Annotated in this window: 51 protein-coding genes (1 of these 51 running past the window's edge); 23 read left to right on the top strand and 28 right to left on the bottom strand. The window is 64.8% G+C overall.

All coding sequences use genetic code 11. From position 1 onward, the window contains the following. Positions 1-126 carry the end of a porin gene (locus ACPUER_RS04555; RefSeq protein WP_425130461.1) on the top strand. Its footprint begins 963 nt before the window's first position, so the window shows 126 of its 1,089 coding nt (coding positions 964-1,089); its start codon lies off the left edge, out of view; its stop codon occupies positions 124-126. Positions 127-404: 278 nt separating this feature from the next. After that, positions 405-1,217 (top strand): hypothetical protein, encoded by an 813-nt coding sequence (locus ACPUER_RS04550; protein WP_425130538.1) that lies wholly within the window; start codon positions 405-407, stop codon positions 1,215-1,217. A gap of 336 nt (positions 1,218-1,553) precedes the next feature. Here the strand turns inward: ACPUER_RS04550 and glmS are convergent, their stop codons facing one another. Beyond that, positions 1,554-3,383: a glutamine--fructose-6-phosphate transaminase (isomerizing) gene (gene glmS, locus ACPUER_RS04545; protein ID WP_425130460.1), complete on the bottom strand. Its 1,830-nt coding sequence runs from the start codon at positions 3,381-3,383 to the stop codon at positions 1,554-1,556. A gap of 156 nt (positions 3,384-3,539) precedes the next feature. Here glmS and ACPUER_RS04540 point away from each other — a divergent pair, with 156 nt between their 5' ends. Continuing rightward, the gene (locus ACPUER_RS04540; RefSeq protein WP_021160045.1) at positions 3,540-4,031 is read left to right on the top strand and encodes an Lrp/AsnC family transcriptional regulator; all 492 of its coding nucleotides are present in this window, start codon (positions 3,540-3,542) and stop codon (positions 4,029-4,031) included. Between the two features lie 19 nt (positions 4,032-4,050). Here ACPUER_RS04540 and panB read toward each other — a convergent pair whose 3' ends face one another. Continuing rightward, positions 4,051-4,902 (bottom strand): 3-methyl-2-oxobutanoate hydroxymethyltransferase, encoded by an 852-nt coding sequence (gene panB, locus ACPUER_RS04535; protein WP_425130459.1) that lies wholly within the window; start codon positions 4,900-4,902, stop codon positions 4,051-4,053. 77 nt (positions 4,903-4,979) lie between these two features. On the opposite strand from panB, the gene ACPUER_RS04530 reads away from it, so the two are divergent. Continuing rightward, complete coding sequence (locus tag ACPUER_RS04530; RefSeq protein ID WP_425130458.1) at positions 4,980-5,798, top strand: AraC family transcriptional regulator; 819 nt, start codon at positions 4,980-4,982, stop codon at positions 5,796-5,798. A 31-nt stretch (positions 5,799-5,829) separates the two neighbouring features. Here ACPUER_RS04530 and ACPUER_RS04525 read toward each other — a convergent pair whose 3' ends face one another. Both ACPUER_RS04525 and ACPUER_RS04520 read right to left on the bottom strand, forming a co-directional pair. Further along, on the bottom strand, positions 5,830-6,363 hold the full coding sequence (locus ACPUER_RS04525; RefSeq protein ID WP_175964261.1) for a methylated-DNA--[protein]-cysteine S-methyltransferase: 534 nt from the start codon (positions 6,361-6,363) through the stop codon (positions 5,830-5,832). Then, complete coding sequence (locus ACPUER_RS04520) at positions 6,360-7,835, bottom strand: AlkA N-terminal domain-containing protein (RefSeq protein WP_425130457.1); 1,476 nt, start codon at positions 7,833-7,835, stop codon at positions 6,360-6,362. The genes ACPUER_RS04525 and ACPUER_RS04520 overlap by 4 nt, the downstream gene beginning before the upstream one ends. A gap of 320 nt (positions 7,836-8,155) precedes the next feature. Between ACPUER_RS04520 and ACPUER_RS04515 the strand changes: the two genes are divergently transcribed. Next, positions 8,156-9,448 (top strand): MFS transporter, encoded by a 1,293-nt coding sequence (locus ACPUER_RS04515; protein WP_204422331.1) that lies wholly within the window; start codon positions 8,156-8,158, stop codon positions 9,446-9,448. A gap of 69 nt (positions 9,449-9,517) precedes the next feature. On the opposite strand, the gene ACPUER_RS04510 is transcribed toward ACPUER_RS04515, so the two are convergent. Next, entirely contained in the window at positions 9,518-10,621 is a 1,104-nt protein-coding gene (locus ACPUER_RS04510; RefSeq protein WP_072438426.1) for a LacI family DNA-binding transcriptional regulator, read from the bottom strand. 101 nt (positions 10,622-10,722) lie between these two features. On the opposite strand from ACPUER_RS04510, the gene ACPUER_RS04505 reads away from it, so the two are divergent. Further along, positions 10,723-11,556 (top strand): NAD-dependent epimerase/dehydratase family protein, encoded by an 834-nt coding sequence (locus ACPUER_RS04505; RefSeq protein WP_425130456.1) that lies wholly within the window; start codon positions 10,723-10,725, stop codon positions 11,554-11,556. A gap of 202 nt (positions 11,557-11,758) precedes the next feature. Then, positions 11,759-12,481 (top strand): tetratricopeptide repeat protein, encoded by a 723-nt coding sequence (locus ACPUER_RS04500; RefSeq protein ID WP_425130455.1) that lies wholly within the window; start codon positions 11,759-11,761, stop codon positions 12,479-12,481. Between the two features lie 84 nt (positions 12,482-12,565). Here ACPUER_RS04500 and ACPUER_RS04495 read toward each other — a convergent pair whose 3' ends face one another. The 4 genes from ACPUER_RS04495 to ACPUER_RS04480 all read right to left on the bottom strand — a co-directional run bounded on the left by ACPUER_RS04495 (position 12,566) and on the right by ACPUER_RS04480 (position 16,355). After that, on the bottom strand, positions 12,566-12,886 hold the full coding sequence (locus ACPUER_RS04495) for a DUF1330 domain-containing protein (RefSeq protein ID WP_175964257.1): 321 nt from the start codon (positions 12,884-12,886) through the stop codon (positions 12,566-12,568). 195 nt (positions 12,887-13,081) lie between these two features. Next, on the bottom strand, positions 13,082-13,693 hold the full coding sequence (locus ACPUER_RS04490; RefSeq protein ID WP_425130454.1) for a LysE family translocator: 612 nt from the start codon (positions 13,691-13,693) through the stop codon (positions 13,082-13,084). Continuing rightward, positions 13,693-15,348: a B12-binding domain-containing radical SAM protein gene (locus ACPUER_RS04485; protein WP_425130453.1), complete on the bottom strand. Its 1,656-nt coding sequence runs from the start codon at positions 15,346-15,348 to the stop codon at positions 13,693-13,695. The genes ACPUER_RS04490 and ACPUER_RS04485 overlap by 1 nt, the downstream gene beginning before the upstream one ends. A gap of 548 nt (positions 15,349-15,896) precedes the next feature. After that, the gene (locus ACPUER_RS04480; RefSeq protein ID WP_175964255.1) at positions 15,897-16,355 is read right to left on the bottom strand and encodes a MerR family transcriptional regulator; all 459 of its coding nucleotides are present in this window, start codon (positions 16,353-16,355) and stop codon (positions 15,897-15,899) included. A 77-nt stretch (positions 16,356-16,432) separates the two neighbouring features. Here ACPUER_RS04480 and ACPUER_RS04475 point away from each other — a divergent pair, with 77 nt between their 5' ends. Further along, positions 16,433-17,677 (top strand): NADH:flavin oxidoreductase/NADH oxidase family protein, encoded by a 1,245-nt coding sequence (locus tag ACPUER_RS04475; protein WP_425130452.1) that lies wholly within the window; start codon positions 16,433-16,435, stop codon positions 17,675-17,677. A 114-nt stretch (positions 17,678-17,791) separates the two neighbouring features. Here ACPUER_RS04475 and ACPUER_RS04470 read toward each other — a convergent pair whose 3' ends face one another. The 3 genes from ACPUER_RS04470 to ACPUER_RS04460 form a co-directional block, all read right to left on the bottom strand. Continuing rightward, a complete protein-coding gene (locus ACPUER_RS04470) occupies positions 17,792-19,255 on the bottom strand; it encodes a PepSY-associated TM helix domain-containing protein (RefSeq protein WP_425130451.1) in 1,464 nt (487 codons plus the stop codon). A gap of 242 nt (positions 19,256-19,497) precedes the next feature. Further along, positions 19,498-19,983, bottom strand: a complete 486-nt coding sequence (locus ACPUER_RS04465) for a hypothetical protein (RefSeq protein WP_105389780.1) — start codon at positions 19,981-19,983, stop codon at positions 19,498-19,500. A 198-nt stretch (positions 19,984-20,181) separates the two neighbouring features. Beyond that, a complete protein-coding gene (locus ACPUER_RS04460; RefSeq protein WP_310130842.1) occupies positions 20,182-20,505 on the bottom strand; it encodes a DNA-binding protein in 324 nt (107 codons plus the stop codon). A 592-nt stretch (positions 20,506-21,097) separates the two neighbouring features. Here ACPUER_RS04460 and ACPUER_RS04455 point away from each other — a divergent pair. After that, positions 21,098-21,730, top strand: coding sequence for a LysE family translocator (locus ACPUER_RS04455; RefSeq protein WP_072438441.1), 633 nt, complete (start codon positions 21,098-21,100; stop codon positions 21,728-21,730). Positions 21,731-21,803: 73 nt separating this feature from the next. Here the strand turns inward: ACPUER_RS04455 and ACPUER_RS04450 are convergent, their stop codons facing one another. After that, complete coding sequence (locus ACPUER_RS04450; protein ID WP_175964251.1) at positions 21,804-23,432, bottom strand: NADP-dependent glyceraldehyde-3-phosphate dehydrogenase; 1,629 nt, start codon at positions 23,430-23,432, stop codon at positions 21,804-21,806. Between the two features lie 909 nt (positions 23,433-24,341). Here ACPUER_RS04450 and ACPUER_RS04445 point away from each other — a divergent pair. Beyond that, a complete protein-coding gene (locus tag ACPUER_RS04445) occupies positions 24,342-26,471 on the top strand; it encodes a TonB-dependent receptor (RefSeq protein WP_425130450.1) in 2,130 nt (709 codons plus the stop codon). Between the two features lie 128 nt (positions 26,472-26,599). On the opposite strand, the gene ACPUER_RS04440 is transcribed toward ACPUER_RS04445, so the two are convergent. Further along, positions 26,600-27,547, bottom strand: coding sequence for a LysR family transcriptional regulator (locus ACPUER_RS04440; RefSeq protein ID WP_425130449.1), 948 nt, complete (start codon positions 27,545-27,547; stop codon positions 26,600-26,602). A gap of 223 nt (positions 27,548-27,770) precedes the next feature. Between ACPUER_RS04440 and ACPUER_RS04435 the strand changes: the two genes are divergently transcribed. Next, positions 27,771-28,799 carry a DUF1338 domain-containing protein gene (locus ACPUER_RS04435; protein WP_065502925.1) on the top strand — a complete coding sequence of 343 codons (1,029 nt, stop codon included), beginning with the start codon at positions 27,771-27,773 and terminating at the stop codon, positions 28,797-28,799. Between the two features lie 376 nt (positions 28,800-29,175). On the opposite strand, the gene ACPUER_RS04430 is transcribed toward ACPUER_RS04435, so the two are convergent. Genes ACPUER_RS04430 through ACPUER_RS04420 form a run of 3 tightly spaced genes read right to left on the bottom strand, consistent with a single transcriptional unit; the run spans position 29,176 to position 30,002 of the window. Beyond that, positions 29,176-29,373, bottom strand: coding sequence for a CsbD family protein (locus ACPUER_RS04430; protein WP_175964248.1), 198 nt, complete (start codon positions 29,371-29,373; stop codon positions 29,176-29,178). A gap of 52 nt (positions 29,374-29,425) precedes the next feature. Further along, complete coding sequence (locus ACPUER_RS04425) at positions 29,426-29,782, bottom strand: BON domain-containing protein (RefSeq protein ID WP_425130448.1); 357 nt, start codon at positions 29,780-29,782, stop codon at positions 29,426-29,428. Between the two features lie 55 nt (positions 29,783-29,837). After that, positions 29,838-30,002, bottom strand: a complete 165-nt coding sequence (locus tag ACPUER_RS04420; RefSeq protein WP_175964246.1) for a hypothetical protein — start codon at positions 30,000-30,002, stop codon at positions 29,838-29,840. Positions 30,003-30,379: 377 nt separating this feature from the next. Between ACPUER_RS04420 and ACPUER_RS04415 the strand changes: the two genes are divergently transcribed. The 6 genes from ACPUER_RS04415 (at position 30,380) to ACPUER_RS04390 (ending at position 36,815) form a co-directional block, all read left to right on the top strand. Beyond that, positions 30,380-31,909, top strand: a complete 1,530-nt coding sequence (locus ACPUER_RS04415; RefSeq protein ID WP_175964245.1) for a helix-turn-helix transcriptional regulator — start codon at positions 30,380-30,382, stop codon at positions 31,907-31,909. 140 nt (positions 31,910-32,049) lie between these two features. Next, positions 32,050-32,241, top strand: a complete 192-nt coding sequence (locus ACPUER_RS04410; protein WP_425130447.1) for a CsbD family protein — start codon at positions 32,050-32,052, stop codon at positions 32,239-32,241. A 409-nt stretch (positions 32,242-32,650) separates the two neighbouring features. Then, entirely contained in the window at positions 32,651-33,802 is a 1,152-nt protein-coding gene (locus ACPUER_RS04405; RefSeq protein WP_347067557.1) for a branched-chain amino acid ABC transporter substrate-binding protein, read from the top strand. A 192-nt stretch (positions 33,803-33,994) separates the two neighbouring features. Next, complete coding sequence (locus tag ACPUER_RS04400) at positions 33,995-35,167, top strand: NAD(P)/FAD-dependent oxidoreductase (RefSeq protein ID WP_072438461.1); 1,173 nt, start codon at positions 33,995-33,997, stop codon at positions 35,165-35,167. Positions 35,168-35,485: 318 nt separating this feature from the next. Continuing rightward, on the top strand, positions 35,486-36,331 hold the full coding sequence (locus ACPUER_RS04395) for a GNAT family N-acetyltransferase (RefSeq protein ID WP_425130446.1): 846 nt from the start codon (positions 35,486-35,488) through the stop codon (positions 36,329-36,331). A 103-nt stretch (positions 36,332-36,434) separates the two neighbouring features. Beyond that, positions 36,435-36,815, top strand: a complete 381-nt coding sequence (locus ACPUER_RS04390) for a VOC family protein (protein ID WP_072438466.1) — start codon at positions 36,435-36,437, stop codon at positions 36,813-36,815. A gap of 211 nt (positions 36,816-37,026) precedes the next feature. On the opposite strand, the gene ACPUER_RS04385 is transcribed toward ACPUER_RS04390, so the two are convergent. Next, a complete protein-coding gene (locus ACPUER_RS04385) occupies positions 37,027-37,998 on the bottom strand; it encodes a LysR substrate-binding domain-containing protein (RefSeq protein WP_072438468.1) in 972 nt (323 codons plus the stop codon). Positions 37,999-38,134: 136 nt separating this feature from the next. Between ACPUER_RS04385 and ACPUER_RS04380 the strand changes: the two genes are divergently transcribed. Next, the gene (locus ACPUER_RS04380; protein WP_072438470.1) at positions 38,135-40,435 is read left to right on the top strand and encodes an NADP-dependent malic enzyme; all 2,301 of its coding nucleotides are present in this window, start codon (positions 38,135-38,137) and stop codon (positions 40,433-40,435) included. Positions 40,436-40,615: 180 nt separating this feature from the next. Here the strand turns inward: ACPUER_RS04380 and ACPUER_RS04375 are convergent, their stop codons facing one another. The 8 genes from ACPUER_RS04375 to ACPUER_RS04340 all read right to left on the bottom strand — a co-directional run bounded on the left by ACPUER_RS04375 (position 40,616) and on the right by ACPUER_RS04340 (position 47,432). Continuing rightward, complete coding sequence (locus tag ACPUER_RS04375) at positions 40,616-40,930, bottom strand: high-potential iron-sulfur protein (RefSeq protein WP_310130883.1); 315 nt, start codon at positions 40,928-40,930, stop codon at positions 40,616-40,618. A 56-nt stretch (positions 40,931-40,986) separates the two neighbouring features. Continuing rightward, entirely contained in the window at positions 40,987-41,328 is a 342-nt protein-coding gene (locus ACPUER_RS04370) for a cytochrome C oxidase subunit IV family protein (protein WP_034181991.1), read from the bottom strand. Positions 41,329-41,336: 8 nt separating this feature from the next. Beyond that, positions 41,337-42,044, bottom strand: a complete 708-nt coding sequence (locus ACPUER_RS04365) for a heme-copper oxidase subunit III family protein (RefSeq protein ID WP_072438472.1) — start codon at positions 42,042-42,044, stop codon at positions 41,337-41,339. After that, the gene (locus ACPUER_RS04360; protein ID WP_425130445.1) at positions 42,041-42,652 is read right to left on the bottom strand and encodes a cytochrome c oxidase subunit 3; all 612 of its coding nucleotides are present in this window, start codon (positions 42,650-42,652) and stop codon (positions 42,041-42,043) included. Before ACPUER_RS04360 ends, ACPUER_RS04365 begins: the two co-directional genes overlap by 4 nt. Then, on the bottom strand, positions 42,649-44,406 hold the full coding sequence (gene ctaD / locus ACPUER_RS04355) for a cytochrome c oxidase subunit I (protein ID WP_175960816.1): 1,758 nt from the start codon (positions 44,404-44,406) through the stop codon (positions 42,649-42,651). Before ctaD ends, ACPUER_RS04360 begins: the two co-directional genes overlap by 4 nt. A 24-nt stretch (positions 44,407-44,430) precedes the next feature. After that, positions 44,431-45,579, bottom strand: coding sequence for a c-type cytochrome (locus ACPUER_RS04350; RefSeq protein ID WP_425130444.1), 1,149 nt, complete (start codon positions 45,577-45,579; stop codon positions 44,431-44,433). A gap of 331 nt (positions 45,580-45,910) precedes the next feature. After that, positions 45,911-46,423 carry a hypothetical protein gene (locus ACPUER_RS04345; RefSeq protein ID WP_175960812.1) on the bottom strand — a complete coding sequence of 171 codons (513 nt, stop codon included), beginning with the start codon at positions 46,421-46,423 and terminating at the stop codon, positions 45,911-45,913. A gap of 499 nt (positions 46,424-46,922) precedes the next feature. After that, positions 46,923-47,432: a DUF1269 domain-containing protein gene (locus ACPUER_RS04340; protein WP_175960810.1), complete on the bottom strand. Its 510-nt coding sequence runs from the start codon at positions 47,430-47,432 to the stop codon at positions 46,923-46,925. A gap of 717 nt (positions 47,433-48,149) precedes the next feature. Between ACPUER_RS04340 and ACPUER_RS04335 the strand changes: the two genes are divergently transcribed. Beyond that, positions 48,150-49,118, top strand: a complete 969-nt coding sequence (locus ACPUER_RS04335) for a hypothetical protein (protein ID WP_425130537.1) — start codon at positions 48,150-48,152, stop codon at positions 49,116-49,118. Between the two features lie 35 nt (positions 49,119-49,153). Here ACPUER_RS04335 and ACPUER_RS04330 read toward each other — a convergent pair whose 3' ends face one another. Both ACPUER_RS04330 and ACPUER_RS04325 read right to left on the bottom strand, forming a co-directional pair. After that, on the bottom strand, positions 49,154-50,848 hold the full coding sequence (locus ACPUER_RS04330) for an NfrA family protein (protein WP_425130443.1): 1,695 nt from the start codon (positions 50,846-50,848) through the stop codon (positions 49,154-49,156). After that, entirely contained in the window at positions 50,845-52,803 is a 1,959-nt protein-coding gene (locus ACPUER_RS04325; protein WP_425130536.1) for a glycosyl transferase family protein, read from the bottom strand. The genes ACPUER_RS04330 and ACPUER_RS04325 overlap by 4 nt, the downstream gene beginning before the upstream one ends. A gap of 952 nt (positions 52,804-53,755) precedes the next feature. Here ACPUER_RS04325 and ACPUER_RS04320 point away from each other — a divergent pair. The 4 genes from ACPUER_RS04320 to ACPUER_RS04305 form a co-directional block, all read left to right on the top strand. Continuing rightward, a complete protein-coding gene (locus ACPUER_RS04320) occupies positions 53,756-54,061 on the top strand; it encodes a hypothetical protein (protein WP_425130442.1) in 306 nt (101 codons plus the stop codon). Positions 54,062-54,073: 12 nt separating this feature from the next. After that, a complete protein-coding gene (locus ACPUER_RS04315; RefSeq protein ID WP_425130441.1) occupies positions 54,074-55,717 on the top strand; it encodes a DUF2334 domain-containing protein in 1,644 nt (547 codons plus the stop codon). 293 nt (positions 55,718-56,010) lie between these two features. Continuing rightward, positions 56,011-56,703, top strand: coding sequence for a translesion DNA synthesis-associated protein ImuA (gene imuA, locus ACPUER_RS04310; protein ID WP_425130440.1), 693 nt, complete (start codon positions 56,011-56,013; stop codon positions 56,701-56,703). Further along, the coding region (locus ACPUER_RS04305) for a Y-family DNA polymerase (RefSeq protein WP_425130439.1) at positions 56,636-57,098 on the top strand (463 nt) is incomplete at its 3' end. The genes imuA and ACPUER_RS04305, both read left to right, overlap by 68 nt.

Genomic DNA, 57,098 nt, shown 5'->3' with positions numbered 1-57,098 from the left:
TCGGCCGACTACCAGCGCGCGAACAGCGGCGCGAATGCGCAGGTCAATGGCGTGCTGGATCCGAATGCGGCTTCAAGTTCGGCGAGCCAGACGGTGGCGCGGGTGGGGTTGCATACGGTGTTTTGATTGGGGGTGGGGCGGCGGGCGGAACTTGCGTCAAGGTCCGCCCGGCACCGGACTGGTCGCGCGGCGACATGCCGACATGTGCGCCGCCGCTCGCTTCCGGTCGGTTGTTGTTGCCCGGGCAACACGGCAGTGTGCCCGTTGACCTGCTGCCGGGCCGACAATGAGCCTACGATGAGACGCGCCGACCATCGGTGAATTCAAGCAGTGGATGCGTTGCCGATCATTCCACTCTATAGTGCTCGTCGTTGACCGATCTGCGAGAAAATCAGGAGTTCGCCGTGTTTCACCGGAAATCCAAGTTGGGTCGTTCGAACTTCGTGTGCGTTGTCGCCTTGACGATGATGCTGGCGCCAATCGCGGCGCATGCAGAGGCGGAGGCTGTCGACGGCACGACGCGCATCGCGTCCGCTGTCAATCACGACACGTCACCCGCACGACCGATTGTCGGCGACGACCCGGTTGCAATTCGGGATGCGCTGAAGAAGCAGCACATCAGCACCATCCCACCTTCGTTGAGCAACCGGGTTCGCGGCCTGGTCTCCGGCGCTGCCGGCCGGCATGGCCCGAATCCCGACCTGGCGGCCGTCGATCTGGATCGTGACGTGACGTTCGTGGTGCCGGTGCGGTACGGGCTGAGGTACCAGTCACAGCGGCGCCTATTGACGCTGGACGTCGACCTGTTCGACGTAGAGCGCGACGACCGGACGGGCATCCTGCTCAGAAAGGTCACGACGGGGCCACGAGGGCGAGGGCTCGTGATTGCACCCGAAGCGAAGGCAAAAGGGTACATCCAGCAGGTCGACATCATCGAACTCGAGTCCGGGAAAGGCAAAATGACCACGGTTCGTAGCCGCATGCGGCTTTCGCCCGCCGTGTACGCCCAAACGCATGGCGACTTCGCACTCGTTTTTTCCGGGCGCCTGGTTCGGCCTTACCTGACCGAACAAATCGAGCATGTCGATCCGAGCATTGACGAGCCGACGGACATTACGACCAGGATTTCCAGATTGCACATGGATATCCATGCCATCTGGCTGGTCAGCCCGTCGAGCGGTGTCGTGCTGTCGAAGAAGCTGCGTCTGTCGAAGTAGCGTTTTCCTGTATGAGGCGCTGATCTTGATCGGCTTCCGGAGTGCACGCATGTCCCGTGCTTCGACGCCGATCCTCTGCACGAGTGCGTGCGACCGCGGTGTAGTCGGCGTCCGGTCGAAACAATACAGCCGTGCGCGAAATGCACCAATGTTCCGGTATGTCGCTGTCGACGGGGCGTTGCGTGGCTCCGGGTTCGCGACGCGAAGAACCGCGGCTGGGTCGCCATTGCAAAGTAAGGAAAGGTTTGATCGGCCGGGCAAGTGGGGGGGGCGAGCCCCCTTCTCCCAGTTGTGGTCCGCCAGGGCATACTCATGCTCTCCATAGAACAGGCGCCCTCACTCCACCGTCACCGACTTCGCCAGATTCCTAGGCTTATCAATATCCGTCCCCCTTGCCAACGCAGCGTGATACGCCAGCAACTGCATCGGCACCGTATGCAGAATCGGCGAAAGCGGCCCGTAGTACTCGTTGAGCCGAATCACCTCGATCCCGTCACCCGGCACCAACCCACAGTCCACATCCGCAAAGACAAAAAGCCGCCCGTTTCGCGCACTGACCTCATGCATGTTCGACCTGAGCTTCTCAAGCAGCATGTCATTCGGCGCCACAGCAATCACCGGCATCTCGTTACTGACCAACGCAAGCGGCCCATGCTTTAACTCACCCGCCGGATAAGCCTCCGCGTGGATATAAGAAATCTCCTTCATCTTCAACGCACCCTCGAGCGCGATCGGGTAATGCATCCCGCGCCCGAGAAACAGCATGTTGTCGCGTCGCGCGAGCAATTCCGACCACGCCATGATCTGCGGCTCCAGCGCGAGCACCTTCGACATCGCGTCGGGCAGATGCCGCAGCGCACGCAGATGTTCCTTCTCTTCTTCATCACTCAACCGCCCGCGCACCTGAGCAAGCGACAACGTCAGCAAGAACAACGCAACGAGCTGCGTTGTAAAAGCCTTCGTCGAAGCCACCCCGATCTCGATCCCCGCACGCGTCACGAACTGCAGCGCACATTCGCGCATCAACGCACTCGTCGCGACGTTGCAGATCGCGAGCGTATGCATCATCCCGCGCTGCTTCGCGACATGCACCGCGCCGAGCACGTCAGCCGTCTCGCCGCTCTGCGACACCGCGACAACCAGCGTGCGCGGATTCGGCACGCTGTCGCGATAGCGAAACTCGCTGGCAATTTCAACGCTCGCCGGCAGCTTCGCGATACTCTCGATCCAGTACTTCGCGGTCAGCGCCGCGTGATAGCTGCCGCCGCACGCAAGCAGCAGCACCGAGTCGACTTCATTGAACACGCGCCACGCACCGTCGCCGAACAGCTCGGGCATGATCGACGCGACGTCGAGCAGCGTATCGGCCACCGCCTGCGGCTGCTCGAAGATCTCCTTCTGCATGTAGTAGCGGTACGACCCGAGATCGGCCGCACCGCTATGCGCGGCGACCCGCTGCACCGTGCGCTCGACGCGCTGGCCGGCCGCATCGACGATCCAGTAGCGATGCAGCTGGATATCGGCGACGTCGCCGTTCTCCAGATACGCGATGCGATCGGTGATCCCCGACAGCGCAATCGCGTCGGACGCCAGGAAATTCTCGCCTTCGCCGACGCCGACCACGAGCGGCATCCCGTCGCGCGCGCCGACGATGCGGTGCGGCTCGTCGCGGCACATCACCGCGATCGCGTAGCTGCCGCGCAGTCGCGCGACCGCGCGCCGCACCGCATCGAACAGGTCGCCGTCGTACAGGTGGTCGATCAGGTGTGCGATCGCCTCGCTGTCGGTCTGGCTCGCGAACACGTAGCCGTGTGCCTGCAGTTCCGCACGCAACTGGTCGCAGTTCTCGATGATCCCGTTGTGCGACAGCGCGATGCGCGCGTTGGTGTCGCTCGGCGAGAAGTGCGGATGCGCGTTGAGCGTGACGGGTGCGCCATGCGTGGCCCAGCGCGTATGCGCGATGCCGGTGTAACCCGACAACGCATGCTCGGCGATCTCGCGCTGCAGGTTGGCCACGCGATCGACGCTGCGGGCACGTGCCAGCGCACGGTCGCGGTAGACCACGACGCCGCACGAATCGTAGCCGCGGTATTCGAGCCGCTTCAGGCCGTCGACAAGGTTCGGCAGGATGTCCCGCTGGGCGACCGCCCCGACAATTCCACACATATCGCGCTCCGTAAATGTCCTGTCTGGATCAGTGAGAGCGATGGTAGAGGCGGTTGAATGGAATTAAATTTCAAAATATCGACATAAATGAAACGACGCGTAGATCGTCTATCATGTTGAAATTAAATTTCACGCCCTGACCGGAAGGAGCCGCCGATGGCCGGCATCACCCTCGACGATCTCGACCTGCGCATCCTCGCGATCCTGCAGGACGACGCGTCGGTGTCGAACCTGCAACTGGCCGAGCGCGCGCTGTCGTCGCCGCCGACCTGCATGCGTCGCGTGCGCCGGCTGACGGAAGCCGGCGTGATCCGCCGGCAGGTCGCGGTGCTCGATCCGGTCGCGATCGGCACGGCCGTCACGGCGCTGATCGAGATCAGCCTCGACCGGCAGACGGCCGAAGACTACGACGCGTTCGAAGCATATGTATGCGCGGAGCCGGCCGTCACGCAGTGCTACCGCGTGTCGCCGGGCCCCGATTTCGTCGTGGTGGCCGATCTGGCCGACGTCGCCGAATACGACGAATTCGCGCGGCGGCTGTTCACCGGCGCATCGAACGTCCGCAACGTGCGGACGTTCTTCTCGACGCATCGCGCGAAATTCGAGGCGAACGCGCGGGTCACGCATGCGATGCGCAAGCGCGCGTGATCGCGTCGTTCGCGTGGCATCAGGCAATGGCCGCGTCCGTCAGTTGCAGCGGCTTGCCGTACCCGAAGCAATGTGCCGGTTCCGGAAACACGCGCTGCCGCACGTCGTGCGCGTACTGGCGGATCGCGTCGCGCATCACCGCATTCGCATCGGCGTAACGTTTCATGAAGCGCGGCGTGTATGCATCGAACGCGCCGATCATGTCCTCGGTCACGAGCACTTGTCCGTCGCACGCGGGCGATGCGCCGATGCCGATCGTCGGGATCGTCAGCGTTGCAGTCAGGTGGCGCGCGAGCGCTTCGGCGGTGCCTTCGATGACGACGCTGAACGCGCCGGCCCGCTCGGCCGCGCACGCGGCATCGAACACTTGCGCGGCCGAACGCGGGTCCATGCCCTGCGCGCGGAAGCCGCCCGTCGCGTTGGCCTGCTGCGGCATCAGGCCGACATGCGCCATCACCGGTATGCCGCGCTCGGTCAGGAAGCGGATGGTGTCGGCCATCTCGCTGCCGCCTTCGAGCTTCACGGCCTGCGCGCCGGTTTCGGCGAGCAGCCGCGCGGCGGAGCGATAGGCCTGCGCGGGCGATTCCTGGTACGTCGAGAACGGCAGGTCGACGACGACGCACGCCTGCGCGGCGCCGCGCACGACGGCCGCACCGTGTGCAATCATCATGTCGAGCGTGACGCGCAGCGTATCGGGCATCCCGTACAGCACCATGCCGACGGAGTCGCCGACGATGATCACGTCGGCCACGTCGTCGACGAGCTTCGCCATCGGCGCGGAATACGCGGTCAGCGACACGAGGCTGCCGATGCCTTTGGTCGAACGGATCGCGGTGACGGTCTTGCGGGTGGTGCGGGTATGAGCGCTCATGTTCGGAAGCCGTGTGAAAGAAGAGCCGCCACGGTAGCATCGCGCTCGTTCGTGCAATGACCTTCGGAGGACGTCTTATGTTGCTGGCGGGACAATCGGGTGACCCTTATGCGGTGCCGCCGATGGCGCACCTGCCGAGGCCGCTGTACGTGCGTGCGTTCGGGATTCCCGGCAACGTGAGCGTGGACGCGCACAGTCATCCGTGGGCCCAGCTGATGTATGCGACGAGCGGCGTGCTCGAGGTGTCGACGCCGTCGGGCCGGCAGCTGCTGCCGCCGCACTACGCGATGTGGATTCCGCCGCATGTGCCGCATGCGGTGACGACGCGCGATTGCGTCGCGTTCCACAGCCTGTATCTCGACGAAGCGATCGCACGCAGCGATGCGAACGACGATTGCGCGATCCTCTGCATGACGCCGCTGCTGCGCGAGCTGGTGATTGCCACGGCCGAATTGCCGGTGAACTACGACGAAGCGGGGCCGGACGGCGCGCTCGTACGCCTGATCGCCGACCGGATCGCGCGGATGCGGCCGGCGCCGCTGACGGTGCCGCTGCCGCGCGATCCGCGCCTGCTGAAAATCGCGCGCGCGTTGCATGCGCATCCGGGCGATACGCGCAGTCTCGACGAATGGGGCCATCAGGTCGGCGCGACGCGGCGCACGCTGTCGCGGCTGTTCCGGCAGGACACGGGGCTGTCGTTTACCGAATGGCGGCAGGCCGTGCGGCTGCTCGCGTCGCTGCCGCTGCTCGATGCCGGCGAGCCGATCGGCGCGGTGGCCGCGCAACTGGGCTACGACTCGACGTCGTCGTTCATCGCGCTGTTCCAGGCGAAATTCCGCATGACGCCCGGTGCGTATGCGAAGCGTGAAGCGCGCCGGCCTGTATTGAACGCGTGATGCGGCCACGCGTGCCGCGCCGCGCCGTCACTCAGAACGCGAGCGCTGTCTGCACCGGATGATGTGCGCCACGCTCGAACCCGGCGCCTTCTAGCGACAGCAGCGCGCGCTTGCGGTCGATGCCGCCCGCATAACCGGTCAGGCTGCCCGACGCGCCGACCACGCGATGGCACGGCACCATGATCGACACCGGGTTCCGGCCGACCGCACCGCCCACGGCGCGCGCGGCGCTCATCGGCAACCCGACGCGTTCGGTGATGTCGCCGTACGACACGAGCTCGCCGAACGGAATCGCGAGCAGTTCTTTCCATACACGCCGTTGAAACGTCGTGCCGCGCAGGTGGATCGGCACCGAGAACGTTTCGCGCATGCCGGTGAAGTATTCCGCGATTTCTTCCGCGACCTTGCGCGCGATCGGCGAAGTGACGAGCGCGTTTGCTTCCGGCGCGATCGAGAGCGACGGGAAGTATTTCTGGCCGACGAAGAACAGGCCCGTCAGCGCATCGTCCTCGATGCGCACGGCGATGTCGCCGAGCGGGCTCGGAATCAGGTGAGCGGGAGTCATCGCAATACGTCTCCTTGAAGGCGCCACACATGCAATGCGGCATACGCGCGCCACGGCGCCCAGCGCGAGGCATGCGGCGCAGATGATGGCATGCGCAAGCGTTCGATGTGTTCGCCGCGTGCGGGAAGCAACGCATCGTCGGCCGGGAATGCATTCGGCCAGGCCATCGCACGCATCGCGACGTACTGCACCGCGCGCTCGTCGAAGCCGGGCATCGCGCGCAGCGCGGCGAGCGTCGCGTCGAGCGGCGCCATCGCTTCGAGTGCGAGCATGCCGTCGGTGACAGCGCGTGCGAGCGACAGGATCGCCTGCGCCGTTTCGCGCGTAATGCCGAGTTCTTCAAGCGCCGCCGGTGGCAGGGCGGACAGCGTCGCCGCGGGAGGCAGCGCATGCGTCAGCCCCGGCGGCGCGCCTTCTACCATCGTGCCGAAGCGTTCGGCGATGCGCGCGAGCACCGCACCCGCATGCGCGGCCGCGAGCTGTTCGCCCGCTATCGCGCGAAGTGCGATTTCGAGGCCGTCGAACGCGCCGGGCACGCGCAAGCCGGGCGAGCCGCTCGCGAGTGCGCCGAGGTGCGCGTCGATTACGTCGGGGCGGCTGTCGAGATCGAACAGCCGCCGCACGCGCGCGAGCACGGCCGGCACGACAGGCGTCAGCGCGGGCGACACGGTGACGGCCAGCGCGAAGCGCTGCGGCACATGCGCGACGGATAACCATCCGGTTAGGCGGCCACCATCGTTGCGATTCGGCAATTCGACGACGCGCGCATAGCCTTGCGCGTCGATCCGCTCGACGCCGCCGATCTGCCGCTGCGCGAGAAAGCGCATCAGGTCGGCCCACGCGAACGGCGGCCGGTATGGCAGCGGGAACGTCATGTCGCCATCGGCGGACGCGCCGGCCCCTTTGCGAAGCCGCAGCGGATTGAGGCCGTAGCGCTGCCGGAACAGGTCGTTGAAGCGCCGCACGCTGCCGAACCCGGCCGTCGATGCGACGACGGCCACCGGCAGCGCGGTGTCGGTCAGCAGCCGCTTGGCCATCAGCAGCCGGTGCGTCTGCGCGAACTCGACCGGCGATACGCCGAACTGCGCGGCGAAGATCCGGCGCAGATGGCGTTCGGTCACGCCGACGCGCCGCGCGAGCGCGTCGACGGAATGCTCGTTCAGGAAACCGTCCTCGATCAGCGTGGCGGTCGCATCGGCGAGATTGCCTGAGAGGTCGAGCAAGCCGTGACCGGGCGCGAGCTCGGGGCGGCAGCGCATGCACGGCCGGAAGCCGGCTTTCTCGGCGGCCGCGGCGGTCGGGTAATAGCTGCAGTTCTGCGCTTTCGGTGGCTTCACTGGGCAGACGGGGCGGCAATACACGCCCGTCGTCGCGACGCCGACGAAGAACCAGCCGTCGAAGCGGCGGTTCCGCGAAAGCAGGGCGTCGTAGCAGGTGTCGGGATCGAGGCGCATGAAACGACTGTAAACCATCCCCGTCATCGATTCTGGCTGGAATCGGACATGTGTATCGGCGTCCGTGCCCCGATTCGCGCGTTGGAAAATCCAGGAAAAACGGTTAATACCACTCTTCGAAACAGTCGTCTCTTTTACCGAGACCAATTTGAGATGACTCATCGAAATCCCCGACTGACAGCGTGCCGGCCGACGCCCTATGCTTTGAAAAACGTTTTCCAGATTGGTTGGCGATCGGCCGTGCCGCGATAGCGTGCGACGGCCGTCCGCCCCGGCGCCGATCGCCGGTCAACGAATATCGTGCGGCGCGACGGCGCGGCCGCGCATCGGAGACATTCATGCAATCTGCCGTCGTCGGCACGGTGCGCGCCGTCGCCAGTCGCTACCGCTGGACCGTCTGTGCGCTGCTGTTTTTCGCGACCGTCATCAACTACATGGATCGGCAGATCCTCGGCCTGCTCGCGCCGATGCTCCAGCACGACATCGGCTGGAGCCAGGTGCAGTACGGCCGCATCGTGATGGCGTTTTCCGCGTTCTATGCGCTCGGGCTGCTCGGCTTCGGGCGCATCGTCGACTGGCTCGGCACGCGTGTGTCGTATGCGGTGGCGATGCTGGTATGGAGCATCGCCGCGATGCTGCACGCGGCGGTCGGCTCGGTGACGGGCTTCGCGTTCGTGCGTGCGCTGCTCGGGATCGGCGAGGGCGGCAACTTCCCGGCCGCGATCAAGACGACGGCCGAATGGTTTCCGCGCCGCGAACGCGCGCTCGCCACCGGCATCTTCAACTCGGGCGCGAACATCGGCGCGGTGTTCGCGCCGGCGATCATCCCGGCGATCGCGGTGGCCTACGGCTGGCGCGCGGCGTTCGTGATCATCGGCGCAATCGGCATCATCTGGCTCGCGGTGTGGCTCGTGCTCTATCGGCAGGCCGACACGCGCGCGCTCGCCGCGGAATACGACGAGCCGCGCGACGAAGCCGAAGCGCTGGACGCTGCGAACGCGAACGCCGGCGCGCCGCGCTGGGGCGAGCTGATCCGCAAACGCGAGACGTGGGCGTTCCTGGTCGGCAAGTTCCTGACCGACCCGGTGTGGTGGTTCTACCTGTTCTGGCTGCCGAAGTGGCTCAACGAGTCGCGCGGGATGGACATGCAGCACATCGGCCTGCCGCTCGTCTGCATCTATGCGCTGACGACGGTCGGCAGCATCGGCGGCGGCTGGCTGTCGTCGATGCTGCTGCGCGCGGGCTGGAGCGTGAACCGCGCGCGCAAGACGGCGATGCTGATCTGCGCGTGCTGCGTGCTGCCGATCGCGTTCGTGTCGCAGGTGCAGAGCCTGTGGATCGCGGTGCTGATCGTCGGCCTCGCCGCCGCCGCGCACCAGGGCTGGTCGGCGAACCTGTTCACGACGGCCTCCGACCTGTTCCCGCGCCGCGCGGTCGCGTCGGTGGTCGGCATCGGCGGGATGGCCGGTTCGATCGGCGGCGTGCTGTTCTCGGAAGTGATCGGCCAGGTGCTGCAACGCACGGGCCACTACTGGGTGCTGTTCGCGATCGGCGCGCTCGCGTACCTGCTCGCGCTGGCGATCATGCACGTGCTCACGCCGAAGATGAAGCCCGCGAAACTCGACGCTTGATCGTATGTCGGCAAACGAATGCGCCGCTTAGTGCGGCGCGTTTTCTTTTTGGGGCGCGGGACAGGTGACTCAACCGGCCGCTGCCGTCGACGCGCGCATGATCAGCCGCGGCTCGAACGTCGAATAACTCGCATCGGTGCGCCCCGCGAGCGCGTCGATCAGCTTCTGCATCGCGAGCTCGCCCATGTTCTCGCTCTGGATGTCGACGGTGGTCAGCGCGGGCGCTGCGTATTCGCCGTACGGCACGTTGTCGATGCCCGCGACCGACACGTCCTGCGGCAGCCGGAAGCCGAGCGACGCGGCTTCCTTCATGAAGCCGAGCGCGATCAGGTCGTTGTAGCAGATCACGGCCTGCGGGCGCTGCGGCCCGAGCATCACGCGCGAGCACGCGCGTTCGCCGGCTTCGGCGGTCGGCGCATGCGCGTCGTGCACGTCGAGCGTGAGCCCCGCTTCGGCGAGGCAGTCGCGCGCGCCCTGGATCCGTTCGTCGTTCACGCGTGCCGTGCCGAAGCCGAGATACGCGATGCGCGTGTGCCCGAGATTGAGCAGGTGGCGCGCGAGCATGTAGGTCGACAGCCGGTTGTCGATGCCGACGCTCGGAATCGGCAGGCCGGGGCTGCGGCGCAGCAGCACGAGCGGCTTGTTGAGATCGAGCATCCAGCCGGCCTCGTCGTCGGGCATCCGCGTGCTGACGATCAGCCCGTCGACGCGCTGCGCGAGCGCCTCGATCAGCGAGCGTTCGCGTGCCTGGTTCTCCTCGGTATCGACGAGCAGCAGCGTGTAGTCGTGCTGCAGCGCGATCCGGTTCGCGCCTTTGACCACATTCGTGAAGTGCGGGTTGCTGATGTCGAGGATCACGAGGCCGATCGTGCGCGTGCGCCCGGTGATCATCGAACGCGCGAGCGGGTTCGAACGGTAGCCGAGCCGGTCGATCGCCTCCTTGAGCCGCGCTTCGACCGCCGGCGAGAAGCGCTGCGTGCCGTTCACGTATTTCGATACCGTCGCGACCGACACGCCGGCTTCCGCGGCCACGTCGCGGATCGTCGGGGAAACTTTTTTCATCGGAAGGGTAACGTTTTCGTTCGATAACGCCGGATTGTGGCAGAAAAAGCCGGCACGCGGCCACGCGCCGATATCGGGAAAGTGCGGATGGCTGCGAACAGGTTCGACCATTGACGTTCGGTTGCGGTCCCGCGTATAGTTGGAAAACGTTTTCCGATTCGAGGTAAAAACCGGATCGGAGTCCAGGTCAGATTCAAGGAGAAGGAGATTCGATGAACGCCTCATCCACCGGCGCGCGCAAACCGTTCGGGCGCCTGTTGCTGACGGGCGCGGCCGGCAACCTCGGCCGCCAGTTGCGCGGCGCACTCGCGCAATGGGCCGACGTCGTGCGCGTCAGCGATATCGCGGCGCTCGGCGACGCGGCCGCGCATGAAGAAACCCGCGTCGTCGATCTGGCCGACCGGCCGGCGGTGATGCAGCTCGTCGACGGCGTGGACGCGATCGTTCATCTCGGCGGCATTTCGGTCGATGCGCCGTTCGACGATCTTGTCGGCGCGAACATTACCGGCACGTATAACCTGTATGAAGCCGCGCGCAAGCACGGCGTGAAGCGCGTCGTGTTCGCGAGCTCGAACCATGCGATCGGTTTCCATCCGGTCACGGAAGTGCTCGACGCCGATTCGCCGCTGCGCCCCGACAGCCTGTACGGCGTGACGAAATGCTTCGGCGAATCGCTGTCGCGCTACTACTTCGACCGCTTCGGGATCGAGACCGTGTGCCTGCGGATCGGCTCGTCGTTCGAGGTGCCGAAGAACCCGCGCATGCTCGTGACGTTCCTCAGCTATCGCGATTTCATCGAGCTCGTGCGCTGCTCGCTGCTGACGAACCGCGTCGGGCACGCGATCGTCTACGGCGCGTCGGACAACCCGGTGAAGTGGTGGGACAACACGAAGGCCGGTTTCCTCGGCTTTCGCCCGCGCGACAGCTCCGAGCAGTTCGCGGGATTGTTCCCGGTCACGGCGCCGACTGCCGACTACGACGATCCCGCACAGCGGTTCCAGGGCGGCGGCTTCGTCGTCGGCGAGCCGATGGAGCGGAACGCGTAGGCGGCAGCGCGTTCCGAGGGGCGCTTCATTGACGACGGATTTGCAGTTGCGGTAAAAGGAAAGCCATCCGGTGCAACGGGTTCCGCCATGCGGGGCCGGAAAACGACGAACACGCCGGACGGCCGCATGCGCGGCGCGACGCTCGGGGGCACGACGTCGCGCTTCGCCGCAATCCGATCGAATAATCACAATATCGAGAGCAATGAAGAAAACCCTAGTGGCGCTGAGCCTCGTGCTGGCCATGGCGCCGGCGTTTGCCGACCTGCAGGCCGGCCTTGACGCCCTCGCGAAGAAGGACTGGCAGACGGCGATCCCCGAGCTGACAACCGCCGCGAACGCGGGTAACGCCGAAGCGGCTGCGCTGCTTGGCGAGCATTACCGTTACGAGGACGACGAGCAGGCGGTGAAGTGGAGCTTCATCGCCGCGCAGCATGGCGACGTGAAGATGCAGTACGACATGGGCGTGCGGATCGACGATATCGCGTGGCAATTGTTCCGGTACGAGGAGAATCCGGCCAAGCGCTATTTCCGCGTGGCCGCGGATTGTTTCCAGCTGGCGGCCGACCGTGGTTACGCGCCCGCGCAGAGCACGCTCGGCATGATGTACGACCAGGGGATGAAGCTGCCCCTCGACGTCGACAAAAGCGTCGTGCTGTATCGCGCGGCTGCACGCCAGGGCTATCCGCAGGGCCTCGAAAGCATGGGGACGTTGTACGAGCGGGGGCGTGGCGGCGTGCAGAAGAACCTGCTGACCGCCTACACGTTCTATCTCGCCGCGGTGAAGGCCGGAAGCGGCAGTCGCGACGTCGAATTCTCGGAGGTGACGGCTCGCGAGCTCGAAGCCGTATTGTCGGCACGCGATCGCGCGCAGGCGAAGGCGATCATCGATGCGTGGCAACCGGGGCAGCCGCTCAAGGGAATGTAACGCGGTATCCAGTCGCGCGGCGCGCACCGGCGACTTCGCGGGCCGATGCGCGTGACGTGTCGCAAGCGGTGCCGGCGTCGCGATTCACCGCAGGATGTCGGTCGCCTTGTGTCGTTCATCGACGCCGTCGATCAGGATCAGCGGCCCGCTCGCGTGCCGTGCGCGCAGCGGCTGGATCTGCCGGTACGCATCCGACTCGTACCATGCGCGCGCCGTGTCGAGATCCGGGAATGCGATCGCGATCAGGTCGCCGCGCCACACGCCTTCGCGTACCTCCGGCCGTGCGCCGTGAATGACGAACCGGCCGTCGAACGGCGCGAGCGTGCCGTCGATGCGTTCGAGGTATTCGACGATGTCGTCGCACATGTCGACGTCGTGCAGATGGGCGATGGCGTAGGCGGTCATGGCGGGCTCCCTGGCGTGATGCGGTTCGGTGATCGGTGTAACCATGATCGAGCCTCGCAACGCGCGCGTCGATTACCTGCGACGTAAGTGAACCCGCGCACAGCCGCGCGCAAGCGTGCCGACCTGCCCACCGCTCGCGCGGTCCGGCGTCGTGCGGTCGGTGCGCCGGTCGTTGCCTCGTGCGGGCTTCCCGCGCTAATCGCTGACGATCGCAATCACGCCCAGCACGACGAACAGCGTGCCGGCGAGAAACTGGCCGATCCGCAGCGCCTGGCCTTCCGGTGACACGCGGGCACGCAACGGATGGGCGAGCAGGATGCAGAACACGTCGGCGGCGGAGAACAGCAGGTTCGCGCACGCGCCGAGCAGGAACAGTTGCCAGCCGAGCCCGAGCGACGCGACCGGATCGGTGAACTGCAGCAGGAACGAAAAATAGAACAGCGCCGACTTCGGATTCGACGCTTCGATGAACGCGCTCGACGACACGACGTTGCGCGGCACGTCGATCGCCGCGTCCTGCTCGACGGGCGCGCGGATGCGCTGGATGCCGAGCCAGACCAGGTAGGCGCCGCCGATCACCTTGAGCACGTGATACAGCATCGGCGATGTCTTCAGTACTGCGACCGCACCGAGCGCGACGATGCAGATCTGGAAAAAGGCGCCGAGGTGAATGCCGAGCGCGGACAGGAAGCCGGCCCGGCGCCCGTGCTGAAGCGTCAACGAGACGGTCTGCAGCAGCGCGGGCCCCGGAATGAAACCGAAGCCGAGGCAGGTCAGGCCGAAGAGCAGCGCTTGTTCTGGCGACATCAGAGATCGTCTCCGATCACGATGCCGAGCCGGCCGCATTCGGTGCGCACGCGATCGCGCGCGGTGGCGAGCCGCTCCTTCGACAGTTCGGGCATGAACACGCCGATATAGTCGTCGATGGCAGCCTCGCGATCGAAGATATCGACGTTCCGGTAGCGATCGGCCACCGCCTGCCGCTGCGCGCGGCTTCCGAGCGCGAGACCCAATCGAGCCGACATCGTTTCAGCCTCGTCCGGATCGGTCAGATAGCGAAAATCCTTCGAGCCCGGTTCCGGCGACAGCAATTCGATGTCGGCGCTGATGATCACATCCCGCCCGGCCTTCAGAAACGCGATGTAGGTTTCGATGTTTTCCTCCAGCAACGCCTCGTTCATCCCCAGATGCCCCAGCACGAATCCCGCCTTGATCGCCACGCCATGCGCGCGTGCGTTGTCCAGCGCCCGCAGATTGGCGTCGGACATCCGCTGCGCGGCCGCCACCGGGTCCTTGTTCCGCAGTGGCTTGTTGAGCGCCTGCAGCGAACGCGCGGCGCCCGCGTCGACGCCCACGAACAGAATGCGAAAGCCGATCTCGCGCATCGCTTTCAGTACCTGTTCCTTCTCCATGCCGTCCGCGCGCGCGTAGCCGACCAGGACCGGGCGCGCGTCCGCCGGCAACGCGCGCCACCATGGCGGCGGCGACTCCGCCATGTCGAGCATCAGCCGCGCGAACGTGAGCGGCAGTTCGTCGGCCGTCACGTACAGGTAATCGTAACCCGCCTCCCATGCGCCGCGGACGGCGGACCACGCGTGGTCCGCGGGCAGTTCGTTCTTCCACATGCTGCCGTACTGAATCGAGCAGAACGAACAGGCATCGTCGCCGCTGAATTTGATGCAGCCGCGCCCGATTTCGACAGGCACGCCCTTGCGCACCTGCCGCCCGGTCAGTGCCAGGATCCGCCGGCCCAGGCGCCGGGTGAAATTCTCGGTGTAGACGGCGGTATGCGGCAAGGTCCGGTCGATCAGGCCATAGTCGATGACGCGGTTAACCGCCTCGCGAATCGCCGGATCGGCGACGATCCGCCCGGATTCCAGGCGAACCGAACCGGGATAGACGCCGTCGGTGCGTGATTGCTGCCGATCCCTCAGGAAATCGACCAGGCCGCCATACACTTCGTTGCCGACAAATCCGCAATCGATCAGTTCACCGTGGCGATCGAGGATCTCGCGGCTCAATGCCGTGAAATGATCGTTACCGACCACGATCGCGATATGCGGATCGATGGATTTGACCGCGCGGGCGATCCGGATCGCGGCTTCATAATTGGCCGTGATCGCACTGAGGCAGACGGCGAGCGTGCGGCCGGCCCGCTCGCGGATAGCCGCAAGGATACGGTCGAGCGGATGAATCACGCCATCGACGTAGTGGCCTTCGAAACCCGGCAGCGCATCGACATAAGAAGCCAGCGACAGGATGCCGAGATGCGGGAAATTGGCCCAGTCGGTATGTTGAATGCCCTTCGATACGACGATGTCGTTCGTTTGGCCCGCGCCGTCCGCATCCAGGTCGTTGCTGTTCGGCGGGTTGATGAAAAATACGACGGCCCTCGGCTCACTCATCGCGCGGTTCTCTCGGTATTGTGGATCTTGTCTGGCGGCTACAACCGGCCGGCACACGCCTCCACCTCCGCGGGCCCGGTCGTTAATGTAAGAGAAAGCCTTTGGACCGGAACCTGTTAGCTATGGCAGGTTCGGATACCGGATATCCCGCGTCGTGCGCACGTTATTTCCGGTACGACGATAGTCCGCCCGTTTCGCCGGACATTGCACGTCAAACGGATCGGTGTACGGGGGGAACTCCGCCATGGATACGCCCCCACGTCGGAATGGCTGTCGCCCGAATCCTGGATCTTTGGCCGAAAGCGCATGTCTGGCACGCGTAGGCCGAAATGATGTCGTCACCGTTTGCGAACGAGAGATGTCACTTCGCCAGTCGGCCTTGATGAGGAGAAAGGAAACGCTCGCGAAGCCCCTTGTCAACTCCCCGTGGCGTCGTTGCAGCGAGGCCCGTCGCGGTCACGCATTGTGCGGATCGTCGGTTTGAACCGACAATCGTGCCGTCGCGACAAGGTCATGAGATCGCGGTGCGGAAGCCGACGCATACGCGTCGTCTCGTCTCGCCGCCGCGCGGGTTGATGGATCGGTGGGTGCCGCCGTGCAATCGGTCACGCGCGCTTGCGCGTCGGCCGTGCGACGGGCGCAGGCGCCAGCGGTTCGCCGGCCTGCTCGCACAGCCGCTCGAGCATGCGTTGCGCGGCACCCGCGCAATCCTCGCCCTCCGGCTTGTTCTCGATCTCGTCGATCAGCGTCTCCAGATGGCGCCGGTTCTGCGCGAGACGCTGTTCGAGCAGCGCGATTTCGTCGACCTTGTGTCGCAGCGCGACCAGCAGCTCGTCGCGCGGCCATGCGCCGAGATCGGGCGGCAGCACCGCGCGGATTTCGTCGAGCGCGAAACCCGCGCGCTGCGCGCGGTCGATGATCGCGAGCCGCGTCAGCGCTTCCGGCCCGTATTCCCGATAGCCGTTCGCCTGCCGGCGGGCCGGTTCGAGCAGGCCGCTCGCTTCGTAGAAGCGGATGCGCGACGCCGCGAGGCCGCTGGCCCGCGCCAGTTCGCCAATTTTCATGGGGTGCTCCAAAGGGGCTTGACCTTAAAGTTGACTTTAAAGTTATCGTTGGGCATCGTCAATCGAGGATGCGCTCCATGAACCTGTTTACGCCCCTGACACTGCCCAACGGCACGGTGATCCCGAACCGGCTGGCCAAGGCCGCGATGGAAGAGAACATGGCCGATGCGGACCACGCGCCGTCCGACGCGTTGCTGCGCCTGTACCAGGCCTGGGCCGACGGCCAGGCCGGGCTGATCCTGACCGGCAACGTGATGGTGGACGGCCGCGCGATGACCGGGCCGAACGGTGTCGTGCTCGAGAGCGACGCGCATCTCGACCGCTTCCGCCGCTGGGCGCAGATCGCGCGCTCGGGCGGCGCGCACGTGTGGATGCAGATCAACCACCCGGGGCGCCAGATGCAGGCGGCGCTCGGGCAGACGACGTTCGCGCCGTCGGCCGTGCCGCTCGCGCTCGGCGCGCTGTCGAAGCAGTTCCCGGTGCCGAAGGAAATGACGCAAGCCGATATCGCCGACGTGCAGCAGCGTTTCGTGCGCGCGGCGCAGCTTGCGGAACAAAGCGGCTTCACCGGCGTGCAGATTCACGCGGCGCACGGCTATCTGCTGAGCCAGTTCCTGTCGCCGCTGACGAACCGCCGGCAGGACCAGTGGGGCGGCAGCATCGAAAATCGCGCGCGCCTGCTGCTCGACATCGTGCGGGCCGTACGCGCGACGGTGTCGCCCGCGTTCGTCGTCGCGGTCAAGCTGAACTCGGCCGACTTCCAGCGCGGCGGCTTCAGCGCGGACGACGCGAAGCGCGTGGTCGAGCTGCTGAACCCGCTCGACGTCGATCTCGTCGAACTGTCGGGTGGCAGCTATGAAGTGCCGGCGATGCAGGGCGAGGCGCGCGACGGGCGCACGCTTGCGCGCGAAGCGTATTTCCTCGAATTCGCGCGCGACATCACGGCCGTCGCACGGATGCCGCTGATGGTCACGGGCGGCATCCGGCGCCGCGCGGTCGCCGAGCAGGTGGTTGAAAGCGGCGTGGCGATGGTCGGCATCGCGACCGCGCTGTCGATCGATCCGAACCTGCCACGCGACTGGCGGGCCGGCAAGGACAGCGCGCCGGTGCTGCAGCCGATCCGGTGGAAGAACAAGGCGCTGGGCGCGCTGGCCAACATGGCCGTCGTCAAGTTCCAGCTCACGCGGCTCAGCGAAGGGCGCCGCACGAACCCGCAGGTGTCGCCGCTGCGCGCGCTGGTCCGGCAGCAACTCGCCGCCCAATGCCAGACGCGGCGCTATCGGAAGTGGATGGCGGGGCGCGTGGCGGGCCCGCGCGCGTGACGTCGCTTTCCCGTGCCTGCCGGGCAGGCACGAAAGCCGTGAGAACGGCAGCGGGTAGCATTAGTCTGAACTTCATGCTTCGGAATCCTTTGAATCGGTGGAATCGCTTCGCGGTCATGCTGCCGCGCGCGCCGCACGGCCGAACAGCAGATGGTCGATCAACCAGACCGCGACGATCGTCATCCCCATCAGCGGGAATGCGATGCCGAGCAGCACGAGCCCCGCGATCCAGCCGCGCATCGGCGGCGTGCCGCGTTCGCGCGACGGCGCGCCCAGCTTCCCGGCCGGGCGGCGCTTCCACCACATTACCGCGCCCGTGACGGCCATCGCGGCGAGCCCGAGCGACAGCACCGCACAGACGATCTGGTTCGCAAGCCCGAAGTAGCGACCCATGTGCAGCGACGTGCCGTACGACACGGCTTGCGACACCGCGCCGTAGTCGTCGTAGCGGATGTCCTTCAGCACCGCGCCGCTGTACTGGTCGATGTAGATCGTCCGCTCCGCTTTCGGGTCGGCCGGGAAGTACGACGCGGTGAACACGCCGTCCGCGCCCGACGGCAGCGCGAGCGTGTAGCCGCTCGTCACGCCGAGCCCCGCGACGATCGCGATCGCGCGTGCCAGCGGCAGCGGCGCCGGCGTCGGCGCGGACGGCGAATGCGGAACGGGCACGTTGCCGACCGCCCACGGCGTTTGCGGCAGCGGCAGGTCGTCCATCACCATTCCCGGCATCGACTCGCCCGATTCGTGGTGCTGGCCGGACGGCGCGGCGGCCTGCGCATGTGCAGGCTCTGCGGCTGCGCCCGGGCGCCTCGAACGCACCGACGCGCCGCCCCATGCGCCCTCCGGCGCGCCGAGGTTCACGGTCGCGGCGAGCGCCTTGAAGTTCTTGCCCCACGAGCCCGACCACGGCAGCCCCGACAGGATGAATGCCACCGTGCCGGCCGCGAGCCAGATGCCCGCCGTCGCATGGATGTTCTTCCACAGCGGCCGGCCGCGCAGCGACAGGTCGGGCCGCAGCGCGCGCCCGACGCGCGCCGTGCCACGCGGCCACCACAGCGCGATGCCGGTGCCGATCATCACGAACGTCCAGCACGCGGCGAGCTCCATCAGCAATTCGCCCGTCTTGCCGAGCAGCAGCTTGCGATGCAGCATCCGGTCGACCTGCATGAAGCGGCGCTCGACGCTCAGCGTGCCGAGCACGCTGCCATCGTACGGGTTCACGTACACGCTCTCGCGGCTGCCGTCGCGCAGCCGAAACACATATTCGGCGCTACGGTCGGGCGCCGTGGAGACCTGGACGGAAACCGGCGTCGCACCGGCCGGCATCGCGGTACGCGCGTTGGCGAGCAACGTGTCCGGATCGAGCCTTTGCGTGGTGCGCGGCTCGACGAGCAGCCGGTGCGGATACAGCAGCGGCTCGATCTGCGGCTGGAAGCAATAAAGCGTTCCCGTGATCGCGAGGATCACCAGGAACGGCATGACGAACAGGCCGGCATAGAAATGCCAGCGCCAGAGCGTCCGGTAACCGGCGCTTGCGGAATGGGCGGGCGAGATCGCCCGCTCGATGGTGGTCGACATAATGTCAGCTCCTCATGATCGTCGATCGGCGAGGCCGGCGCGGGCCGGCCGCCGTCAACGCGCCACACACCGGAATGCAAGCGTCGACGTAACGGGCAACGCGGCCCGATGCGCAGGCCATGCGCAAGGCGGCGTTGCCCGCGCGACGCGGGCAGTTGGGTGGACGCTTGAATCAGGTGTGGTGAAACGAACGGCATGAAGGCCCATGCACATCGACGTGCACGAGCCGCTGGGCGGAACGTTCAGCAGAACAGAGGAGGGGCGCGGGAGGGCGGGCGATCGTCGAATATCGATCGCACGACAGGAAGAAAATCGGGAGGAATCCGGAAACGCCGCGGAACCGCGGCGGGAAACAGCAGCACCAGCAGCACGAACGACGCGAGTGCCGTGAACAGTGCGGCGCCGAATGCGCAGAGGCTGTCGCCGTTTCCTGAGGGCGCCGTCTTGTCGGCGTGCGCGTCATGTTTGAGCGCATCGACGAGCGCCAGCGCATCGTTGGCCGGCGTGATCGGCGCGCTGGCGTCGAAGCGGGCGGCCAGTGCGGCCACGTCGACGATCAGCGGGCCACGGCCCGAACACAGCACCACCGAGCCCGCATCCGGACCGTCCGGATCGAGCATCACGGCACCCGACATCAGCGCGCGGGACAGCAGCGTCACAAGGAGGAAACCCCACAGAAGCTGTCGCGCGACGCCTTGCCGGAGCAGGAAGCGGCGAAGTGCGTTCATGGCGCGCGATTGTACATCCGTTTGCGGGGAGGGGCCGGCCACAGCGCTGATGATCGGGATAAGCCGGCGCGCGAGCGGGCGTGTGCGCGGGGTTACCGCGTCATGCGTCGCCCGGCTTCGTGATCGCAGCGGCGATCGATGCGCGCATTCCGTCGTATCGGGAAGTGCCCTTGACGGAATCCGCCTCGCCAGGCCGCGTCACGCCGGATACGAATCGTCGACCTTCAGGTTCGCGAGCCGGAACAGCGTGCGCAGCGTCTGCGGATGAATGTCGCGGCGCGCGGCGAGCGACGTCAGCATGAAGTCGAGCACCTTCGCGTAGCGGAGCAGCACGAGGCAGCGCGCGAGATCGGGCGCGCGGCCGCGCATCTCTTCGGCGAGGTGAACCATTTCGGTCGACAGCGTGCGTGCCATCTCGAGTTCCATCTGCTGTTTGTCGGTCCAGTCGGGTAGCGGCTGTTCGAGCACCTTCGCGAGAAAGAGCTGGAACGCCGTGTCGGACGAATTGGGCAGCGCATCCATGAGGGGCCTCGTTACTTGTGCGGATCGTTCGGGCGTATTCGTGGATGCGCCCGAGGTTGAATTTGTGTCCGCGCGAGTCGTCGGCGCGGCTTTTACCGGAACGGAATGCAGTTTCCGTACCAGCGCCGCGATCCGATTGTCGGGCAATGTCGAGCGGCGATCCGGCGCCGGCCGGCGAGTCCCGCCGGTAGTGGGTTGCGCGGGCGGTCGAGGAGGGTGTCTACAGGCGGGGCGTAGTGGACGTCAGGCGCACGCAGGGGCGCGGCGACGCGAAATGCTTCACGGATGTAACGTAACGCGGGCGGAACGCGCGGTGCGTTTCTGCCGGCGAACGGCCGAAACGTGCCGATCCACGCGTTCCGCCCGCGTCTGCCGTGCGTTCGCTGGCGGGAACGTCGAAACGGGACGAGCTCCGTTGCATGGCGGAAACGGGCGGTGAATGCGCCGGGTGTTTCATATCCGAGACGGTTTCACGAACGACGATTCGATTGGCGTGGCCGTCGAACTGGCCCAGCGATTGGCCGCGCAATTGTCCATGGGCAGACGGCCCGCGTTTGCCAACAATCCCGGAACCAACCCTGCGAGATTCGACATGAGCGTCCACGCCTTCTTCTCGGCCAACCTGCTGCTGGCCTACACGGCCTATTTCATCGGTACGGCCAGCCCGGGGCCAAGCAATCTCGCGATCATGTCGGTCGCCGCGAACCAGGGCCGCAAGGCGGCGCTCGCGTTCGCGCTCGGCGTCATTTCGGGGTCGATGTTCTGGGCGACCGTGGCGGCGCTCGGCGTGTCGGCTGCGCTACTCGCATGGTCGAAGCTGCTGGTCGCGATCAAGATCTTCGGCGGGCTGTACCTGCTGTGGCTCGCATTCAAGTCGGGGCGCACGGCGCTGTCGGGCACGGCGGCGGCATCGCCGAACGCGGCGCGCGAGCAGCGGCTGTCGCGCTTCTACATGCGCGGCGCGATGCTGCACCTGACCAATCCGAAAGCCATTCTCGTGTGGGTGTCGATCGTCGCACTGTCGTCGAACGGCGCGGGCGCGTCGCACGGCGCGGTCGTGCCGGGCTGTGTCGTGATCGGGTGCCTGGTGTTCGGCGGTTATGCGCTCGTGTTCTCGATGGACGGCGCGCGCCGGCTGTACGTGCGCGGCCGTCGCGCGATGGAAGCGTGTCTCGCCGTCGTGTTCGGCGTGGCGGGGATCAGGCTGCTGGCGTCGAATGCATGACAAACAGCGCGGTGTTCGCTGAAACCCTCCGCAGCATCGACGCGCGGCGGAGGGTTCCCGCTTCACGATGGCTTCAGAAAATAAAGCCCGTATTGATGAACTTCGACGTGTGATCCGACACGATCGAGTCGAGCAACTGCTTGCTGCTGTCGGTCTGCTTCGCCGCGACCATCGAGCGGATCGAGAACGCGCGCAGCGCATCGCTCACCGACAGCGTGCCTTCGGCCGAATCCTTGCGGCCCGCGAACGGGAACACGTCGGGCCCGCGCTGGCACTGGCAGTTGATGTTCACGCGGCACACCTGGTTCACGAGCGGATCGACGAGCGCGCCGATCTGCACCGGATCGGAACCGAAGATGCTGACCTGCTGGCCGTGATCCGACGTCGTCACGTAGTCGAGCGCGGTGTCGACGTCGTCGAACGGCGCGACCGGAATGATCGGCCCGAACTGTTCCTCGCGGTACAGCTTCATCCCTTCGGACACCGGATACACGACGGCCGGATAGAACAGCGTCTTGCTGAATTCGCCGCCCGAGTGGTTGACGACCTGTGCGCCCTTGGCCTTCGCGTCGTCGATCGCCTCCGTCATGTAGGCCGTGCGATGCATGCCGGGCAGCGGCGTGATGCTGACGCCTTTTTCCCACGGCATGCCGATCTTCAGCTGTTCGAGCGCGGCGGTGAAGCGCTTCAGGAATTCGTCGACGATCGAGCGGTGCACGAGCAGCATCTTCAGCGCGGTGCAGCGCTGGCCGTTGAACGACAGCGCGCCGAGCAGGCATTCCTTCACGGTGAGGTCGAGATCGGCGTCGGGCAGCACGATCGCCGCGTTCTTCGCGTCGAGGCCGAGGATCGCGCGCAGCCGGTGCGACTTCGGGTGCTGCTTCTTCAGGTGATCGGCCACCTTGCTCGACCCGATCAGCGCGAGCACATTGATCTTGCCCGACGCGAGCATGTGCGGCACGACCACCGCGCCCGGCGCGTAGATCGTGTTGATCACGCCGTGCGGGAACGCGTCGCGGAACGCTTCGAGCAGCGGCTCGAACAGCAGCGTGCCGTACTGAGGCGGCTTGAACACCACGGTGTTGCCCATCAGCAGCGCGGGGATCAGCGTCGCGAAGGTCTCGTTCAGCGGATAGTTGTACGGGCCCATGCACAGCACGACGCCGAGCGGCGTGCGGCGGATCTGGCCGATCGTGCCTTCCGCGATCACGAAGCGCGAGTTCGCGTTGTCGAGCTCCTTCAGCGCATCGATCGTCTGCGTCATGTACGTGACGGTACGGTCGAACTCCTTCTGCGAATCGGCGAGGCTCTTGCCGATCTCCCACATGATCAGGTTCACGACCAGCTCGCGCTGCGCGACCATCCGCTTGATGAAGTCCTGCATGCACGCGATGCGCTGCTCGACCTTCATCGTCGGCCACTCGCCGCGGCCCGAGTCGTATGCGCGCACCGCGGCGTCGAGCGCAGCGTCGCTTTCCGTTTCGCCCATTACCGGATAGCTGCCGATCTCGACCTGCTCGACGCTGCCGTCCGCCTGCCGCACGCACACGGGCGACAGCACGGTCTTGGTCGCGCCGTTCCACGGTCGAAGCTCGCCGTCGACGAGCGACACGCGCTGGTGAATCGGCGAAGCGAGCCGGAACTCGGCGGGGATGTCTTGATACGCGGGAAACAGTTGTTGCAGGGAGGCGGAATCGGGCATGACGGTCTCGTTTGACTAGGTGTCCGGGAAGGACGGGCGATGCGAATCCTGAGCTGAATGATCCTCGATCCTGAATCGGCATGATGACGCGGGCACGACGGCGCGTCACGCGGGAACATGGCCGAATCGGCGCTTGGAACCAGTTCCATTAAAAAGGAACGCCGATGCGAATGCAACAATTGCCGAATCTCATCGCATGTATCGTAAGCATTCAGAAAGAATGTTGCCGAATGGCGGGTATAACGCGTTTGTTGCAGGCGCAAACGTTTCACTCCGGCCGGTTTAGGCGGATAATGGCGCAGCGCGACGAAGAAAAAAAATGAAGCGAGCCTGAGAGAGCAGACGTAGTGAACAAAAGAAGAAGGTCCGCCGCGCTGCCGATGCGAGGTCGGCTGCCCGGAGCGCCGGGTCGGGGTTGCCCGGTCCGGCGCGCACCGGACCGTTGAATACGTGATCCTCTCCAGGCTTTTCGTCGTCGTATCCCGAACCCCACCTTCTGCCTGACCGTTTCCGCACAATCCATTCGATACGGCCGATCGATTTCTTTCGACGCGCTTACGCGATATGCGGATCAGCGCCCCAAAAAGAAAGGCATTCGTCAGGAATGCAGAACGCGATGCGTATGCACGTTGCGGGTAGGCGACACGTTAAAAATTAATCGAAAACACGAATCATTCTCGTTTATTATTTCGCACCATTACGAGCCGTGACGGGATGTCACGGCTTTTTTCGTGCCGGTCGTGCCGGCCGGCATCGACCCGCGCCGGCCGTTCGCCGCCGACATGCGCGACGGGGCGATCCCCCGCGCGCCATCGAGTTCACGGAAAGGCTTCGTCGGTCGCTGCGCGATTCGCGCGTCGACCGGACGCGTTTCCGTTCGCCGTTTTTCCTTCACCCCCTACGCTTACGATGAAACTCAACACGAGCGCTTGCCATGCGCTTCTGATCGTCACGTCGCTGGCCGGCGCCCGCACTTCGTTCGCGCAGGCGAGCGACGCCGCGGCGACCTTGCCCGCGATTTCCGTCAATGCGGCCGCCGAGCATGCGTCGTACGACGCGGGCCGGTCGCGCGCGGCGACCAAGACCGACATGTCGCTGATGGACGTGCCGCAGACGGTGAACGTCGTCCCGCACGCGGTGATCGAGGATCAAAACGCGACGTCGATGCAGGACGCATTGCGCAACGTGCCGGGCGTCGGCTTCTCGGTCGGCGACGGCCAGCGCGACCAGATCACGATCCGCGGTTTCAACAGCATCACGGACCAGTACGTCGACGGCATTCGCGACGACGCGCTCTACTATCGCGACCTGTCGAACGTCGAGCGCGTCGAGGTGCTGAAGGGGCCGGCGGCCGTGCTGTACGGGCGCGGCTCGGCGGGCGGCATCGTGAATCGCGTGCTGAAGCGGCCGGACGCGAACCCGGTGCGCGACGTGGGCGTGACGCTCGGCACGCGCGGCGAGCGGCGCGGCGAATTCGACCTCGGCTGGAATGCGAACGACGCGGCGCGCTTCCGCATCACCGGCGCGGCCGAGAACTCGAACAGCTTTCGCGACCAGTTCCAGCTCAATCGCCAGGCGATCGCGCCGTCCGCGCAGTTCAAGCTGGACAGCAACACGGTGCTGAACGTCGAATTCGACTACCTGCACGATCGCCGCACGTCCGACCAGGGCCTGCCCGCGTATCGCGGCCGGCCGGTCGACGTGCCGATCAACACGTATTACGGCTCGGCCGACGCGGCGAACAGCTCGTACAACGATGTCTCCGCGAAGAGCGCGACGGTGTCGCTCGATCACCGCTTCAGCGATACGCTGTCGTTCCATGGCGCGATCCGTGCGTACGACTTCTCGCTCGAACGCAAGAACTACGTGACGTTCGAGCCGATCAAGACGGCCGCGCGTCCGGTCGTGACGCTCGACCAGTCGACGCGCCAGCGCACCGACCACGGCATCGACGGCCTGTTCGAGCTCACGCAGAAGACGTCGCTGTTCGGCATGCGCCACGAGCTGCTGTACGGGCTGGAACTGTCGCAGCAGCAGAAGTTCGACACGATCTACAACGTGACGAAGGTCGCCACCTACGATCTCTTCAATCCGCAGCAGGTGATTCTGCCCGGCGTGCCGACCGGCGCGCGTGCGAAGACGAATGCGTCGACCGTCGTCGGGCTCGCGGGCGTCTATGCGCAGGACCTGATCTCGCTGACCGAACACTGGAAGGTGCTCGCCGGCCTGCGCTTCGACTACCTGAACCAGATCCGCCACGACTACACGTCGTCGAACGTCAATCTCGACCGCACCGACCACGCGTGGAGCCCGCGCGTCGGCCTGATCTACGAACCGCTCGACTGGCTGACGCTGTACGGCTCGTTCAGCCAGTCGTTCTCGCCGCTCGCCGATACGCTGATCAGTTCCGGCGCGTTCGCGAACGGCGCCGCGCTCGCGCCGCAGAAGACCACCGCGTATGAAGTCGGCTCGCGCTTCGACCTCGGCGGCAAGGCGACGGCCAGCGTCGCGCTGTTCGACATGCGCCAGACCAACCAGCAGATCGGCGATCCCGCGAATCCCGGTTATGCGCTACCGATCGGCACGCAGCACGTGCGCGGGACGGAGCTGGGCTTCACCGGCGAGATCGCGCCGAAGTGGTCGGTGTACGCCGGTTACGCTTACATGAACGGCACGGTCGACGGTTCGCCGCAATCGACGGCGGCCGGCCTCGCGCTGTCGAGCAACACGCCGGGGCTGATGCCGCGTCACAGCGCGAACCTGTGGCTGAAGCGCGAGCTGCCGTACGGCTTCTATGCGGCGGCCGGCATGCAGTTCCAGTCGGCGCGTTACACGTCGGCCAGCGATCTCGTCACGCTGCCGTCGTTCACGGTGTTCAACCTGGGCGCCGGCTATCGCAGCAAGAAGGTCGACGTGACGCTCACGCTCGACAATCTGTTCAATCGCCGCTACTTCATTGCCGCGCACGGCAACGCGGACCTGTACAACATGCCCGGCGATCCGCGTACGTTGACCGCGACAGTGAAGTGGCACATGTAACGCTCACGCTGCGCGACAATGCGGGTCTTCGTCACGACGACCCGCACCTTGCTGCCAATGATCCGGAAAGCGTTTGATGTGTCGAGCATGAATGGCCGCGCCCGGGCGCTGTGACTGAAGCGAGCGCGTTACTCGACGTCCTCGTCATCCTCCGCGTCGGCGCCGTTCGCATCCCCGTCCGGCGCCGCATACGCGCTCGCCTGCTCGAGCAGCCAGCCGCGAAACAGCTCCAGCGGCTTGCTGTGGCTGAATTCCGTCGGATACACGAGGTAGTACGCCGAATCGCCGACCGTCGCCGCGTCGCACGGCACGACCAGGCCGAGCTGCTGCAACTGTTCCTCGACGAAGAACTTCGGCACGAGCGCGATCCCGAGCCCGGCCGCGGCTGCGCTGATCAGCATCGTATGCAGTTCGTAGCGCACGCCCTGCATCGTGCGGATGTCCTCGACGCCATGCGTCTCGAACCACTGCGCCCACGCGCCGGGGCGCGTCGTCGAGTGCAGCAGCGGATACGCGAGCAGATCCTCGACACGCTCGACCGGCCCGTCGAGCAGCGCGGGCGAGCAGATCGGCACGACTTCCTCGCCGAACAGGTAGTCGGACGACGTGCCGGGCCAGGTCGGCTTGCCGTAGTGGATCGCGGCCTCGAAATGGGTGTCCTCGAACGAGAACAGGTCGGTGCGGCTGCCCATGTTCACGCGCACGTCGGGCGTGCGGTCGTAGAAGCTCTTGATGCGCGGGATCAGCCAGTGCGACGCGAACGTCGGCAGCACCGCGAGCTCCAGGTAGCCGCCGCCGCTGCCGTGCGCGATGATCGACAGCGTGTCGCGGTCGAGCGCTTCCAGCGCGCGCCGCACCTGCGTGCCATACAGCTTGCCGGCGCGCGTCAGCACGACGCGCTGCTTCACGCGCGCGAACAGCCGCACACCGAGGCTTGCCTCGAGCGTCGCGATCTGCCGCGATACCGCGCTTTCGGTCAGGAACAGCTCCTTGGCCGCGTGCGTGAAGCTCTCGTGGCGCGCGGCGGCTTCGAAAGCCACCAGTGCGCCCATGTTGGGGATCTTGAATTTGCGCATGATCTCTATTTGTCTGACGAACTGACCCGCGCGGCGCGGGCCGGCGAGCGGGTCGGGGACGGTCGATAATTCCAAAAACTCATCACGTATCAATTTAATCTCGCTTTACGCCCGGCTGCAACCCTTTGAATAATGCTCCCCACGCAAGGTCAGGCGCCCGCCGGGCGGCCGGCCGACGAGTGGCCGGCACGTTTGCCGGCGGTCCCCCGAGACGAGAATCCTGATGCGCAATCCGAATATCGAGAGCTTGCTGACGAAGCTGCTGGGACAGGCGAAGACCGACGCCCTGTTCTCGACCCTGAACATGCCGGCCATCCTCGAAGAATGGGAGGACGGCGTCGTGACGCGCGCGGAGATCGCGCAGGCGATGAACATGGCGCTGTTCGAAGGGCTGCTCGAGCGTTCGGCGAACGGCCGCGCGTACACGGCCGACGCGATCGAAAGCGGCGGCTCGGTCTACTTCGACCACGGCGCGCTGCGCACGGTGCGCTGGCCGCACACGGGCGCGCTGCCGCCGGGCGAGGCCGCGTTCACGCGCATCCTGCGTCCGCTCGGCTTCCGCCTGAACGGCCGCTATCCGCTCGACAAGCTCGGCATGACCGGCCGCGCGTATGCACACGAGGATGCGCCGGACGAGATCGCGCAGTTCTTCGTCAGCGAACTGCATCCGGAACGTTTCTCGAAGGAATTCCAGCAGGCCGTGACGAACGTCGTGAGCTCGTCGCGCGATCCGCTGTCGCCGGCGGCCGTCGCGCTGCTGTGGGAAGTCGAACGCGAAGGCTGGCTGTCGCTCGACGCCGCGCACGCGCTGCTGCCGGAGATCGTCGGCGCCTTCGCGCGCCAGCACGATCTGCCGAACGAACTCGACTACGAAACGCTGCTGATGGAATCGGCGGAAATGGCGTGGATCTCGACCGAAGGCAACGCGTTCAACCATGCGACCGACCGCGTCGCCGACGTGTTCAAGCTGTCCGACGACGAGAAGGCGAAAGGCCGGCCGATGAAGCCGGAAGTCGAGCGCTCGCGCTCGGGCCGCGTGTTCCAGACCGCGTATCGCGCGGATACCGTCGAGCGCGAGTTCCGCACGCGCGACGGCGGCACGGTGAAGCGCAACGTGCCGGGCTCGTTCTACGAGTTCATCACGCGCAAGCGCACGTTCGACCAGGCTGCGCGCCGCTGGGTGACCGACCTGCGTTTCGACGCGGGCAACGCGCAGGGCATCTTCAAGATGACGGCGAACGCGGCGAAGTAACGAACGTAAAGCGGGGCGCTGCGCCCCGCTGCCGAAGCAACGAGCCGATCGGGCAGGGAGCGCATGCGTCCTGCCCGATTTGCGTTGGGTGGCCCGTGATACAGCGGGATGCGCGCGGACGTTCGATCGGCAGCGGCGGAGCGCCGTCGATGGCGCTGTCGGGTGGGTAGCCTGCAGGCGCAGGCGCAGGCGCAGGCGGAGCGCGCCGGACGCCGCGCCGCCGTCAGAAGATGTGCGTGATCAGATAAAACAGCACCAGCAGCCCGACCGGCACGCCGAGCAGCCAGGCGATCAGATATTTGCCCATGTCGTTGTCCTGGCGGCCGCGACGCCGGCGGCGCCGCGGCGGGGTAAGGGTTGCGGTTTGCCGGTTGCGTTACAGCTCGCGATCGAATTCCTTCAACTGCTTCTCGGCCTCGTCGCGGGCGATCCCGTAACGTTCCTGGATCTTCCCGGTCAGATAGTCGCGATTGCCTTCCGCGACCGCGAGATCGTCGTCGGTCAGCTTGCCCCACCTGGCCTTCAGCTTGCCGGTGAGCTGCTTCCACTGGCCCTTGATCTTGTCCTCGTTCATCGTGTGCTCCTTGTCGGAATGGATAAAAGCGCGGCAGCCGCCGCGCGGGAGGTCAGGCCTTTGCCTTCAGGCCGGATGCGTCGACGTGCTTCACGCCCTTGACCGCGCGCGACACGGCGATCGCCTTCTTCACGGCGATCTTCGAGGGCAGCACGCCCGTCAGCGTGACGACGCCGTCGACCGTCTTCACGCCGATGTCGAGACTCTTCACGCCGTCGGTGGAGGCCAGTTGGGTCTTCACCTTGGTCGTGATCCACGTGTCGGTGACGGGCTGGTTCGATTCGGCCTGCATGCCGTTGCCGTTGTCGGCCGACGTGTCCTGCGCATAGGCGCTCGCGAGCGGCGCGGCACTCAGCAGGAAGGCTGCGCCAACGGCGAGCAGGGTCGAAAAATGCCGAGTCTTGTTCATTGAAGTTCTCCGTCGATTGGCGTGTTGAATGGGTAAGTGCGAACGGCGTTATCGATCACCGGGCGATCGGCGTGTCGTAGCCGGGCTCACGCGGCGGGATGTCGGGGCGCGGCACGTCGGGCGGCAGCGGAACCGGCGGGTCCGTGCCGGGAGACGGTTCGGGCGGACTGTCCGGAGGCGGTTCGGGCCGCGTCGGATCGGGTGTCTGATGCAGCTTCATCGTGCTTCTCCTGTGCGGTTCGGAAGACAGCGCATGAGCGCCGATGCAGTACCAGCGTACCGATGCGAACGGGTGGGGACATCGCGCAAATTCACCTGTTCGACTAGTGCGTTTGCACGGGGGCGGTGACGGGGATGGAGTGCGTCGGTTGCCCGAGATGCGGGGGAGGGCGGGACGGAAGCGGCGACGATCGGCGCGATGCCGTACGGTAGCGGCGGGGTAGCGGCGGGCCGTGCGAATGTACTATGGCGGGTAGTGCATTCGCGCCTGTCGCGCCGATGGGCGGCAAGCGATCATCGCCACACGCGCCGGCCGGCGCGTGTCGACAGAGGCGCGGCCGGGCCGGCAGTCATGTTGATGACATGGACAACCATTCGATGAACGAACAGGTCAACGAACAGGCGCTCAAGTCGCATACCGATCGGCGCCAGCTGCACCAGATCATCGCGGGGCTCACCGAGGGCGTGATCCTGGTCGAGCCCGACCAGCGGATCGTGTGGGCGAACGAGGCCGCGCTCGCGATGCACGGCGTGACCGAGCTGACGGCGCTCGGCGCGACCGTCACCGAATATCGCGAGCGTTTCCGGCTGCGCTACCGGAACAACCATCCGGTGCGCGACGGCCACTATCCGATGGATCGCGTGATCGCCGGCGAGGAGTTCAGCGACGTGACGGTCGAAGTCGAATCGGCCGCCGATGAAACCGTGAGCTGGGTTCACCGGATCCGCAGCCTCGTGCTGACGAACGCGGCCGGCGAGCCGGACTGCCTCGCGCTCGTGCTGCACGATGCGACCGAATGGGCGAGCGCCGAGGAGCGCTTCGAGCGCACCTTCAACGCGAACCCGGCGCCGGCCGTGATCTGCCGGCTCGACGATCTGCGCTACGTGAAGGTCAACCAGGGCTTTCTCGACCTGACGGGCCACGCGCGCGACGACGTGCTCGGCCGCTCGGTGTACGAGATCGACGTGCTCGAACAGGCCGAGCGGCGCGAGCTTGCGATCGAGCGGCTCGGCGAAGGCGCGACGATTCCGCAGATGGAAGCCGTGCTGAAAGTCGCCGACGGCGGCACGAAGGCGGTGGTCGTCGCCGGGCAGCCGATCGACATGAACGACGAAGCCTGCATGCTGTTCACGTTCATGGATCTCGAACCGCGCAAGCAGGCCGAGCGCGCGCTCCGGCAGAGCGAGGAGCGCTTCGCGACGGCATTCCGGATGGCGCCGGTCGCGACCGCGATCGTCACGGCCGACCGTTGCGAGCTGCTCGACGTCAACGATGCCTTCGCCGCGATGACGGGCCATCCGCAGGACGACCTGCTCGGCAAATCCGCGGACGAGATCGGGCTGTGGGCCGAACGCGGTGCGTGGCAGCGTATCGAGGGCCGGCTCGCGCGCGACGGCAATGTGCGCAACGCCGATGTGCAGATCCGCACGCGCGACGGCGACGTGCGCGATTGCGTCGTGTCGGCCGATCCTGTCGCGATTCACGGGCGGGATTGCCTGCTCGTCGCGCTGCTCGACATCAGCGATCGCAAGCGCACCGAGATGGAGCTCGTCTACGCGATCGAAACCGCGATGCAGGATGCGTCGTGGTTCAGCCGCACGCTGATCGAGAAGCTCGCGAACGTGCGGCGCGCGAATGCGCCGGACGCGGGGGCGCAACTGTCGGACCTGACCGCGCGCGAGCGCGACGTGTTCGATCTGCTGTGCCACGGTCTCGCCGACAAGGAGATCGCCGGCCGCCTCGGGCTTGCGCCGAACACCGTGCGCAATCACGTCGCGACGATCTACGCGAAGCTCGACGTGCACAGCCGCGGCGAGGCGATCGTGTGGGCGCGCGAGCGCGGGATCGTCGGCGCAGCCGAAGCGAACGGCGCGCGCGAGAAGGGTGGGGAGAAGGGCAAGGACTGACGCCGCCGGTGCGAATGCACCATGCGCGCTGGTGCATCCGCATCTGCCATGCGCGGCGGATGCGTGCAAACCTGTCCACTCGGCGGTGCGGCGCAGGCCGTCACGCCGCCGGCTTTTCCCAACCGTCGCAGGAGACGACCATGGACAGGAATCGCATCGAAGGCAAGCTCAAGCAGGTCAAGGGGTCCGTCAAGGAAGCGCTCGGCAAGGTGACGGGCGACCGCGAGACGGAAGCGGAAGGCATCGCCGAACAGCAGGCCGGCAAGATCCAGGAGAAAGCCGGCGAGGCGGCCGATGCGGTGCGCAAGCATACGGGCGCGGATCGGCACTGACCGGATGACGCGACGCTGCGGGCGTCGCGAGGGCGTGCCGGCGTCGCGGCGATGATGCTTCATCGGCATGACCGCAGCCGGCCTTTCTGGACGGGCGCCGGCGCGTATCTCCACTGGCGCCTTCGGCTCACGGCCGGCCGTCGCGCGGACCGGCCGCGCGGAACTTGATGAAAAATCCTCACAACGTAGTTCCGATAATTCGTTTGCTGCACGGGTATTGGCTACCCACAATCCGTTCACCTCTTTCGCCGTGAAAGGTTCTTCGGAGACGGAACCTCAGTGATCGGCCGACCGGTTTGACGCCTTCGTCGAATGGCGCCCCGGCGGCGGACGACATCACCGGCACGCGAGAGGTCGCCGACGCGCGGCAGTCGCGCGTTGCATCCCGACCCACAGAAGAAGGATTGCCATGACGTTCCGCATTCGTTCGCTTTCCGGCGTTGCATTGACCGCCGCGATCCTCGCGTTCCAGACGGGCGCGGCCCATGCGCAGGAGACGGTCGTCAAGGTCGGCGTGGCCGGCCCGCTGACGGGCGGCGGCGCCGCGTACGGCAAGGACATCGAGAACGGCGTGCGCATGGCCGTCGACGAAGCGAATGCCGCGCGCACGACGGTGGGCGGCAAGCCCGTGAAGTTCGTCGTCGCGTCGCAGGACGACCAGAGCGATCCGCGCACCGGCGTGCAGGCCGCGCAGCAGCTTGCCGACGCGCAGGTGGCCGTCGTGATCGGCCATTTCAATTCGGGCACGACGCTGCCCGCGTCGAAGATCTACGCGAAGGCCGGCATTCCGATGATCACGCCGTCGGCGACCAATCCCGACATCACGCGCGCCGGGCTCGGCACCGTGTACCGCGTGATCGCGACCGACACGCAGAACGCCGGCAACGCAGGCGCGTATGCGGCGAGCGTGACCAAGGCGAAGCGCATCGCGATCATCGACGATCGCACCGCGTTCGGCCAGGGCGAAGCCGACGAATTCGAGAAGTCCGTGAAGGCGAACGGCGGCACGATCGTCGCGCGCGAATTCACGAACGACAAGGCCGTCGACTTCAGCGCGCAGCTCACGAAGATCAAGAGCACGAATGCCGATCTCGTGTTCTTCGGCGGCCTCGACGCGCAGGCCGCGATGCTCGTGAAGCGCATGCGCCAGCTCGGCATCCGCGCGCAGTTTCTCGCGGGCGGCGGCGTGATGAACGCGAACTTCATCAAGCTGGCCGGCAACGCGGCGGAAGGCGCGGCCGTGTGGGAATACGGGCAGCCGCTGTCGCGCCTCGCGAAGGGCAAGCTGTTCGAAACGAAATTCAGGCAGAAGTACGGCGTCGACATGCTCGCGTATGCGCCGTTCGCGTACGACGCGACGTGGATCGCGATCAACGCGATGCAGAAGGCCAATTCGACGAAGCCGGCCGATTTCAACGGCGCGTTGAAGGACACGCGCTACGACGGCATCACGGGCACGATCGCGTTCACGAACACGGGCGACCTGAAGAACCCGAGCTCGACGCTGTATGAAGTGAAGAACGCCGCGTGGCAGCCCGTCACGACGAAATCGGCGGATTGAACGCAAGCGCGCGCGGACTTCCGCGGCGATGCCGGACGTGCTGAAATACCGTGAGCGATCGGTTGCGATCGCGGCGCATGCCGGGGCGATCGCCGGGGAAGTCTGCGGACGCGACGCCGCGTGCGACGCGGCACGAACAACCAACGGGCGTGGCCGGCTGGCCGCGCCTTTTACGTGCAACTGGAGTCAGTCGTGAGTTCTCAAGTCGTCATCGTCGGCGGTGGTGTGATCGGCAGCTCGATCGCCTATTTCCTGCGCGCCACCGATCCGACGGTCGCCGTGACCGTCATCGAACGCGACCCCACCTATGCGCGATCGTCGTCGGCGCTGTCGGCCGCGTCGATTCGCCAACAGTTCTCGACGCCGCTGTCGATCGAGATGTCGCTGTTCGGCATCGACTTCCTGCGCACGATCGGCGAACGGCTCGAAGTGGACGGCAACCGGCCGTCGATCGATTTGCACGAAGGCGGTTACCTGTTCCTCGCGACGGCGGCCGGCGATGCGACGCTGCGCGAGAATCACGCGCTGCAGACCAGCCTCGGCGCCGATATCCGGTTGATGGATTGCGATGCACTGCGCGCGAAGTTTCCGTGGCTGAACGTCGACGATCTCGTGTCGGGTGCGTACGGCGTGAGCGGCGAAGGCTGGTTCGACGGCTACGGGCTCGTGCAGGCGCTGCGCAAGAAAGCGCAGGCGCTCGGTGCGCGTTATGTGGCCGCCGACGTGAAGTCGGTCGAACGCGATGGACGGAAGATCACGCATGTCGTGACGGGCGACGGCGAGCGTTATGCGTGCGACACGCTGGTCAACGCGGCCGGTGCGTGGACGCGCACGCTGTCGTCGATGATGGGCATCGACATTCCCGTGTATGCGCGGCGCCGCAGCATCTTCAACGTGTCGTCGCCGGCGAAGCTCGCCGATTGTCCGCTGCTGATCGATCCGACGGGCGTGTATTTCCGGCCGGAAGGGCGCACGTATATTTGCGGCACGTCGCCGAGCCCGGATCGCGACCCGGACGATCTGCCGCTCGACGAAGTCGATCACGACCTGTTCGACGACGTGATCTGGCCGACGCTCGCGAATCGCGTGCCGGAGTTCGAGGCGCTACGCGTGGAGAACTGCTGGTCCGGGTACTACGAGTACAACGTGTTCGACCACAACGCGATCATCGGGTATCACCCGGAGCTCGATAACGTCGTGTTCGCGAACGGCTACAGCGGCCACGGGCTGCAGCAGGGGCCGGCGACGGGGCGCGGGGTTAGTGAACTCATTCTGGGCGGGCGTTACGAAACGCTCGACCTGTCGCCGCTCGGCTGGGCGCGAGTGCTGGAAAACCGGCCGATCGTCGAAAAGAACGTCGTGTAGCGCGGCGTGACCGCCCGGTGTGGGGTGGGCGGTATTCTCCTTGTGTCTCAAACCCATTGGCCCGACTTTGTCGGGCTTTTTTTGTTCTTCGCGGATTTTGGTGGTGGGTGCTCGGCGACCCGTTGCAGCCGGTCGACCGTTCGGACATTCGAGGAATGCCTGCCCTTGGGATTATGATGACGCGATCGGCGGCCGTGGCTTCGGGCACGATTGCCCGGCCTGTTCCGTCAGTTGGCCGGTGCTCGCTTGCCGGCGCTTTCCCGATGCATTTTCCGTAACACGAGGCGGCGATCTCTAAAGCCGCGAGTGGGGCGAACCATGGATCAAAGCGGTGACTTTATCGTGCGCACCATGTCGGCCGACGAGCTGGCCATGTCGGTCGAATGGGCGGCTGCGGAAGGGTGGAATCCCGGCTGGCATGACCCGCACTGTTTCAGGGAAGCGGACCCGGCAGGGTTCTTCGTCGGTGTTTGGCGCGGCGAGCCGGTCGCGTGCCTTTCCGCCGTCGCCTATGACGAACACTTCGGTTTCATCGGCCTTTACATCGTGAAGCCCGGGTTTCGCGGCAAAGGCTTCGGTATGCGAATCTGGCAGCACGGCATGCGTTATCTTGGAGGCCGCAACATCGGTCTCGATGGTGTCGTCGCCCAGCAGGCGAACTACGGGAAGTCCGGGTTCCGGCTCGCGTACCGCAACATCCGCTATCAGGGCCGCGTGAACGGCATCGGGTGCGCGCATGTAGCGGCAGCAGGCGATGTGCCGTTCGAGCAGTTGCTTGACTACGATCGCCAGTGTTTCCCCGCAGCGCGCGAGCGTTTCGTCTCCGCGTGGATCGCACAACCGGATGCCGTTGCGCTCGCAACGGTCGACGCCGGCCGTGTCGCCGGATACGGTGTCGTGCGCCGTTGTGAGGCGGGCTGCAAGATCGGCCCGCTCTTCGCCGATGATGCGGGCGTTGCCACCGGGCTGTTTCGCGCGCTGGCGGCAAGCATGCCCGGCGAGGTCATCGTGCTCGACGTGCCGGAGACGAATCCCGCGGCCGTCGCGTTGGCGGAACGGCACGGCATGACGAGCGTCTTCGAAACCGCACGGATGTACACGAAAGACGCGCCCGCGATCGCTCTCGAACGCGTGTTCGGCGTGACGTCGTTCGAGCTGGGGTGATGGGGCGGACGGGGCTGCCGTCGATGGCTGCATGTGGCAACATCGCGGTGATCCGTACAACAGGTCGGGGCGCGGGTGGGCCCAACTATTCGCAGGGGAATTCATGTTTGACCACGTCAAATTCGGAGTCAGCGATTTCGCAGCGAGCAAGGCGTTCTTCCTCAAGGCACTCGAGCCGCTTGGCGTGGTGGTTGCGGGGGAGGGGGAGCCTTCGTACGGCGTCGAGCTTTGTCCGCCGGGGCCGTGGCAGCCTTCGTTGTGTCTGTTCCAGACGACGGAGAAGCCCGCGCATCTTCACATCGCGTTCAAGGCCGAGAATCGGCGGCAAGTCGACGAGTTCTATCGTGCGGCGCTCGAGGCGGGCGGGAAAGATAATGGCGCGCCGGGGTTGAGGCCGCGTTATAACGCGAATTACTACGCGGCGTTCGTCATCGGGCCGGATGGGCACAATATCGAGGTGGTTTGTCAGCGGGCGGAGGGGTGAATTTCTGTCGAGCCGCGTTGGGCGGCGGGACTGTCTCTCGCGTCACGCTTTTATCGATAGCGGTAGACGGATGTCTTCGAAGCCACGAGTGAACATTGGCGTGACCGAGAGCGTGCATGCGCGAATATGAGAAGCAGCCAAGATTGACCGCTCGCACCGCGAGTATGAATTGTTCGTAGCCGTGCAGCAGGTCCCTTGCCTGGGACAAACCTTATCTCCGCGCCTCCCCATACGTCTCCTTACACACCTCCCGTAGCGCTTCGACGAGCAAATCCCGCGCCGGCGAGTGCGAATCGGCGGAGCGGGTAAACAGCGCAATCGGCGGAAGCGTCCACACCAGCGAGTAAGGCACGATCGCCACGCCGGCAATCCGCACCAGTTCCTCCGCGATATCGGCCGGCACGATCGAGACGGCCTCGTCGCTCGACGCGATCATCTCGCCGATCAGCTTGGACGAGTAGCTTTCGACGATCGGAACAGGCGGCGGGATGCCGGCCGACAGAAACAGGTCGGTCACCTGTTCCCGCATCGGCGTATGCGGCGCGCCGAGAATCCAGTCGAGCGCGTGCAGCTTGTTCCAGTCCAGCGTCGTGCGGGCCAGTTTCGCGGCAAGGCGCCGGCTCGCGATCATGCGCGGCTGCTGCTGGTACAGCACCTCGAAGGAAACCCGGCCCAGATCGATCGCCGACGACGCTCGCCCGATCACGATGTCGACGCTGTGATCCTTGAGCTGCAGCAGCAGCTGATCGCTGGTGCCTTCGTGAATCGTCACGGTCAGGCGCCGTTCCATGCGCGCTTGCAGCCGCTTCAGCGCCGCGGACAGCATCTGGCCGGAGATGAACGGAATCACGCCGATGTGCAGGTGGGCCGCATGCCCGGCGGCGACGGCCTCCATCTCGCGGGCGAGGTGGTCGAGATCCTTGATCATCGCCTTCGCCCGTTCGAGCACGACCGCGCCGAGCGCGGTCGGCCGCATGCCGCGCGACGAGCGCTCGAAGAGCGGCGTGCCGAACATGCTCTCCAGCTCGGACAGCGCGTTCGTCACGGCGGGCTGGCTGCTGGCCATGTGCTCCGCGACGCGCGTCAGCGACCCGTGCTGCTGGATCTGCAGCAACAGCACCAGATGCCGAATCTTCAGACGTGCGCCAAGCCGCCTGACCACGTCGTTTGCGTCAAAAGTCATTGACTGGCCACGCACCCATCATGAAAAAGTGATGGGCCGATATTAAAACGGAATCATCTCCTTATGGCGGATCTCTAGAATCACCTCCAAGGATCGCGCCGGGACTGGCCTGGCGCCCGTGCCCGGACCGAAAAACATGAAACAGACTGAGACACAGCAGCAGGCAGCGTTCGACTATCACGAGTTTCCGACGCCGGGGAAGATCTCGGTCGTCGCCAGCAAGCCGCTCGTGACCCAGCGCGATCTCGCGCTGGCTTACACCCCGGGCGTGGCGGGGGTGTGCGAGTCGATCGCGGCCGATCCGCTGCAGGCGCACCGCTTCACGAGCCGCGGCAATCTGGTGGGCGTGATCACCAACGGCACCGCGGTGCTCGGTCTGGGAAACATCGGCCCGCTCGCATCCAAGCCGGTGATGGAAGGCAAGGCCGTCCTGTTCAAGAAGTTTGCCGGAATCGACGTCTTCGACATCGAGATCAACGAGACCGATCCGGACAAGCTGGTCGACATCATCGCCGGCCTCGAACCCACGTTCGGCGGCATCAATCTCGAGGACATCAAGGCGCCGGAGTGCTTCACGGTCGAGCAGAAACTGCGCGAACGCATGAAGATTCCCGTCTTCCATGACGATCAGCACGGCACCGCCATTACCGTATCGGCTGCTTTCATCAACGGGCTGAAGGTCGTCGGGAAGTCGATCTCGGAGGTGAAGGTCGTGACGTCGGGGGCCGGTGCGGCCGCGCTGGCCTGCCTGGACCTGCTGGTCGACCTCGGGCTTCCGGTCGAAAACATCTGGGTGACCGACATCGAAGGCGTCGTCTATCGCGGCCGTACCACGCTGATGGACCCGGCAAAGTCGCGCTTCGCGCAGGAAACCGATGCGCGCAAGCTGTCCGAAGTCATCGGCGGCGCGGATGTGTTCCTGGGCCTGTCGGTCGGCGGCATCCTGAGCGCGGAGATGCTGAAGGAGATGGCGGCGCGTCCGCTGATTCTCGCGCTGGCCAACCCGACGCCGGAGATCTTCCCGGAACTGGCGCATGCGACGCGCGACGATGTCGTCATCGCGACGGGCCGCTCGGACTATCCGAACCAGGTCAACAACGTTCTCTGCTTTCCGTACATTTTCCGCGGCGCACTGGACGTGGGCGCGACGACGATCACCCGCGAAATGGAAATCGCCGCCGTTCACGCGATCGCGGGGCTTGCCGAGGAAGAGCAGAACGAAGTGGTGGCGGCGGCCTATGGTGCGTACGACGTGGCCTTCGGCCCGCAATACCTGATTCCCAAGCCGTTCGATCCGCGCCTGATCGTGCGTATCGCGCCGGCCGTGGCCAGGGCGGCGATGGAAGGCGGCGTGGCGACGCGCCCGCTGACGGATCTCGACGCGTATGTCGAGCAACTGCAGCAATTCGTCTACCACTCCGGCGCGTTCATGAAGCCGCTGTTCGCGACGGCGCGTCAGCTTGTGCGTGACGGCGGCAAGGCGCGGATCGTCTTCACCGAAGGCGAGGACGAGCGCGTGCTTCGCGCCGTGCAGGTGATCGTCGACGAGAAGCTTGCGCGTCCGATCCTGGTCGGGCGTCCGGAGGTGCTGCTGGCGCGGATCGAGCGCTTCGGTCTGCGTATTCGGCTCGGTCAGGATGTCGAAGTGACCAATCCCGAATATGACGAGCGGTTCCCGCAATACTGGACGACGTATTGGGAGCTGCGGTGCCGGGACGGCATTTCGAAGGAGATGGCGCGCGTCGAAATGCGGCGTCGCCTGACCCTGATCGGCGCGATGATGGTGCGGCTCGGCGATGCGGACGGGATGATTTGCGGGACGGTCGGCGAGTATCACAATCACCTGCGGTTCGTCGACGAAGTGATCGGCAAGAAGCCCGGTGCGTCCACCTACGCGGCGATGAACATTCTGCTGCTCGACCAGCGGACGGTGGCGCTGGTGGATACGCACGTCAACGATAATCCCGATGCCGAGCAGATCGCGGAATTCACGATTGCTGCGGCCCGGCAGATGGAGTGGCTGAACCTGACGCCGAAGGCTGCGTTGCTGTCGCGCTCGAACTTCGGTTCAGGCAGCGCGGCTTCGGGTGTGAAGATGCGCCGGGCGCTGGAGATCGTCCGGGAGCAGGCGCCTGATATCGAGGCGGATGGCGAGATGCACGGCGACTGTGCGCTCGATGAAGGGCTGCGGTCGCGGCTGCTTCCGATGTCGCCGCTCAAGGGCGCTGCCAATCTGCTCGTTTGTCCGAACGTCGATGCGGGGAATATTGCGTACAACCTGCTCAAGACCGAGGCGGGCAGCAATGTGGCGGTGGGGCCGTTCCTGCTCGGAGTCAACGCGCCGGTGAACATCCTCACGTCGAGCTCGACGGTGCGGCGGATCGTGAATATGGCGGCGTTGACGGTGATCGAGGCCAATCGGAGTGCTTCTGCCTGATCGATCGGCGCTTGTGGGGAGGGCTACGGCCACCCCCGCGTTTGTCGGTACTCGGCCGGTTGCTGCCGCTCAACACGCATCGGCGAGCGGCCGCTCCAACGCGCACACGAGACGCAATTCCACTTTGGCACGCCGATGCCGTTTCAGGCCGCCGGCAGCACGGCCGCCACGCCGTTTCTGCTACGCCTTTTTCGCATAGGCGCTGCACCAGCCTTTGGCATTGACCTGCTTGCCGCTGAAAATGGTGCACGGCGCCATCGCGACGCCGGTCTTGCCCTGGAAGAACTGGCAGTTCGCACAAGCCTGGCCCGCCTGAAAGTTCGGGAACTTCGCATGGTCGACCCGGCTTGCATCCGTCTTGTAACCGAGGGCCTGGGCATTTGCATCGGATTCCTGAACGGCGCCGGCATCTGCCGCCGCCGCGCGGCGTCCAAATGCCAGCGCGGATGCCAGAACGGTGGTGGTTGCAATAAAACGTCGGCGTGAAAATTTCATGGCGTCCTCCTGCATGTGCGAAGCGCTCGTCGCGCGACGAACGGGCGGCGAAGGGATCAGTGGAAGAAGAGTTCCCGCATGCCGAAAGTGTGATGCGCTTCGGCCGCCATCAGCACCATCAGCACCAGCAGGCACAGGGGCGGGATCAGGATGGCGTACACCAGCGCCAGCCGCTCCCACATCATGTGCATGAAAATCGATACGATCAGCCCGGCCTTGGCGATCATGAGCACGACGATCAGCACCCAGCGCAGCAGGCCCTGCACGTGGAAGTAATCCACCATGTACGACAACGTGCTCAGCACGAACAGCAGGCCCCAGATTTTCAGGTAAAGGCCGATCGGATGCTGCTGGCCGTGCGCGGCGTCGGGTCGATCGGCGGGATCGGTGTGGTCCATGGCCTGCCTCACCACAAATAGAACAGCGCGAAGATGAACACCCACACCAGGTCGACGAAGTGCCAGTACAAGCCGGCGATCTCGACGATCTGGAAGTTGCCGTGCTCGGTAAACCCCGGTTGCAGGATCTTGCGCGCGATCAACAGCAGGTAGATCACGCCGCAGGTCACGTGAAAGCCGTGGAACCCGGTGATCATGAAGAAGCACGCGCCAAACTGCGCCGCGCCCAGCGGGTTGCTCCACGGGCGAATCCCTTCATGGACGATCAGCTTGGTCCATTCGAAGGCCTGCATCGACACGAAGGTCGCGCCCAGCAGCGCGGTGGCCAGCAACAGGGCGGCGGCGCGCCTGGCGTTGCGCCGGTAGCCGAAGTTGACGGCCATCGCCATGGTGCCGCTGCTGGTGATCAGCGTGAACGTCATGATGGCGATCAACAGCAACGGCACGTCCACGCCGCCCACCGTGAGCCCGAACACCTTGGAGGGATCGGGCCACGGCACCGTGGTCGACATGCGCACCGACATGTAGCCGATCAGGAAGCTGCTGAAGACGAAGGTGTCCGACAGCAGGAAGATCCACATCATCGCCTTGCCCCACGGCACCTTGAAGGCTTCGCGGTCGGCCGACCAGTCCGTGACGATGCCGCGCCAGCCGTCAGGCCCGGCGTCGGTGGGCGGGGTGTCGGCGGATTCGGTGGGAAGCGTGGGTGCGGTCATGGCGCGGCTCCATACAGCGGCCCGCAGATGGCCGCGACGAACGCAGGGGTGAGCCACCACATCGCCGCCAGCAGCACGAGCCATACCGCCAGCAGGAAATGCCAGTAGAGGGCGCACAGCGCGATGGCGCGCTGGGCCCGGAACGGGTCCGTGCGCCGGAGACGCGCGATCGTCACGGCCCAGGCCGCCAGCCCGCCCAGCACATGCAATCCGTGCAGGCCGGTGAGCAGGTAGAGGAAGCTATTGGAAGGATTGACGGTGACGGTCTGCCCGGCTTCCGACAGCATGCGCCAGGCGACCAGTTGCCCGATCACGAATACGGCCGCCAGCACGCCGCCGCACGCGAGCCACGCCACGCGGTGCAAGGTCAGCTGCCGGGCACGCTGCATGGCAACGCTTGCCAGCACCAGCGCGCCGGTGTTCCACCACAGCAGCGCCGGATGCGGGATCGGCTGCCAGTCGGGCTCGCGCATGCGCATGCCGTAAGCGAGCAGCAGCAGCGCAAACAAGGTCGTCGCCACCGCCATGAAGACCATCAGGCCGATGCGGCTCGCATTCGGCAGGACCGGCGGCGCGTCGGGAACGAAGGGGCGGGGCAGTGTGGTCATTCGCGAGCCTCGCCGGGTTGAAGCGTCGGGTGGGCTGCCGGCTCGGGCGCCGTCGCAGGCGGCTGGTTTTGCGGGACGAAGTCTTCCTTGTGCCCCGGCGGGCTGTATTCGTAAGCCCAGCGGTAGACGACGGGCAGCGCAGCGCCCCAGTTGCCGTGCACGGGCGGCGTTTGCGGCGTCTGCCATTCGAGCGTGGTGGCTCGCCACGGGTTGCCGTCGGCGCGCTTGCCGCGCACGAGGCTCCACGCGAGGTTGTACACGAACAGCAACTGCGCCACCCCGACGATCAGCGCAACGACGGTGATGAAGGTGTTGAGCGTCTGCGCCGAATGGGGAATGAAGCTGTAGCCCTCGTACGCGTAATACCGCCGCGGCATGCCCAGGATGCCGAGATAGTGCATCGGGAAGTAGATCGCATAGGTGCCGACGAAGGTGATCCAGAAGTGCGCGCGCCCGAGCGTATCGTTCAGCATGCGGCCCGTCACCTTCGGATACCAGTGGTAGATGCCGCCGAACACCACCAGGATCGGCGACACGGCCATCACCATATGGAAGTGCGCCACCACGAAATACGTGTTCGACAGCGGAATGTCCACGCTCACGTTGCCGAGATAGAGCCCGGTCAGCCCACCCAGCACGAAGGTGCTGATGAAGCCGATGGCAAACAGCATCGGCACGGTCAGGTGGATATCGCCGCGCCACAGCGTCAGCACCCAGTTGTAGACCTTGAGCGCGGTCGGGATGGCGATGATGAGCGTGGTCGTGGCAAAGAAGAAGCCGAAGTACGGATTCATGCCGGCGACGAACATGTGGTGCGCCCAGACCACGAAGCTCAGCGCGCCGATGACGACGATGGCCCATACCATCATCCTGTAGCCGAAGATGCTCTTGCGCGCGTGCGTGCTGATGAGGTCCGACGCGATGCCGAAGGCCGGCAGCGCGACGATGTAGACCTCCGGATGCCCGAAGAACCAGAACAGGTGCTGGAACAGCAGCGGGCTGCCGCCGGCATGCTTGAGCGTCTGCCCCATCGACACCACGGCCGGTATGAAGAAGCTGGTGCCGAGTATCCTGTCGAGCAGCATCATCACTGCCGACACGAACAGCGCCGGAAATGCCAGCAGCGCCATGATGGTCGCGATGAAGATGCCCCACACCGTGAGCGGCATGCGCATGAGCGTCATGCCGCGGGTGCGCGCCTGCAGCGTGGTGGTGACGTAATTCAGGCCGCCCATCGTTGCCGCGACGATGAAGATCGCCAGCGACACGAGCATCAGCACGATGCCCCATTCCACGCCCGGCGTGCCCGGCAGGATGGCCTGCGGCGGATACAGCGTCCAGCCCGCGCCGGTCGGCCCGCCCGGCACGAAGAAGCTCGCCACCAGCACCAGCACGGCCAGCAGGTAGACCCAGTAGCTCAGCATGTTGAGAAACGGGAACACCATGTCGCGCGCGCCCAGCATCAGCGGGATCAGGTAGTTGCCGAAGCCGCCCAGAAACAGCGCCGTCAGCAGGTAGATCACCATGATCATCCCGTGCATGGTGACGAACTGGTAGTAATGGTTGGCGTCGATGAAGCTGAACTTGCCCGGAAAGCCGAGCTGCAGCCGCATCAGGTCCGACAACACCATGCCGACCAGGCCGATGGCGATGGCCGTCAGCGCATATTGCACGGCGATGACCTTGTGGTCCTGGCTCCAGACATAGCGGGTCCAGAAGCTTTGCGGGGCGTGGTCGGTGTGCGCGTAGGGCATTGCATGTGCTCCGCTGGGAATTCGCTAGGGATTCGTTGCGCTGCTGGCGGCCGGACCGCCTAGCGACTCGATGTAGGTCACCAGCGCGGTCAGTTCCTGCTCGCTCAGGTCGAAAGTCGGCATGACGGGCGAGAAGCCCTTCACGACGCGGGCCTTCGGGTCGCGGATGAAGGCGCGCAGATAGGCTTCGTCCACCTTCGCGGTGCTGCCGTCGGCCATCGTTTCGGTCTTGCCGTACAGGCCTTTCCAGGTGGGGCCCATGCGCGGACTGCCGTCCACGGTATGGCAGGCGACGCAGCCCTTGGCCGCCGCGAGCGTCTTGCCCTGGTCGGCAAGCGCCTGGGCGCTGCCGCCGGTAGCGGCTGCCGCTGCCTGCACCCTGGCCTGCTGCCGCTGCGCGAACGTGGCCTGCTGCGCGAGCCAGCGCGAGAACGATGCTTCGTCTTCCACCACCACCACGCCGCGCATGCCGGAGTGCCCGATACCGCAAAGCTGTGCGCACAGGATGTCGTAGCGCCCCGCCTTGGTCGGCGTGAACCAGAAGGTGGTCACCATGCCGGGCACCATGTTCATGCGCGCACGGAACGGCGGGACGTAGAAGTCGTGCAGCACGTCGCGCGACCGTGCCAGGACCTGGATCGGCCGGTTGAGCGGCAGGTGTACCTCGGGCGCCTCGATCAGGTAGTTGTCACGGCCGTTGGGGTCGCCGGGGTTCAGGCCGAAGGGGTTGTCGTTGCCGATGTAGCGCACGTCCGTCGTGCCCAGCTTGCCGCCGGGGCCGGCGAAGCGGAAGCGCCATTGCCATTGCTGGCCGAGCACCTCCATCTGCAGCACGTTGCGCGGCGGCCGGATGTAGTCCGCGTAGACGAAAAGCCCCGGTGCCAGCAACGCCGCCACGCCGACAGCGGTCAGGCCGATCAGCCACCATTCCAGCCGCCTGTTGTGCGGCTCGTAGGCCGCGCGATGCCCGCTGCGGTGGCGGTAGCGCATCAGTGCGATCACGATGAACAGGTTGATCGCGATGAAGAGCGCGCCGGTAATGACGATCGTGATCGTCAGCATGTCGTCCATGCGCACCCAGTTCGACGCGATCGGCGTGATCCACCAGGGACTGGCAAAGTGAAACCCCACCGCCAATACGATGATCAGGATCAGGGCAATCGCAAGCGCCATGGGCCGCCTCGCTGCGTGTCACTCGCCGGAGCCGCCGACAAGCGCTCCTGGCGTCGTTGTGCCGCCTTGCCGTACTTCGTATTGTTGTTTTCGCCGGCACTCTGCCAGGTCCGATTCGCCAAGCGTTGCAAGCGGCGTTAAAGCAAAGGTAGTCCTCTCCTTTGCATCGTGCAAGGCAGCGCAACGGGGCAGCGCGCGCCATAGGCGTATCGCGCGAATGGAGGAGCCGCTCGCTGCGATGCAATGCAAAATGGCCGCCTCCGGCATCGGTTGTCGAGGCGGCCGTCCCGCGAGGGCGCCGGTTTTGGGCACGGCGGAAAAAAACGGCGCGTCAGTGCATCGCGTCCTGCTTGCGCCGTTCGAGCGTGCCGTAGACGACGGCGGTGACCACGCCGAACAGCAGGTTTGCCAACAAGGGCCCGGAACCCCGCTCCGAGACGAACCATGGGAACACGGCTGTCATCACATAGAAGTTCCATACATACGCGACGATCCCGAAGGCCAGCCCGATGACGGCCTCCATGCCGACGCTCGAATCGAAGCGGAACGGCGCAATGATCGCGGCGAGCATCATCCCCATGATGGCGCCGAGCACGTAGTGCAGTACCAGCGCCATCCCCACGATGCCGAAGCTGAAGACCGACATCTGTTCGAGCGCGCTGCGGCCCATCACCATTGCCGCGATCTTGTGGGTCGGTTGCCACGGGCTTTCGTCGATCACCATGGTCGACCAGAAGAATTCGAGCACGATCACCAGGGCGCCGCCCGCAAGACCGGCCACGGCAGCGGCGAGCCAGTCGGGCCTGCGCCGTTGCCAATGGTGCGATTGAATGTTCAGTTCCATACGACCTCCTTGCCGACAGTTCAGCTTCAGCACTCAGGTTCAGAAGGCGCCACTCGCGTCAAAAGTAAGTCCTTATTCGATTCAGAATGGCAGATATGGGTGCCAACGCAAGGTACAAAAACCCTGCGCGATGGATGACACGACGGCGTTCCGCTCGAAGTTCGGCATCGTCGTGTCGGCAGGCAAGCAGTTGGCGCGCGGCAGCATGCCGCCCGAGGTTGCGGTTATGCGATAGCGCGCTCGGCGATACGCATCGATGAATGCTGGCGAGGGCGCCGGCGCGTGTCGGGATAGGGAACGGGGATTGCGGTGCCGCGCGATTGCGGGCGTCTGATTGGATGCGACGCAAAGAGGCATGTGACGTCACGGAATAGCCCCTGTACCGGGGAGCCCCCCGGCAATTCTCCCGCGTGGACGTATGCCGATTTCACACTGGCGTGAAGCCGGCACGCTCGATGCAGAGCCGGCCTCGGTGTTGCGTATGCCGGTTTTCGAGTTTTCAGGGAAAGATCGGTGTCGTAGGCTCGCCGCCCTCCAGATCCGCCTTCGGAAAATGCTGGGCGACCATCTCCTCGATTTCCTGCTCTCGTAATGCCGGCACGTCGGCCATGATCAGAATCTGGCCGTCCCGTATGGCGTCACGAAATCGCTGGAGTCGCGCGTTCGGCTCGGCGATGCCGATCATAGCGGCCGTCCACGCCCCGAAGCCCGCTCCCGCCAACGTCAACGCGACGACGGCGCCGCCCGCAATCACGAGCTCCGCAGGGGGGAACACAAGCGCGACGAGACCGATAAGCGCGCCTGTCGCGCCGCCGAGTGCGACGCCGCGCTCGAGCGCGTGCACGACATCGCTGCTTTGCAGCAAAGATGCTTCGGGCAACTGATCGAGTGTGACACTGTGATTGGCGAGGACGTGGATATGGCGCCAGATGATGCGCGCGCGCAGCAAGTCGTCGACGATCGCCTTCGCCATCTGCGTATCGGGTACGAGGAAATAAAGGCGTCTCATGTTGGCACTCCTTTTTTTTGCCATCAGCTCATCTTCAACCGAGCATTTTTTCATTCTATGTCAGCATCGGCCGCGCGGTAGGTGCGAGCGTTGCGCCGCATACCCCAACTCATTACCTGCCGCAGCGAGTGCGTTTCACGACCAGGCGACCCTGGGTCGACCCTACGGTGATCGTTGCTTCCATACCCGCCGTAAATCGCGGGTCCGGCGTCGCTGCTCAAGAGCGCTGCCAACCTGCCGGTCGGTCCAAACGTGGACGGCCAGCCACATCGCGTACAGCCGGCTCAAGACCGAAACGGGTAGTAACGCGGCGGTGGGACCGTTCCTGCCGAGCGTCAGCGCATCCGTAAACACCCTCACTTCGAGTTCGCCGGTGCTGCGGATGGTGACTATGGCGGCGTTGACGGTGATTGAAACCAACCGCATACGTTTGCGTGATCGAGCGTCGGAAGCAGGGCGGCGACGGGTTCGCAAGGCATCCATAGCCGAATCCCGCTGGTGACGGGTTTCACTATTTGGCCGCCTTGTGAACCAATGTTGCTGGGTGTTCGTTTAGGGATGCTGGACATTTCTCCCGAAGGCATCGCGTCGCAACTTCTCCTGCGCGAGGCATCGCCCTGCGATGTTCCGGAGCCATTTCTGTCGATATCATCCGATAATTGGCTTTTATTTTCGTCTAAAATCGCGCTTCTTCTTACTTTAGGACGGAAGGACGTTTTGAAAAGACTGACGAAAAACATCTCGCGCACGGCCGTTGCCGCGTGCATTGCTTATGCTGGGCTCTTGCCTTTTTCCCAGTCCGCCCAAGCTCAGGTCGAACCCCTGAAGAATCCGGTCTACGGCGTCACGCTCGACGACCTGACGAAACTCGATGCGATCATCGCGTCGCTGCAGAACCTGCCGTACCGGCCGACCGTGCGCGTCGTGTTCGATCCGGGTACGCCGGCCTCGGACTACTACGCACCGCTGCTGCGCCTGCATTCGGTCGCGTATGTGATGGGCGAGATCTACGATTCTTACTATTTCCCGACGACGCTCTCCACGTATCAAGCGAGAACGCAGGAATTGGTGTCGCAACTGAAGAACACCGTCGACGTGTGGGAGATCGCCAACGAAATCAACGGCGAATGGCTGCGCAACGACCCGAGCGGTACGAACTCGGTGGTCAATTCGCAAGAACAGCAGATCGGCCAGATGGTCGCCGCGGCCAACACGATCGTCAAATCGAACGGCGGCAAGACTGCGATCACGCTGTACTACAACGACGACAGCAAGGGTACCAACTGCTGGGAGAAACCCCAGGATTACTGGAAGACCTGGCCGACGACGTTCCTGTCCTCGACGGTTCGCCAGCAGGCCGACTATGCGCTGTTCAGCTATTACCCGTACCAGGATTGCCCGGGGCTGAGCCCGTCGTGGAAGAACGATTTCGCGGCGCTGGAAAGCATTTTCCCGAACGCGAAGGTCGGCTTCGGCGAAATCGGTACGTCGGATATCTCCGCGCCGGCGTCGGTACAGCAGAACCTGATCAAAACCTATTACCCGATGGTCAACACCATGAACGACCCGCGTTTCATCGGTGGTTTCTTCTGGTGGAACTACGTCGAACAAATGCTCCCGTACTCGACGAGCTCCTACTTCCAGTTGCTGCGTCAAACGATCATCACGCTCAAGTCTCCCAGCTGATCGCGCCATCCGCGCGTAAGCGTCAGCGTCGCAGGTTAAAACCACAATGTTGCGCGTACCACGAGACCACGTGCGCGTACCGCTGACGTCAACGGGAACCTGTATTGCACCGTGACATCCAGATAGCTCGCCGGCGCGCTATACCTGCCTTCGCGAAACCAGTACCGGAACTGGATGCCGGGCCCCGCACCGATCGCCGTCTTGTCCGGCTGGCGGTTGTCGTGATCGCCGGCCACCGCGGCATGCGGATAGACGGTCAGCCGATCGCTGAGCGCCGTCAAACGCCAGGTGTGCCCGTAACGCAACTCCGAATAGATGATGTATCGGCCTGCCTTGATGAAGTACGCACCTTCGACATAGGCCTGCCAGCTACGCCAGCTCGGTTCGGTGACCCGCAGGTCGGTCCCCGCCTCCGACGAATAGCCCAGGCGCATCAGCCAGTCCGTCATCGACAGGCTGCCGACGTGGAAAAGCCGCTCGGCGGTCATCACCACGTTCTGGTCGGGTATCGGCTTGTAGCGAACCCCCACCGAACCCTGCACGGTCGGCATGCCGGTCACGTTGCCGCTTCCGTCGTATGCCGTGCCGTATCCGCGCACGAAGAACTGGAGAATGCGTCCGTTCTGGTAGCCGATCTTCGGTGGCTGCCAGTACGCTTCGATACCCGGCTGCAACACGCTGATGGTGCCTTGCGGGCCGAACGCGGCCGACTGGTAGGGCGCGCTCAGCACGAAGCCCCAGGTGCGCTGAAGTTGCTCGACTTCTCGCCGATAGCCGAACTTGTGCTGCGCATCGAACTTGTGTTCGTTTTCATCGGCGTCGAGACTGTGCTCGAACAGCTCGACGGACTGCTCGTTCAAGCCGATACGCTTGGCGGCATAACCTGCGTCCGCGTAGTTCATCGCGTTGCCGGCTCCGCCGTCGAAACCCTCCTGGAATGCGTCGAGCGCCTCGCGATCCTTGTGTTCGCGCAGCAGGTCATAGGCCTGCTGCAACTTCTGTGTCGCGGTATCGTCCACCGGTATCTGCGGCGCCTGCTCGGGTTGCTGGGCCTGCGTCACGATCGACGCGGCCATTTTCCGCTCGGCGTCCGTCGTCGCGTCGCGGGCGGCAAGATCCGCCACGCGGATCGCGCTTTCGCGATCGCCCGACATCAAGCTCAACTGCGCGATACGCAACTGAACCGCGGCCGATTTTTCATCTGCCAGCGGCGCCAGTGCAATGCCGGCGTCATGCGGACGATGCGCCGCGAGCGCACTGTCCGACCATGCGAGACGCAGGTTGCGCTGCTGCTCCTTGCTCCATTTACCTGTCGCGACGGCGGCCGAGAAATCGCTGCACGCCACGTCGTAGCGCTGTTGCCGCTGCGCCAGGTAGCCATGCTCGGCCCGTACCGCGGCGCTTTTCGGAAACCGAACGCTCAACGATTCCATCATGGCGTCCGCTTCGTCGATTTTTCCTTCACGTTTGAATACATCGAGGAGCAGCAACCCGAGCTGTTCGCTTCCGGGCTGAATCTTGAGGGCGCGCTGTGCATACTCTTCCGCGCGGGGCAGGTCGCCGGCACTGATTGCCTTGTATGCGCCATCGGCGAGCCGATAAGCCTTGGGAGCGAGCGGCTGCGTGGCGTGTGCGGGGGCCTGCCAGGCCAACGATACGGCGATCGCCAATGCACTCAATCGCGCGCAGCGCTTGAGGCCAGCAGCGATCGGGAGTCTGGAGCGTTTCATGCCTGTTCTCCCGACGGCTTTTGCATTGGAGCAACCGGCCACGCTGCATCGTCGCCGTCGCGTGCTCGCGCGAGTTCGACGAAGCGCGAGTGTCGGGCGAGTTCGGCTGCAATCTCCGTATCGCAGGCAATGAAATACGCTATGTTCGCTTTGGCGCCGCGCCGCACGATATCCTGTTCGTCTTGCGTGAGCGGCCGCCCGACCGCCACGTTCAACGTTCCGTCGTCTGCGGTTGAAAACGGGATAGCCCGATACGTGTACTGCAGTTCGAATGCCAGCGAATCCGCGAAGTGGCCGACCGCCACATTGCCCAGGCTGACCCGCGGGAGTTCCGCTTGTTCCGCGATCGCATCCGCCAGCGATTCGGTGGAGATCGCGCTACCTTCGATCAACAGTTCGCCCAGCCGCTTGCCGCATGTCAGCTGTTTCTCCAGGCTTGCCTGCAATTGCTCCAGTGAGACCACGCCCCAGCCGACCAGGATTTCGCCAACCTTGCGGCGTACTTTCCCGAGCTGTTCGTTCGACAGGTAGGTATGACTGGTCTTGTCCCAGGCGATCGGCTTGCCGCTTGCGAGGTGGCCGAGATAGATGCGCCACGCCCGGCAAACCGCGTAGAAATTGATCAGGTTGTTGACGAACATCCTCGGAATCGAGAGCAGCCCCTGGACCGGACCGTTCAGCTTGCTGACAAAGTAGTAGCGCTGCCCGGCGCGGGCAAACAGCATGACGGTGTTCACCCAGAGCAGCGGGGCTATCCATTCGCTCGCCGTGACGAGGGGGGCGCTGACGGGGACGGCATGACCGAATTTCTGAAGGGCGGAAAGCGCTACGAAATTGATCAGTACACCGTAAGCAATCACTGAAAAAAGTGAGGTGACGATGCCCTTGCGGTCGTGGAAGAACATGTAGCGGGTGAGGAAATCGCCCTTCCAGCCGAGTTGCTCCCACCCCTGAAAGGCGATGCCGAGGATCCAGCGCGCACGCTGCCGATATGCGGTGCGAAATGTCTTTGGAAAATATTCGCGGGTGGCCAGCAGGTTTCGATTGGCGGCACTGCCCTTTGCGCGCTTGGCCCCTGCATCCTGCGGGATATCCGAAAGCGGAAAGCGGGCAAAGGTTTCCTTCATACCCAGGTCTCTCAACCGAAAGCTGAAGTCGTAGTCCTCGGTCAGCGAACTGGTGTTGAACGGACAGCCGCCGCTCTCCTTCATCGCCGCTTCGATGGCGCGCCTGCTGTAGCAGGACGCAACACCCGCGCCGGGGACGACGCCGGTCAGACGGGCTCGCGCCGGTACGTCCTTCTGGTGCGTTTCGCTGAAGTCGTCCATATAGCATCCGGCCACGAACTCGTTCCATTTCCGCGGCAATGACAGAACGGGGAGCTGGACCAGGTCGCTATCCGCAATTGCATGGCTGAGGTATTTGAGTTCGATCGGATGAATCACATCTTCGCAGTCGTGCATCACGACGCCCGCGAATTGAATATGATGCGTATCTTCGTAGCGCAGGATCGCTTCGATGATCCAGTTCAGGCAGTCTGCCTTGCAGGTCGGCCCATCGTTCATGACCGTTGCGCGCGTCACCCTGCCCGGATAACGGCGGACCATCCGATCGACCTCCGCCGTGGTTTCGGCGTCGTTGTGATAGGTTCCGACGAAGATCACATATCGCTCGTATTCCATGGTCGCCAATGTGTTTTCGATCATTTTGGCGATCACGTCATACTCTTTCCATGCCGGCACCATGAGCGCCAGATACCGCTCTTCCTCGGCGCGCAGCATGCCGATATCGATAGTCTGTGTTTTTTCGTGACGCAGAAACCGCCCGATTTCGAATGACCAATAGCAGGCGTCGAGCGTAAGGTCATCCAGTGTGCTTACCAGGATGACGATCGCGGTAAAAATGGCGATGATGTTAAGTGCATATAAATATGCAATCCATATTGTGTTATCCATCATTTCCCCGCGATTTTATCTTGTATGTAATTCTTCTCCCTTGCACCAACGAAAGACGAATATCTGTCCGTCCTCGTCGACCCCGTCACTCCCACTTCGCGGCTTGCGCCGCAAAAAATCCCATCGCTCGAAAAAGACTCCGTCAGCCTGGAGTTTTCTCGATGCGATCACGTAATATCTTTAAAGATGAAACGTGTTCAGTGGGTGACTTTTGAAAGTTGTATTTGCCTCGCATACTTCCGTCTCCCGCCGGGATGGATCCTGCACCATTAATGCTTGCATCCGCTCTCGATCCAGCTCCCCGCAGCGCTTCCTGCGCACCGTCGTTTCAGTCGTTTCAATACGCAGTTCGTAAAGCAAGTCGCGCGCCATTGCCGCGCCGCCCTTGACCGTCCGGGCGTCTGCGGGGCGTCGCACAAGATCGACCCACCGAATTCGAGCCAAACGTTTCAGTGCTGAAACGCATGATCGATTGATCTGACGAAACGTGATTTGCGGACCCGTTGCCGCGCCGCGGCTGCCTCCGTCGGGAAATCGTCACGCGATTCCGGCGATCACCGGCCTCTCCGGTCGCCAAGACGTGTTCGAGTCATACGAGTCGATTGCCGCGTCACCATGCGCAAAGCGTTGATGGAACTGGTTTTTCCCTGAATCGTCCGAACAGGCTTCACTTGTTTGTCAGATGACAGCCTCGAAAGCGGATACGTTGCACGCCTGAAACGTTTTTTATAAACAATTTTGGATTGCCATGGCGTGCCGATTTCGGTGCCTTGATCCCGTGCCCATTTGCGACCGATGGTACGTTTCTAGCTTGAAAGAAAAGTAATCGCGTCCTGTATTTTTGTCTGGCATCAAGTGCGCATGAAAAAATAACGACATAACACCCTGATTATTAATGGCGCCAGCCGTGCTCGTTTCGTTAACGAGATGAATTTATTTTGCATATCAAAGGATGAAAATCATGATTTCTCATCGCAATCGATATTTGCGGAGCGGATTGAGCACCGTTGGATCACTCGTCACATTAATCTCCGCGCTCGCCTTCGCCGCCGCTGTTCAGGATACGAATGCACAGGAGAAGGGCAATTCGTCTGCCGCAAAGATCAAGCCGCCTCCGTTACCCAACGGTTCCGCCCAGGTCAAGGTGAAGCCGGGTATGTCCGACGAGGAATGGGAGAAGGCATACAAGGAGACGGGGCGCCCCAAGTTCAACTTGAAGTCCGTCAAGAAAGCCGGTGGCAACGTGCAACGCGACTAGGGAGAAACGGCCATGAAAAAGATCTTGCTTGTCATAGCCCTGCTTGCCGGACTCGCGCAAATGACGTTGCCGGGCACGGCGCACGCGCAGGTCACCACGGCACGTACGCTCGTGCTATACGATAACCCGGCCAACGACCCGTATTCGAAGCTTGGCCTGATGTACAGCATCATGTTGAGGAACCTGCTTGGCCATTTCAACGCGACGGTCGATCTGGTTCCGATACAGAACTACACGGCCGGAATGGTCACGAACCATGACGTCACGTTCTACATCGGCGATTACTACAACAACCCGATTCCGACGGCGTTCATGAGCGACGTGATGACCACCACGAAGACCGTGGTCTGGTTCAAATACAACTTGTGGCAGCTTGCATGGAACACGGCCTATACCTTCAACCAGACCTTCGGGTTCAGCTTTCTCGGCATTGCCGGGTTGAACGCGCCGCCTTCGTCAAGCAATCCGAACCCCGGCTTCTACGACACGGTCACGTACAAGAATCTGCCGATGGTCAAGTACTACGCGTATAACGCGTCAACCGGCGCCATCAGTGCGGACCCGGATGTCGGGCTGACCCAGATCGTCGATGCCACCAAGGCGCAGGCACTCGTCACCATCAAGAACAGCAAGACCGGCGCGACCACGCCATACGTCATGCGCTCGGGCAAGTTCTGGTATTTCGCGGACATGCCGTTTTCCTATATCGGCCCGACGGATCGGTACCTGGTGATATGCGACATCCTGCACGACATCCTGCAGACCAATGCACCGGTGAATCACCGTGCGCTCGTACGTCTGGAGGATCTCGACGCATATACAACGGTGAGTTCGATGAAAAGGCTCACGGACTACCTGTACTTGAAGAGGATTCCGTTCACGATGGCCACCATCCCCGTGTATACGGATCCGAACGGCTATTACACCGGCGGCGTCCCGGAGACGATACATCTTGCTCAGGCAACGGGCCTCAGGAGTTCGCTGAACTACGCGGTCGCGCGCGGCGGTTCGATCGTGGTGCACGGCCTTACGCACCAGTACAATTCGACGCCGAATCTTCTCACCGCGGTCAGCGGCAGCGACTATGAGTTCTGGTATGCGGTCCAGAACCGTCCCGTCGATGAGGACTCCGTTCAATGGGCGGAAGGCAGGATGGCCGAGGGCATACTCGAGTTCACGGCCAACGGCTACAAGATCGTCGGCTGGGCCGCGCCGCAGTACCAGGTGTCGCCGTTGGCAGCGGCGGCCACCGCCCTCACGTTCCCGACGACGTTCCAGCGGGCCGTCTACTACACCGCGACCAAGCCGCAAATCGGAACGGGGGCGCCCAACCAGGACTTTTCGGCCGGGCAGTTCTTCCCGTACATCATCAACGCCGATTACTATGGGGTACGGATCATCCCGGAGAACCTGGGCAGTGTTCAATACAACATCTGCAATATCGACCCGTTCTCGTGTATCTCGTATCCATGGCAGCAACTCGTGACCAATGCTCAATATGGTTTGGCGGTGCGGGACGGTTTCGCGTCCTTCTTCTTCCATCCGTACTGGCTTGAACCCGATCTTGGATTGCCGGCCTACCAGGACTTCCAGAGCCTGATCACCGGCATTACGAATCTCGGCTATACGTGGGTAGACGGCACGACTGCCAAGTGATATCGGCGTGGCGGCAGCGCCGTGCGACCTTCATCGGCGCGCCCGTGGCTTAGAGCTGACTATTGACGTCAGATCTGCCCGAGCGCGCACGCTCGGCGAGCCAGGACGCTCTGGATATCGCCCTGAATTCCTATCGTCGCCTCTCTCGCGCTTTGGAGATTTTCAGCTAGAATACTGTATATATATACAGTATTGGTGAGCGATCGATCGTGACTACCGTTCTTCTCCATCCCAGCCAGATCCGGCCCGCTGACGAACGGGCTCGGTCCATCGATACGTTGCTCGACGCAAGTATGCATTCCGGCTCGGGGGGAATAACGCTCTGGCGCGGCTCGCAGCTTGCGCGCGGCGGCCCGCGCACGATCGATACCGGCTTCGCGCCGCTGTCGGCCGAGCTGCCGGGCGGCGGCTGGCCGGTCGGCGGGCTCGTCGAACTGCTGGCCGCGCAGCCGGGCTGCGGCGAGATGCGGCTGCTCGCGCCCGCGCTCGCACGCACCGTCAGCACCCGGCGTCCGCTCGCGCTCGTCGCGCCGCCGCAATCGCCGCATGCGACCGCGCTCGCCAGTCTCGGCGTGCCGGCCGACGCGCTGCTGTGGCTGCGCGCCGGCAGCCGCACGGATGCATTGTGGGCCGCCGAGCAGGCGCTCAGGACCGGCTGTTGCGGCGCGCTGCTGCTCTGGCAGGACGCGCGGCCCGATGCGCTGCGGCGCCTGCATCTCGCGGCCGCGCGCACGGGCGACACGCTGTTCGTGATGCTGCGCCCGCTGTCGGCCGCGCGGCAGCCGTCGCCGGCCGTGCTGCGCGTCGCGCTGTATCCCGTGCCGGGCGGCGTGTCGCTCGATATCGTCAAGCGTCGCGGGCCCGCGCGCGGCGAGCCGCTCGTGCTCGACCTGCCGTCGCCCATCGTGGAGAGTCGTTATGCGCGTCTTGCTCGGCATCCATCTGCCGCGCCTGCCGCTCGACGTGTGCGCCCCGCAGCCGTCTGACGCAGCGGCCGGCGGTGCCGGCTGCGCGGTGCTCGAGCAGGGCGTCGTGCTGATCGCCGATGCGGCCGCGCGCCGGCAAGGCGTGCGCGCGGGCATGAAGCGCGGCGGCGTGCTGACGCTCGCGCCCGAGACGCAGCTCGTCGAACGCGATCCCGCGCGCGAGGCCGATGCGCAGCGCGCGGTCGCGCTCGCGTTGCTGCGCTTCTCGCCGTGCGTCGCGCTCGACGACGAAGCCTCGCTGATCGTCGACGTCGGCCCGAGCCTGCGCCTGTTCGGCGGCCTGCCGTCGCTGTGCCGCCAGGTGCGCGCGACGCTCGCGGCGCTCGGTTATGCGGCGCGCCTGTCCGCCGCGCCGACCGGGCGCGGCGCGTGGCTGCTCGCGCGCACGTCGGCGC

Source organism: Burkholderia sp. DN3021 (assembly GCF_049805555.1).
Taxonomy (GTDB): Bacteria; Pseudomonadota; Gammaproteobacteria; order Burkholderiales; family Burkholderiaceae; genus Burkholderia; species Burkholderia pyrrocinia_C.
This window is presented reverse-complemented; position numbering and strand designations above follow the sequence as displayed.

Bases quoted from the DNA above. Each gene is read 5' to 3' on its own strand.
- glmS (WP_425130460.1), bottom strand. From the start codon at position 3,383: ATGTGTGGAATTGTCGGGGCGGTCGCCCAGCGGGACATCCTGCCGAAC.
- ACPUER_RS04540 (WP_021160045.1), top strand. From the start codon at position 3,540: ATGGCCGGCATCACCCTCGACGATCTCGACCTGCGCATCCTCGCGATC.
- panB (WP_425130459.1), bottom strand. From the start codon at position 4,902: ATGAGCGCTCATACCCGCACCACCCGCAAGACCGTCACCGCGATCCGT.
- ACPUER_RS04530 (WP_425130458.1), top strand. From the start codon at position 4,980: ATGTTGCTGGCGGGACAATCGGGTGACCCTTATGCGGTGCCGCCGATG.
- ACPUER_RS04525 (WP_175964261.1), bottom strand. From the start codon at position 6,363: ATGACTCCCGCTCACCTGATTCCGAGCCCGCTCGGCGACATCGCCGTG.
- ACPUER_RS04520 (WP_425130457.1), bottom strand. From the start codon at position 7,835: ATGGTTTACAGTCGTTTCATGCGCCTCGATCCCGACACCTGCTACGAC.
- ACPUER_RS04515 (WP_204422331.1), top strand. From the start codon at position 8,156: ATGCAATCTGCCGTCGTCGGCACGGTGCGCGCCGTCGCCAGTCGCTAC.
- ACPUER_RS04510 (WP_072438426.1), bottom strand. From the start codon at position 10,621: ATGGTCGAACCTGTTCGCAGCCATCCGCACTTTCCCGATATCGGCGCG.
- ACPUER_RS04505 (WP_425130456.1), top strand. From the start codon at position 10,723: ATGAACGCCTCATCCACCGGCGCGCGCAAACCGTTCGGGCGCCTGTTG.
- ACPUER_RS04500 (WP_425130455.1), top strand. From the start codon at position 11,759: ATGAAGAAAACCCTAGTGGCGCTGAGCCTCGTGCTGGCCATGGCGCCG.
- ACPUER_RS04495 (WP_175964257.1), bottom strand. From the start codon at position 12,886: ATGACCGCCTACGCCATCGCCCATCTGCACGACGTCGACATGTGCGAC.
- ACPUER_RS04490 (WP_425130454.1), bottom strand. From the start codon at position 13,693: ATGTCGCCAGAACAAGCGCTGCTCTTCGGCCTGACCTGCCTCGGCTTC.
- ACPUER_RS04480 (WP_175964255.1), bottom strand. From the start codon at position 16,355: ATGAAAATTGGCGAACTGGCGCGGGCCAGCGGCCTCGCGGCGTCGCGC.
- ACPUER_RS04475 (WP_425130452.1), top strand. From the start codon at position 16,433: ATGAACCTGTTTACGCCCCTGACACTGCCCAACGGCACGGTGATCCCG.
- ACPUER_RS04470 (WP_425130451.1), bottom strand. From the start codon at position 19,255: ATGTCGACCACCATCGAGCGGGCGATCTCGCCCGCCCATTCCGCAAGC.
- ACPUER_RS04465 (WP_105389780.1), bottom strand. From the start codon at position 19,983: ATGAACGCACTTCGCCGCTTCCTGCTCCGGCAAGGCGTCGCGCGACAG.
- ACPUER_RS04460 (WP_310130842.1), bottom strand. From the start codon at position 20,505: ATGGATGCGCTGCCCAATTCGTCCGACACGGCGTTCCAGCTCTTTCTC.
- ACPUER_RS04455 (WP_072438441.1), top strand. From the start codon at position 21,098: ATGAGCGTCCACGCCTTCTTCTCGGCCAACCTGCTGCTGGCCTACACG.
- ACPUER_RS04450 (WP_175964251.1), bottom strand. From the start codon at position 23,432: ATGCCCGATTCCGCCTCCCTGCAACAACTGTTTCCCGCGTATCAAGAC.
- ACPUER_RS04445 (WP_425130450.1), top strand. From the start codon at position 24,342: ATGAAACTCAACACGAGCGCTTGCCATGCGCTTCTGATCGTCACGTCG.
- ACPUER_RS04440 (WP_425130449.1), bottom strand. From the start codon at position 27,547: ATGCGCAAATTCAAGATCCCCAACATGGGCGCACTGGTGGCTTTCGAA.
- ACPUER_RS04435 (WP_065502925.1), top strand. From the start codon at position 27,771: ATGCGCAATCCGAATATCGAGAGCTTGCTGACGAAGCTGCTGGGACAG.
- ACPUER_RS04430 (WP_175964248.1), bottom strand. From the start codon at position 29,373: ATGAACGAGGACAAGATCAAGGGCCAGTGGAAGCAGCTCACCGGCAAG.
- ACPUER_RS04425 (WP_425130448.1), bottom strand. From the start codon at position 29,782: ATGAACAAGACTCGGCATTTTTCGACCCTGCTCGCCGTTGGCGCAGCC.
- ACPUER_RS04420 (WP_175964246.1), bottom strand. From the start codon at position 30,002: ATGAAGCTGCATCAGACACCCGATCCGACGCGGCCCGAACCGCCTCCG.
- ACPUER_RS04415 (WP_175964245.1), top strand. From the start codon at position 30,380: ATGAACGAACAGGTCAACGAACAGGCGCTCAAGTCGCATACCGATCGG.
- ACPUER_RS04410 (WP_425130447.1), top strand. From the start codon at position 32,050: ATGGACAGGAATCGCATCGAAGGCAAGCTCAAGCAGGTCAAGGGGTCC.
- ACPUER_RS04405 (WP_347067557.1), top strand. From the start codon at position 32,651: ATGACGTTCCGCATTCGTTCGCTTTCCGGCGTTGCATTGACCGCCGCG.
- ACPUER_RS04395 (WP_425130446.1), top strand. From the start codon at position 35,486: ATGGATCAAAGCGGTGACTTTATCGTGCGCACCATGTCGGCCGACGAG.
- ACPUER_RS04390 (WP_072438466.1), top strand. From the start codon at position 36,435: ATGTTTGACCACGTCAAATTCGGAGTCAGCGATTTCGCAGCGAGCAAG.
- ACPUER_RS04385 (WP_072438468.1), bottom strand. From the start codon at position 37,998: ATGACTTTTGACGCAAACGACGTGGTCAGGCGGCTTGGCGCACGTCTG.
- ACPUER_RS04380 (WP_072438470.1), top strand. From the start codon at position 38,135: ATGAAACAGACTGAGACACAGCAGCAGGCAGCGTTCGACTATCACGAG.
- ACPUER_RS04375 (WP_310130883.1), bottom strand. From the start codon at position 40,930: ATGAAATTTTCACGCCGACGTTTTATTGCAACCACCACCGTTCTGGCA.
- ACPUER_RS04370 (WP_034181991.1), bottom strand. From the start codon at position 41,328: ATGGACCACACCGATCCCGCCGATCGACCCGACGCCGCGCACGGCCAG.
- ACPUER_RS04365 (WP_072438472.1), bottom strand. From the start codon at position 42,044: ATGACCGCACCCACGCTTCCCACCGAATCCGCCGACACCCCGCCCACC.
- ACPUER_RS04360 (WP_425130445.1), bottom strand. From the start codon at position 42,652: ATGACCACACTGCCCCGCCCCTTCGTTCCCGACGCGCCGCCGGTCCTG.
- ctaD (WP_175960816.1), bottom strand. From the start codon at position 44,406: ATGCCCTACGCGCACACCGACCACGCCCCGCAAAGCTTCTGGACCCGC.
- ACPUER_RS04350 (WP_425130444.1), bottom strand. From the start codon at position 45,579: ATGGCGCTTGCGATTGCCCTGATCCTGATCATCGTATTGGCGGTGGGG.
- ACPUER_RS04345 (WP_175960812.1), bottom strand. From the start codon at position 46,423: ATGGAACTGAACATTCAATCGCACCATTGGCAACGGCGCAGGCCCGAC.
- ACPUER_RS04340 (WP_175960810.1), bottom strand. From the start codon at position 47,432: ATGAGACGCCTTTATTTCCTCGTACCCGATACGCAGATGGCGAAGGCG.
- ACPUER_RS04330 (WP_425130443.1), bottom strand. From the start codon at position 50,848: ATGAAACGCTCCAGACTCCCGATCGCTGCTGGCCTCAAGCGCTGCGCG.
- ACPUER_RS04325 (WP_425130536.1), bottom strand. From the start codon at position 52,803: ATGGATAACACAATATGGATTGCATATTTATATGCACTTAACATCATC.
- ACPUER_RS04320 (WP_425130442.1), top strand. From the start codon at position 53,756: ATGAAAATCATGATTTCTCATCGCAATCGATATTTGCGGAGCGGATTG.
- ACPUER_RS04315 (WP_425130441.1), top strand. From the start codon at position 54,074: ATGAAAAAGATCTTGCTTGTCATAGCCCTGCTTGCCGGACTCGCGCAA.
- imuA (WP_425130440.1), top strand. From the start codon at position 56,011: ATGCATTCCGGCTCGGGGGGAATAACGCTCTGGCGCGGCTCGCAGCTT.